Below are 52,862 nucleotides of genomic sequence, written 5' to 3'. Positions count from 1 at the left end.
CCCTCAAGAATGTCCTCACAGCTACGATATTTATATTTACCGAACGAGTTATACTGGTTCTTTGGAGCGTTAAGGTGCGCCTGAATATGAGCCAGGCGCTTATAGAATTCACTGCTCATAAACACCCCTCATGAGGTTCGCTTGCCGTTCTGTTTTAAAATCTGCAATCGCTTCCTGCGCTGCAAGTTCATGCGTCATTTCCTGATCTGGAATAACGTCGCTTACCGCCATAATGAAAGCGTCGTCATCCCATCTTTCCATCGCACTCATGCCGCTTTCTCCTGATGAGTGATGACATATCCCTGCTCAGCCAGCCATTCCAGAACCACCGCACCATCAAGCTGAGGTAATACCTCACGAGCATCGACAGTTCCGTCCAGGATGACGCCGTCCAGTTCCATAACCTGCTCACGCTGAGAGCTGAGATAGCCGTGAGCGTGGTCATATTTAAGTTTTAATTTCATATCGCCTCCTGATTTCAGAATGCACGAAGCCCGTCGCTGTAATAGCCGACATGGTTAAGTTGGTTTATTTGTTTAATGGGGTAGGGTTATTTGCAGAGTGCTTTGGCGATAATTAGCTTCGATTCTTCTGCGCAAATAGATTCAGCGCTACCGGCACAAGAATGAATATCTAACCACTCAACGCACGATTGAAGCGCAACCAGTAATTCCGGCGCAGCTGCTATGAGTCGTGCGTTTGCAAGTTCTTCCTCATCGTTGGTGTAACCCACGTATTTAGCCACAATAGAAAGCCCTGCGTCGTCACGTATCAACATGCAGCCTTCATTGCTGACATGCCACGGTCCTGGCGTACCTTTAAACTCTTGCATTTCCCCTCCGATACCACGGCATGCCCGCCGCAATTTTCATTTCTTCGTTCGCTTCCATCCACTTAGCACCATCACCATTCTTTCTGGCGATACGCGCCTTAATCTGTGCCAATTTCAAAAGCGTGTGGTTAATTTTCATCTTCAGCACCATTTATATATAGCGAAGATAACAACGCTCCAGATTGCTAAGCATGCAATAAGAGCAATGATGAGAGAGCGACAACCTTTTCTGCTCATTAAACCTCCCTAGCGCTGAGCATTTCGTCAGCCATTTCATATGCCCATCCAGGAATGGCTCCTATAGGCTCATGCGCTGCTATCATTGCCTGCATAGCCTTCGCCGCAAAGTAATCTCGCAGCGTCATTCCATGGCTATCGACTATCATGTTTTCTTTTTCACCCTTATGTACCCCCGAGTAAGGGAAGGCTGGTCCGCTATTATCTTTACTCATTCTCATACCCTCATAAAAAAGGCCGCCTTAGCGACCTATTCAATTTCGTAGAAACCCCACTCCATGTTTTCCCAGGCAATTTCCTGCATTACCTCATTCTTCTCTTCCTCACTCATTTCATCCCAATCCTCTTCGATTCCGAGTTCATCTAAATCAACTTCTCGCTCATACTTCGAGTGAATGTTTGCTCCTGAGTCCAAGAAGACTTTAAATTTCCTACCCACATCTCACCTCACTTATCTCGCTGTTACCCGTTTGCTCCGGCGGTGACCGACAGCCTTAATCTTCATAATCCTGATAGCGACTCATATCATCATCAGGATGCTCATCAAACTCGTCAAAATCCTCTTCCATACATCACCTCAAATTAACGGTATCGACTTACCCTTCATCTTCTGCCGTCCTGAGCAAGTAATTCCGCGCTCTCCAGGCTGTTTGTACCAGATGCGGTTTCTACGCTCTGTGATCTCTTCCTGAGCTGGCTTGTCGCGAAGGCCACCCAATGACGTAGCCAGCACAACGCGATTGCTGCAGTCTTCTGAGATGCGCGAGAAAGCGCGATCAATCTTCTTCGCCAGTTGCTGGCTTTCGCGCATACCCTGTTGATGACGGATGGCGCGTAATAACTTCTTGTGTTCACGATTAGTCATGATTGCCTCCTGAAATGGTTTTGGTGCTGAGCGTTTAGCATCCTGACGCACACCCCAAACCCATCTCGTTTGGTATTGTTGGCACACTCTCGCAGTGCCCTCGCTCATGCCATTGAGTTGCTGTCGCATCATCGCCGCTGATAACCGGTGCGCGTTTGGCGTTCGCGCTGCTTTACCGGAGCTTTTTTTGATATATGAACCTTGACCCGTCGCTACACAGGCTCGCTCAATGGCGACTCAGGGCAGCATCACTACTGCTGCATTGCCTTCTGGCTGCGGCCTAACCGCGTTAGTACACCATTTGGTGTCCTCCTGTTGGTTAGCATTGTTGGCCCGAATCAGGCCTTCTGTTGTTAAAGAGCATTCACCGTCCTGGTGAGTAGTGCGTCCTGCTGATGGGTTAAATATGCTCTAGAGAATAATTTTAGTCAATAGGGTTTACGATAAAAAAGTCACAAGAGACTAGGTGATGTGATTCTGAGGAGAATTATTATTGAGATTTTTGTCTGAAAGTGCTTTTATACTGTACGTGTATACAGTTGATTTTTCTTAATTGTGAGCATGCATGGAGTTTTGATGGGAAGTTTACTTACAAGAAGAGAGGCCGGGGTGTTTGATGAGACCCCGGCGGAGGAAGATGATTTATTTTACTTGGATAGTTCGGGTATGAAGATTTGCTTCACCGTCCCTCTGATTACAGAGGTGTCTTCTATTTCTGCTAACGGTACTCTGTCGTCATCCACTGACAGAAAAACGCCGCCAGCTCCATTGATGTGATATCTGAAGACGGAGATAAGTTCACCACTCTTAGCAACCACTAAATCAGATGTAGATGGCTTTAAATCTGGATCAACGATGACAATCGATCCAGCTGGAGCCTGAGAAATACCGGTCTTCCCGTGCATGATGTATGCCTGGAAGTTTTCAGGGAGTTCATTAAACCAGTTAATGGATGTCCCTGTAGCGCCGTCTTTATCCCAGACCATTACCTGCTTAGAGGCATCTACCTTTTCGAATTTAGTTTCAGAAGAACCAAAAATGCTACCTTGCCCGTTGATAAGCCAGTCAGCACTTATCCCCATAGCAGCCGCCAGCTTGCCAGACGACTTAGACGTCTCGCTAGACCCCCTCAATATCTTGGATATTAAAGACTGTTCAACGCCAGATGCCTTAGCAAGGGCTGTCTGACTGGAGAACCCCGTTTCCTTCATGGCGTAAGCCAAACGTTCAGATAGTGTTTTCATGGTGTGAAATTATTCTTTCCAGAATAAGTAGTCAAAGTCTCAAATGACTTGACCTTAATAATTCTCTAGAGCATAATTTGTCTATGTTATGCGACAGGGACTAAATATGAATCAAGTTATCCAGCGTGCGATTGACATTGTCGGATCTCAATCCGAACTGGCCCGTCGCGTAGGGACTGGTCAGCCGTCAGTAAGCAAGTGGCTCTACGGGGCTGAAATCAGTTCTCGCTTTATCTCGGCGATTGTAACAGCCACTGATGGGAAAGTTAGCGCGGCAGAAATCCTAAATTCTATGACTCGCGCTAAAGCTCGATAAGAAACACCGCTCTTTAACATCGCTGCGGGCTGTTCCGGCCCAATCACTTAAACGCATCATCGAATGCGTCTACCTAACTATTTTCAACACTATGGAATTTAACAAATGGAAAACTCAATTAACCGCAACAAGGTCAATGCACGCCGCATTGAATCCTGGTTGCTCAATCGAATCGCCATGAAAGGTGGGAATAACGTAGCCAAAGCAATCGGAGTTGATAAAGCGCAGATCACCCGCTGGAAGGAAAGCTGGTTGCCTAAGATGGCAATGCTCTTAGCCGTTCTGGAGTGGGGTGTTGTTGATGACGATATCGCCAGATTAGCGAAGGAAGTCGCTGCAGTTCTCACAAAGCAAAAACGCCCCGTTGCAGCGGAGCGTTCAGAGCAAATCACCATGCAATTCTAGAGCCGAATTACTGGATCAATTCACAGGAGTAATTATGCCTAAGAAAACTCGATTTTACCAGGCGTCAGTACACAAAAATATTGCTCGTGACCGATTCATTAAGTCGTGCAACCCAGCGGTTGGCATAAAGCTAAGAGCCATCCTGGAGCAATTCAAACGCAAGGAGAACGGTCATGAGTAACCTAGCAACAGTTACACCAATCAGGCCGTCTCTGGCGGCAGTGGAGCGTCAGGTGGCCGATATTGATGACGGGTATACCCGTATCGCCAACGAGCTACTTGAAGCTGTTATGGCCGCAGATTTGACAGCCAGACAGCTCAAGGTTGCGCTGGCGGTTATCCGCAAGACTTATGGGTTTGGAAAGAAGATTGACCGAATCACTAACACTCAGATAGCTGCAATGACAGGCATTCATCACACGCATGTTTGCAAGGCAAAAAACGAGATGATCGCCATGAACATTATCGTTTCAAACGGTCATGCAATCGGTATCAACAAGGTCATTTCTGAGTGGGATTCCAGCATTAGCCATGTCAGCAAACAATTAGCCGAAACAGCTAATAAATGTTTAGCCAAATTAGCTAATGGGTATAAGCCAACTCAGCTAAACACAAAAGAAACTATTCAAAAGAAAGAAATAAATAATACCCCCTTACCCCCTAACGGGGGCGGCGATGGGCAGGAAAAGCTTGAACGTAGAAAACCAGAGCGAATTGACTACGAATCATTCCTGGAGGCTTACAACGCAGAGGTCGGTGACAAACTTCCACACGCTGTTGCAGTCAACGAGAAGCGCAAGCGCCGCCTGAAGAAAATAATTCCCCAACTCAAGACCCCAAACGTTGACGGATTCAGAGCTTATGTCAGGGCATTCGTCCATCAGGCCAAGCCGTTTTACTTTGGCGATAACAACACCGGCTGGACAGCTGACCTGGATTACCTGCTGAGAGACGACACGCTAACCGGCGTTCGTGAGGCTAAGTTTGCTGACAGGGGGATGGCATGAGGCAGGATATCGAAGCCAGCGTTATTGGTGGTTTGCTGGTCGGAGGGTTAACGCCTGCAGCGAGTGACGTGCTGGCAAGAACAGATCCGGATGCGTTCACAATACCGCTCTACCGGAAAGCCTTTGAGGTTATCCGCAAACAGGCGAGAAACAAGAACCTGATTGACGGACTAATGGTCGCTGAGGAATGCGGAGACGAACACGCCACTGACGTGATGATGACGGCTCGTTCCTGCCCAAGCGCTGCCAATCTAACTGGATACGCAGAAATGCTCGCGGAACAGCATCAGAAGCGGTTATTTCTTCATGCCATTGACGAGATGAGAGGGCAGTTTAGCAATGGCACTCTGAATGCTTCTGGTGAGGCAATGGACGCCTTAATCAAGCGCCTTTCAACCATCCGTAAGCCAAAGCATGAAGTCAAACCGGTACGTCTTGGTGAGGTTCTCAACGACTATGCAGAGACGCTGGAAAAACGCCTGTGTAACGGAGATGAGTCAGACACGCTGAAGACTGGAATTGCAGAATTGGACGCAATCACCGGGGGCATGAATGCGCAAGACCTGGTTATCATCGCGGCCCGCCCCGGCATGGGAAAAACAGAGCTGGCGCTAAAGGTGGCTGAAGGCGTCGCAAGCAGCGTAATTCCTGGCTCTAACCTCCGGCGCGGCGTTCTTATTTTCAGTATGGAGATGAGCAATCTTCAGATTGTCGAGCGAAGCATTGCCGGCAGAGGAAACATGTCGGTTAGCGTTCTGCGTAATCCGGCAAAGATGGACGATGAAGGCTGGGCAAGAGTTTCAGAAGGTATCTGTCATCTGAAAGACCTCGATGTCTGGATGGTCGATGCTTCGAGGCTCAGCGTTGAGGTAATTCGCAGCGTGGCAGAGCGTCACAAACAGGAACATCCACAGCTATCGCTAATCCTTGTCGACTACCTCGGCCTGATTGAAAAGCCAAAGGCAGACCGCAACGACCTGGCAATCGCTCACATCTCAGGAAGCCTGAAGGCGATGGCGAAAGACCTGAAGACTCCCGTTATCTCACTCAGCCAACTTTCTCGTGATGTTGAGAAACGACCGGGAAACAAACGACCCACAAACGCAGATTTACGCGACTCTGGAAGCATTGAGCAGGACGCAGACAGCATAATCATGCTCTACCGTGAAGCCGTGTATAACGAAAACAGCCCTGCAGCTCCATTCGCAGAAATCATCGTAACTAAAAACCGATTCGGAACACTCGGGACGGTTTATCAGCGCTTCATCAACGGTCACTTCCATTCATGCGACCAGGAAGAAGCAAGACGCATATCAACCACGCAACAGGCGCAAGGTAAACGCTACGCGAAGGGAGCAGACGTATGATTGACTCACTTAAACAACGCATCATCGACTATGTAAAACAAAACCAGCCAGTATCCATTCCCGTAGCAGCAAAAGATATCGGCATTGCTGTTTACTCGTTCAGGAAGATTAAGAAAGAGATGGAGAACAAAGGGCTTCTGTTTTCGCGTCAAGGATTTGGCCTGTTTGAAAGCGAAGAGTATTACAACGAATACGTGAAGGTTGAGGGAAAGAAACGTATGCAAGCCTTCCGGGCGCATGGATTGCAGAAGGAAAAGTACGACGTTGTAGACGGCATTGATACCAGAAAGGCCATCATGTCAGTTATCGATCGCATTACCACTCCAATGACATGCGGTGAAATTGGAAAGATGTGCGGAGTTGGAACAAAGGCGGCATACAGGATTGTGTCAGAACTATGCGACCTGGGAACACTGGTGCATGACGGCGGCACATACGGAAGAAGATTTATCCTTGCCTCTGAGGGCGGGGTGAGTGATTTCGACTCAAAAGAAGTATCTCGCCGGCCAAAAGGATTCAGAAAATACAACCCCAAACGAAATGATGTCGTTCAGGCTTATCTGAATAGCCCGGCACGACAGAGACTCATGATGATTTACGGGAGAGCGGCATGACAAGCAAAAAGAAGATTGCAGATAAAAAATTCCAGGAAGCTATGACAGCAGTTCATAACGCAGGAGAGGATAGAGTTAACTACTGCCTTAGTTTTATTCGCGGCTACCTGGACAGCATTGGGAAAACTGAAATGTTTCACGAGTGGGATGATGCTTGCATGCGCATCAAATTATCATCTGGAGAGCAACTTCATTAGTAGAGGGTGACGTGAGCGTAACAAGATTGAAAAGATGTTATGGATGCGGGAAATACATTAGTTACAACGGATTTTCCTCAACCCCTGAAATCCCAATGTGCGCCTTATGCAGAGAATCATCTGTAAAGCCTAGATATGTATATATAAATGCCACGAAGGAAATTTTACCTAAGTACGATTATCAAACAGATATGCAACGAGAAATGTCCAAAAAAATCATCCAAAGCAGTCAGGGTGAGGGATTATTCTGCATGAATGTTATTCCTGCATATGTCATCAGGAGGAAGTATGCATGAAGTCTACATCGCTGAGAACCTTACAGGGCTGATTGTGATAATCGGCCTTTTTTACGACCTAACAAAAGCAAATTAACAGGCTCGCAAATATCGCGAGCCTTTTTTATGAGGGTAATAAACATGAATAACGAACTCACAGCAGCACTGTTAACTATCGAGAAATGCCGAGAGCTGACCAACTGCCCGGCTGGCGTAGACCTGCAGGACTGGGTGAAGCAGCTGGCGGCGGAGAATGTGGCGCTGAATAATTTTATTGCGAAAAGTTGCTACGTACAGGCTGGCGAAAATGCATCCTGGTATCCGGCTATTGACCATGCTCCCGACATTCCAACAACTAACCAGTTGAGCATAGAAGAATCTCAGTTTTTAACTGACGTGATTACTGCTGCTGGGCTTTTGTCATGCGGGAAACAAGACAAAGGGTTAGCCCGACGGATAACTGATTTCTGTGTTGTAAAAAGAGGGAGTTCTAATCCAGCCCAAATGCGCGAGGGTGCCGACAAATGAGCGACCGCATCCCTAATTTCGGCTGGAACCGCCTGAAACTGGCAACGCTCACCTATGAGCAAATCACTCAACTGGAAGAGCAAGTTAAGGCCGAGCACGCCTGCAAAAACGGCATTCACCTTTTCGACAAAGCGGGCCAGCGCAAACTCGATGCCCTGAGCTGGGCTGTATACAACAAGCAGAAGACGGAGCGTGCAGCATGACTGATATCACCGAACTGGCGCAGAGCCTGAAAGCGGCAGCAGAGAAAGCTAGTAATGGCGAATGGGTTAAAGAGTCCGGAGACGGTTGGGAAGCCTCCTGTAGCGATAATGACCAGGCCAACGGAGGATTCATCATCGCGCACTTCGAAGGGCCAGATGCAGCGGAAAACCGCGAGTTCGTCCAGGCCGCTAACCCTGCCAACGTCATCGCGCTGGTAGAGGCGCTGGAGAAGGCGCAGCAGCGGAACGGCGAGCTTGAGACCTATAGCAAAACCACGCTCGAATTTAGGGAAGCGGCGAGAGATGAAAATCGACACCTAAAGTTGGAACTGGAAATTGCAGAGAAGCGCATCGCCGAGCTGGAGTCCCACACCGTCACCGTGAAGCTGCCAGAGATTCAGCAGCCGATTGATGGCACTGGATATGCAAATGCTGCCGGGGCTAGGTACTACAAGGAGTGCGTCATCAAGTCGCTAACTGCGCATGGCATCAAGTGGGAGGATGAGTGATGTGGAGAGGAACCGATCGCACCAGAAGCCAGATGATACTGACCGAGTATCGTTATGACCCTAAAGCCAAAGACTCCAAATCCGTTTACCTGGTGCGGCATAACAGCCGCATTCATCAGACTGTTCTGGAGCAGCATTTGACAATAGAGCGAGATAGCTTCGGTCGTTTCATACCGACTATCGAACTGAAAGACTTTCCGGAAGGACTTAGCGACCGCGAGTCGATGCTTAAACTTGCCGACTGGCTGCACCGCTTAGGCGTGGCGATTGAAGATAACTGGAGTCAACCATGACCAAATCAACCATAACCAGAGAGCGCATTCAGCGAATTATCCGAGCCATTGATAGCGAATCTTATGACGAGGAAGAAATCAGAGAGTGGTTAAGTTCTGATGAAATCATGGAGTTGTCCCGCATGGCGCTGGCCGCAATGGACAGCGAGTATGATTACGACATTCATAGGGATGCTAATCGTTACCGCTTCCTGCGTGATAAAGATGCCTTTGGAGACGAAGGAGCGCCTGGTTTAGCTAGTTGGGATGACCTTGCTGAACTTGACATGGGAGAATTTGACTCCGCAGTTGATGCGAGGATTCTTAGCTGTGAAATGCCGAAATATATTCTAACTAAAGCGCATGAGAGAACAGGAACGGCAGGGGTTTATGCAGAACTTTACCGATTGCGGGAGGAGGTAAAAGGCCCTGATGGGTTTGATACTTGGAAGGATGCAGCGATAGCAGAAAGAAAAGCCCGGGTTGAAATTGAAAAAGCATCTCAGCGTGTGGTCAATATTGATTATCTCGGAGCAATGGCAGCATTCCACTCCGATCAGTGGCATAAGATGGGTCCAATAAATGGGTATATCCACGGCTGGAACGCCTGCCGCGCCGCCATGCTCCAGAGTGGTATCCTCACTGGTGAGGGTACCAAACAAGTTGAACCTGTAACGACGGCTAACAAGTTGGGCAACTCTCCTTTAATTCCGGATGGTTACGTGATGGTGCCGAAGGAGCCCACAGCAGAAATGGTAAATAATATGAGGTATCACGTTGGTGCATATGACCGAAACATCAAGGAAGGATACAAAGCTATGCTCGCAGCCGCCCCGCAGGAGGTTAAGCCATGACAGAGGGAATGCGACAGCACCGTGCTTTCGTACTGACATGTTTGCTGGCAAGCGCTAAGCGCAGAACGGCGCAGGAGGCGAAGTCATGAAAGCGCTTGGCGGTGCCATCCAACAACTAGCGAAAGAGCGAGGGTTATCCCTTTCTGCATTGGCAGACAAAATTGGAATAAACCGTAAAACACTGTATTCCTGCATTCACGGCAATCCTCGTTTGTCAGGCTTGCAGCGCATCGCTGATGGGCTTGGATTTCGTCTGTCAGACATTATCGCTATTGCGGAAGAGATTAAGGCGCTGGCTGAAGAACGGCAGGAGGTGAAGTGATGACCTTCAACCGGTACGTTTTTACGGTCATGCTGCCTAATTTAATTTTCTGTAAAATAGTAGGTAAGCCAGCAAAAGCGATAGAGCAGATGGCGCGCAGGGTGCGTATGGCATGCGTCCGTCGCATGCAACGCGTCATAATGGATGCTCCGCCAAGGGAGGAGAGAAGTGAGTAAATCCCCAGCAGAACGCAAAGCAGCGCAGGAGAAATCATGAAGAAATTAACCTTTGAGATACGCTCTCCAGTTCACCAACAAAACGCCATTCAAGCCATACAACAAGTTTTCCCCGACCCAACCAAGCCAATCATCGTAACCATCCAGGAACGCAACCGAAGCATCGACCAGAACAGAAAGCTATGGGCTTGCCTTGGTGATGTATCTCGCCAGGTGGAATGGCATGGACGCCAACTTGATGCAGAGAGTTGGAAGTGCATCTTCACTGCAGCGTTAAAACAACAGGATGTTGTTCCTAACCTTGCAGGAAACGGATTTGTGGTGATAGGTCAGTCGACAAGCAGGATGCGCGTAGGTGAGTTTGCTGAGCTACTGGAGCTTATCCAGGCATTCGGCACCGAGAAGAATGTTAAGTGGTCTGACGAAGCCAGGTTGGCGCTTGAGTGGAAGGCCAGATTTGGAGATAGAGCAGCATGACTAGATGCGACAGGTGCGGAGAGCGTAAAGACGATTACCGGTTCAGGCCGGGTCAGCCTTACTGGCACAAATGGTGTATCCGCTGCGAGCGCTCACCTGTAGGTGATTTTCCTCTTCCGCAAACAAAGGATGATATATGGCGAGAAGAATCCCCACACAGATAGTTTTAGATAGCCTCATCTTCACACCCACCAAGCGCAGTAAATCCAGAAAGAAACCCATTCCAACGCAAAGCCAGGTTAAGACGTTTGATTACGTCCACGGCCTGTTGCAATCCAAATGGAACAGAATGAGGAAAACCCGATGAGCTCTGTTGATGACGAATATGCAGACCGACTCGCCGACCTACTCGAAGATATGCATAGCGAAGGTGGAGACCCTGTAGGACTAATTATGAGTTGGGTTAGGGGTTATGCAGATGGGCAAATCGAGGTCAACGAAACCGATGTATGTGTCTTCCAGTTTGAAGACGCCGATATGATTATCAAGATTCAAGAACCTGAGAAAACAAAGTCAAATGAGGTGCATTGATATGAATTATTCGCAAGCATTAGCAGAAGTAGAAGACAGTGAAATAAACATTAGAGTTGGCGAGTCATTTGGATGGAATGCTTACTTTATCCACCCAGATGGTAGCGTCACCTTCAGAGACGATAAAGGCCGACTAAAGGGAAAGAAAAACTATTGCCACAACCCATCAGACTCATGGCCTATTATTCAACTCAATAGAATATGCATTGCCCATCACAGTAAGGATTGGGAGTGGCACTGTTATGCCCACGGACTTAATCAAAACATTATCAACAAAAACCCACTTCGCGCCGCAATGATTGTCTTCCTCCTGATGCAGGACGCAAAAAATGCTTAGTCCTCATGAAGCCCAATCCTACGAGCAGCAGAGCATACGTAGAACGCTGTGTACTGGCTGCGCAAAAGAGCTATCGCCAGAGGAAACCTACGCGTGTTCTGAATGCGTGGATGAATGGCTGATTTATCGCGATCCAAATAACTCAATGACGGAGGAAGAAGATGGCAAACCTTCGTAAAGAAGCGCGTGGCAGGGAATGTCAGGTGCGTATCTACGGTGTATGCAATCACAATCCTGAGACCACTGTTCTTGCTCATTATCGGATGGCAGGTTTATGCGGTACTGGCATGAAGCCAGACGACCTCCTCGCAGCATGGGCGTGTAGCAGTTGCCACGACGAGATAGACCGCAGAACGCATAACATCGACCACGAGTTTGCAAAGATTTGCCACCTGGAAGGTGTAATGCGCACCCAGGACATTCTGCGCAAGGAGGGGAAGATAAAGACATGACGCAATATCTTCTAAAACTACCCTGGCCGCCGTCCAATAACCGGTACTGGCGACACTCACGAGGCATCCACTACATCAGCGACTGGGGAAAGAGATACCGAAGAGAAGTAATCGAAATAATCCAGCAACAACAGTTAGACATCAAAATCACACCACGCATCAGAATCACCATCCACGCAGCACCTCCCGATAACCGCAAACGAGATTTGGACAATCTGCCCAAAGCCGTTTTTGACGCACTCACAAGTGCGGGCTTCTGGCTGGATGACGGTCAGATAGACGATATGCGCATTAAGCGCTGTCAGGCGATTAAAGGCGGAATGCTTGTGCTGGTAGTTACTGAGACGTTCGGGAGTTTGCCAATGATTACAGAACTACTGGAGGCCGCATGAGCGAATGCATTATATGGAAAGGCTGTGTGAAAAATGGGTATGGATGGAGAAAATGGAAAGGAGAAGCAACTACAGCTCATAGGATTGAATACTGCATTGCAAAAGATATTGCTTTGGCAGATATCGCAGGATTGATTATCAGGCATAAATGTGACAACCCCCTATGTATAAATCCTGATCACCTTGTCGTCGGCACTCAACAGCAAAACGTAAACGACATTTATGAGCGGAATAGGGAATGTAGAAAAATACCATTAGAAATCATTTCGGCAATTAAAAATGAGTATGTGAAAGGCTCTTCAACTTATGGTTCTCCCGCGCTTGCCAAAAAATATGGGATAAGCCAGCCACATGTAAGCCAGATAGTTAATGGGACGGCGGTGTCAGGCTCCTCTATATCGGATTATGTCTCGGCATTCGGAGTCAGAAAAATGATATCTGAATGGGCGAAAGACGAGAGATGCACAGTTAAAGCCAAAACCATTCTAAGGCGAATTCTTTCAGGCATCTCGCCTGAACAAGCAATTTCCTCCAAAAGAAGACCCGACATCCGGGAGGCAGCATGAATAACGTAACTGATATCCAAACAGTTAAATGGCAGCGTCACGCAGATGAGCAGTCACTTAAATCGCTCGATGCAAAGATTAAAGACGCTGAAAAGGCACTGGTGATTCTGCTTCATCATCGCCGGGAGTTGGTGAATCGCCTTGATTTGAATAAGCCTGATGGCCCGGAGGTTGCCTAATGGGTATACGAGAACTTAACCTGACCAAAGACCAGCATGACTGGCTTAATGGATGGCTGGAATTGTGGGGCGCGTGGGTATATTCAGGACGACTGGAAAAGCGCATGAGCAGTGTAATCGCTCAGTTTATGGAAAGGGTCGAGCCTTCCCGGGTAATGACCAGGCCAATGTGCAATGACGATGACGGAATGTTGATTTCTCAGGTCGTAGATTCCGTTATGCGCATTGACACAAAGGCCTTTGGCATTCTTCTTAGCTACTACTCTCACGGATCATCAAAGAGAGCAATTGCATCGTACTATCACGCCACCGCAAAGCCACGCAAAATGGCCGGCAGAAGCGGAGAGGGTTGGCGAAGACCGTCACTTTCAACATGCAGGAATGAAATCGACGACATCCTCAAGGCTTCACTCTTTGTTTTGTACCAGCCGATGCAAGATGCTTTTAAAAGTCGCAAACGTGTTGAGAAGATTAAACATGTCGCCGTTAAAAAGCTTGACATTGCATTATCCATTTAGCCATAATTAGAAGGTAAGCTGCCGTTAGTGACTCTTAAGTTACTGCGGTGGCTTTTTCATTTCTGCAATCCGGTCAGGACTTTTGAGTTAATGCGTGCTGCACGACACGTTGATGCTCATGCGCGAGAGTCCTGAGCCAGATTGAATCAACATAACAGGTAAGAGCATTGAGAACCGCCGAGACTGCCTGAAATGAAGGTAAGTCCGCGCAAACGTCATGCAGTGCTCTTTCCGTTGTGGTGAATGCGCAGGCTGATGCGCAATGGTTAGAGGGTGCTGCTGAATCCAGTTTTCCCCAATGCCTGATACGGTTCGCGGCCGTAAATCCTCCAGAGACACAAAGCAGGCAATGCCGGAGTTCAGCGCCGGCCACCACAACCAAATCCACCCAAAGCAAAATCGTTGTTCATCCTTACCATTCCCTCAGTATTTTGGGCTACAACCCTCAGCCCATTTTTTAAAGCGTACTTCCACCAAGAACCAGACCTAACCAACTCATTGCTGACACTCTGTGGCTACGGTGGTCTAGTGCGCTTCAAAAAAGAAAAACCCAGCATCTATGGCTGGGCTTCGTGATATGAGCGGCATGTATTGTTGGCGCAATACACGCCTGATTTGCTCCTGAATGCGGTCACGAACAAACCCGTTACAAATCAACCGTAACCCGGATTTGTTCAAGCGACCATATCCATAATTCCTAATTTGAACAGATCCCCTTCTGGGGGTAAGACATGAAGATGCCCGAAAAACATGACTTGCTATCCGCTCTTATGGCGGCAAAGGAACAAGGCATAGGGGCAATCCTTGCGTTTGCAATGGCGTACCTTCGCGGCAGATACAATGGCGGTGCGTTTACGAAGACAGTAATCGACGCAATGATGTGCGCCATTATCGCCTGGTTCGTTCGTGACCTTCTCGACTTCACCGGCCTGAGTAGCAACCTCGCTTACATCGCAAGCGTGTTTATTGGCTATCTCGGAACTGACTCGATTGGATCGCTTATCAAACGCTTCGCAGCTAAGAAGGCTGGAGTTGGTGACAGCAGCCAGCAATAGCCAAGAGGTGAGCATGAGTCAGATTATCCCCCTGCTTAACTATGAAGAAGGCTATCGTGAAAAACCTTACATCGATACCGAAGGCTATCCAACGGTGGCTTGCGGTATCAAGATTGGCCCTAAGGGCGCTCAGTTAAGCAATTACACTTTCGCCGTGCCGCGCGATGTTGGCGATGTGTGGCTTCAGTCATTCGTCGATACGACAATCGGCAAAATGAATGCAAACCCATCAATCGTTTCTGCGCTAAAAGCATGTAATCCGGCTCGCCGTGACATCCTGATAAGCATGGCATACCAGATGGGCGTAAATGGTCTGGCAGGATTCAAGAACACGCTCTCAATGGTAGCTGCTGGCAACTTCGCCGGCGCTGCAAATGGAATGATGTCCAGCCTGTGGGCAAAGCAAACTCCCAATAGAGCAAAGCGCCACGCTGAAGTAATACGTACCGGTGAGATGACAGTTTATGCGGGGTTGCTGAAATGAAGCTTCGACTCGTAGAAGACTGGCGTCACTGGTGGCGATGGAACTCAACAAAGGTGATCGTCGCTCTCGGTGCTCTGCCGACAATCTGGTTTGAGCTTCCTCCTGAGTGGAAAGCTGAAATACCGTCATCATGGATGCGCATAGGAGCAATTGTACTGATGGTTGTTGGCGTGCTTTCCCGGATGACTCTGCAAAAGGCTCCTCCAGATAAAAGCGGTGATGGGAAATGAATACTCTAATCGCCACTGGCTGGAAATATCTCGCTGGTTTTATCGGAATCATCGCTGCCATCCTGTTTGCATGGCTTTCCGGAAAGAGCAAAGGCTCAACCGAGGAGAAGGCAAAGGCTGATGTATCCAGAGCAAATGACGCTGCAGAGCAAGCAAGTTCAGTAACCGAGCATCAGGAACAGACAATCAAGGTTGTGAAAAATGTCGAGCAAACTAACCAGTCTCTTTCTGATGACGCTTCTCGTGACCGCATGCGGAAATCGAAATACCACACCGACGATTAAGTATGTCTATATCGATAATTCCTGCACTGCATTTGGCCCCATCATCACACATGGAAAAGACCCTGATTTGATGGATGCCAGAACAGTGAAGGCTATCAATACCCACAACGATAAGTGGGATGCGCTATGCGGAAAAATAAACGAGAGCGAGAAATAACACTTCTCTATGGAATGTCTCTCATACGTGAAGACGTTCTTAAACACCCAGTATACAAGCCAACACTCAAAGACAAGCTAATCGAAGTTATCTATCACTCTCTGCACATCATCTCTGCGGTGATTGTTGCTGTCGTGTCTATAGGATTCCTGGTTATCTCGTCTAATTACCTCTAACAACAAAAAGGTCATAATTATGAACGACCAGCAAATTGAAAATGAAATCGTATCAAAAGGTAGAGTCGCTCCTCGCATAACTCCTCAGCATATCGAGAAGATTATTCGTAGTGAGCATTTCTTTACTGCTTACGACGGCCGCCATGGTTCTATCTCACGCAATGAATATGTTGGTCGAGAAAAGCCTGAAGATACAGAAAGGGACCTGTTCCCACTACAACTCCTCACCTTCTGCGTATTGGTACTGGAAAATGGCTTCACCGTCACAGGGGAAAGTGCTTGCGCCAGTCCAGAAAACTTCGATGCTGAAATTGGTCGGAAGATTGCCCGGCAGAATGCTGTTAACAAAATATGGATGCTTGAAGGCTATCTACTCAAGCAAAAACTTAGCGAGCAATAACCATCACAAAAGCCATTCTCGGAGTGGCTTTGATAATGGCTTTTACCCCAACCATCTGGATCCACAAAATGGCAGAGATTACTTCTATGACCGAAGAACAAACGTTCAAGCTTGAGATTTACAAATTGGTTGCCAACCAGAATGCGGCCGCAGAAGAAGCTTTCGCCTTTATTGGCACAGACCAGTTGAAGCTTGAGTTGTTCAAGATTCACTACAACAGCGGCGGCGCAAATTCAGACTTCACATCGCGCACTATCGAAGCTGTTCGCAAGGCAAAAGAAGCTCTCGACTTGTTTAACTCAGGAGTCTGATATGCCACTTAAAAAAGGTCGAAGCAAAAAAGTTATCGGTGAGAACATCGCAACCGAAATTAAAGCCGGTAAACCAAAAGACCAGGCTATCGCCATTGCTATGAGCAAGGCCGGCAAGAAGAAAAAGAAAGGAGCTAAGTAATGGGCAGCTTCTTTACTGCAGTGGACGATCCGAAAAATCAGCGCGTGTTTCTGTACCGCTCCGATGAAGCTGTAGGCGATGCGATTTATCTCGACACTGACCCAACTGGAACGGCAATACCTTTCCCTGATGTGTTGAGCAAAGTCGATATGGGCTCAGCAACAAACAAAGCTGGCTTCATTCTGCCGTACAAAGATGGAGTTAAGTTGGCATTTGCAACTGACCTTCCAGCGACAAAGTCCATCACCCAAGGAACGCCGGAAAACGTCTCCGTTGTTGTTGAAGGTGGCAACACACCTTACACCTATGCATGGACTAAGAACGGCCAGCCACTTTCTGTGGTTGAAGCGACAATCCACTTCACAGCTGATCCTGCAGATGCTGGTACCTACGTGGTGACGGTGACTGACGGCATCGGCCTGGTAATCGTGTCTACCTCGATGGTTCTCACTGTTACACCTGCACCGTAAGGAATGGTTATGGCACTCACAGACAAACAGGAGATGTTCTGTCGTGAGTACCTCGTTGATTTGAACGCCACGCAAGCGGCTATTCGGGCGGGGTACAGCGACAAGACTGCCCAGGAGCAATCAAGTCGACTGTTATCGAATGTTATGGTTCAGAATCGCATTTCTGTCCTCAAGTGGGAGAGAAATGAGAAGGTTGGTGTAGATGCTGCATACGTACTACGCCGACTAACTGAAATCGACCAGATGGATGTCCTTGATGTACTGCTGGCAAACGGTGAGCTGAAGCCAGTCAAAGATTGGCCTAAGGTGTGGCGAACAACCCTATCTGGCATGGATGTAACCGAGATGGCTGGCGATTCAGCCGGCCTCCTGAAGAAAATCAAATGGCCTGACAAGGTGAAAAACCTCGAATTGCTAGGAAAGCATATCGATGTTCAGGCATTCAAAGAGAAAGTAGAGCACTCAGGTGAAATCAGCCTTATCGATCGCATCCAGGAGGCCCGCAAACGAGCGAGAGGTAAGTAATGTCAGACTTTGAGGCAATGCTTGCCGAGGATATGGGTGAATTCTTCTATGACCCGCTCGGATGGGTTATGTATGCGTTTGACTGGGGTAAAGGTGAGCTAACTGGTTATGACGGCCCTGATGAGTGGCAGAGAGAGTTTCTTTCTGATTGGGGCAATGCTATCAGCGAAAATGATTTCGACGGTGTGCTTCCCGTTGAAGCTTATCGATGCGCTACAAGCTCAGGTCACGGTATCGGGAAGTCGGCGTTAACGGCTTGGATCATCCTCTACATCATGAGTACCCGCCCGCAATGCAAGGGCGTGGTTACAGCAAATACCTCTGAGCAGCTACGCACTAAAACTTGGGGCGAGCTTGGAAAATGGAAGAAGCGTTGCATTACCGGACATTGGTTCGAGTACAACAACGGTAAGGGCAACATGAACATCTACCATGTGGATCACATGGAGTCGTGGCGCTGTGATGGGCAGACCTGCCGAGAGGAAAACAGCGAGTCTTTTGCTGGCCTTCATGCGGCGACGTCAAGCCCGTTTTATATCTTCGACGAAGCCTCAGCGGTACCAGACAAGATTTGGGAAGTTGCTGAAGGTGGTTTAACTGATGGAGAACCGTTCTGGTTTGCATTCGGAAACCCGACGCGCAACACAGGACGATTCAGGGAATGCTTCCGTAAGTTCAAGCATCGCTGGCGCCGTCGTCAAATAGACAGCCGACTTGCCAAGATGACTAATAAATCACTAATCGAAGAGTGGGCTAGCGACTACGGAGAAGATAGCGACTTCTTCAAAGTGCGTGTTCGCGGCCTGTTCCCTTCGTCATCTGAAATCCAGTTCATCCCTCAGCATTACGCTGATGCCGCAATGAATCGTCAGCTTGAGCACAGCCAGTATTCATTTGCTCCGAAAATAATCGGCGTTGACCCTGCGTACACCGGCAGTGACGAGGCATCCATATACCTGAGACAGGGATTGCATTCCAGATTGTTGGGAACCTACCAGAAAACTGATGATGACGTTAAGTTCGCGCAGATAGTTGCCGGGTTTGAAGATGAGCATAAGGCCGATGCAGTGTTCATCGACTTTGGTTACGGCACTGGCATCCACTCCATCGGTAAGTCATGGGGAAGGGGCTGGCGTCTGGTTAACTTTGCCGGAGAGTCTAAAGACCCTCAGATGCTTAATAAGCGTGGTGAAATGTGGAACGCGCTGAAGAGTTGGCTGAATGATGGCGGAAGCATTGATGACCAGCAAACCTCTGATGAGATTGTCGCTCCTGAATACAAGGTGAAGCTCGACGGCAAGATCGTCCTTGAATCAAAAGACGAGATGAAGCGCCGAGGCATACCATCACCAAACAGGGCTGATGCGCTTGCTCTTACTTTCGCGTTCCCTGTCGTTAAAAACAAACCAAAACCTACAGCACCTGCACCGATTAAACCTGTCGCACGGAGAAGATGATGGCAGATAACGAACGACTCAACGCCATTCTGTGCCAGTTCGACATAGACTGGGCGTCGGGCGATGAAGCCAGAACTGAAGCGACAAACGATTTATATTTTAGTCGGGTGTCACAGTGGGATGACTGGCTAAGCGAATACACAACGCTGCAGTATCGCGGCCAATTCGATGTAGTTCGCCCGGTAGTGCGTAAACTTGTCGCAGAGATGCGTCGCAACCCAATTGATGTTCTGTACCGACCAAAAGACGGAGCAAGTCCTGACGCTGCTGATACGTTGATGGGTATGTATCGCACCGACATGCGACATAATGCTGCACGCTCTGCGGTTAACGTTGCTGTGCGTGAGCAGATTGAGTGTGGCGTTGGTCACTGGCGACTCGTCACAGAGTACGAAGATAACAATCTCACAAGCCGCAACCAGGTGATCCGCCGTCGTCCGCTGCATGAGTCATGCTCTCACGTCGTGTGGGACTGCAACAGCAAAGAGCAGGATAAGAGTGACGCTAAACACTGCACCGTAATCCAGCCATTCAGCACAGAAGGCTGGAAAGTGTTTGCAGAAGAAAACGGCATCGACCCGGGAGTTATTCCATCATTCCAGAGTCCAGATATGGGATGGATGTTCCCATGGATTTCTAAGGATGTCGTTTACGTTGGTGAGTATTACGAAGTCGAAGAGAAGAGTGAAAAAGTTTTCATCTATCTCGACCCACTGACTCGTGAGCCGGTTAGTTACTACCAGCGCGATATCAAAGACGTTATTGATGACCTTGCTGATAAAGGCTTCGTAAAAGTAGCTGAGAAGAAGGTAAAGCGCCGACGTGTCTACAAGTCGTTAATCACCTGTTCAGAAATTCTGAAAGACCGCGAGTTAATCGCGGGCGAGCATATCCCAATTGTGCCGGCTTATGGCGAATGGGGATTCGCTGGTGATAAAGAAGTTTACGAAGGTGTCGTGCGCCTGACTAAAGACGGTCAGAGGCTGCGTAACATGATTATGTCGTTTAACGCCGACATTGTCGCCCGTAACCCGCGCAAGAAACCAATCTTCGCACCAGAGCAGATTGAAGGTTACGAGTACATGTACGGCGGCAATGATGATTACCCGTACTACCTTCAGAACTGGAAGGATGAGAACGGAAGCGATCTGCCAATTGGTCCCATGGCATACATGGAGAATCCAGAAGTTCCTCAGGCTAACGCTTACATGCTTGAGGCTGCTACTGCTGCGGTGAAAGAGGTTGCCAGTCTTGGTGTGGATACTGAGGCTGCAAACGGGCAGGTTGCTTTCGATACTGTCAACCAGTTGAACATGCGAGCCGACCTTGAGACATATGTGTTTCAGGACAACCTCGCTACTGCGTTCCGTCGCGATGGTGAAATTTACCAGTCGATGGTTAATGACATCTACGATGTGCCGCGCAATGTCACCGTGACGCTTGAGGACGGTACCGAGAAAGATGTGCAGGTGATGACTCAGATAGTTGATCTGCAGTCTGGTGATGTGGTCACCCTTAACGACATTCGCGGTCGCTATGAGTGCTACACCGACACAGGCCCATCATTCCAGTCCATGAAACAGCAGAATCGCGCTGAGATACTGGAATTGCTTGGTAAAACGCCACAGGGAACACCGGAATATCAACTCCTGCTGCTCCAGTACTTCACTCTTCTGGATGGCAAAGGCGTTGAGATGATGCGTGATTATGCCAACAAGCAACTCGTTCAGATGGGCGTTAAAAAGCCAGAAACACCTGAAGAGCAGCAGTGGTTTATCGAGGCGCAACAGGCAAAACAAGGCCAGCAAGATCCGGCAATGGTTCAGGCTCAGGGGGTTCTCCTGCAGGGACAGGCTGAACTGGCTAAAGCCAATAACCAGACGCTATCTCTGCAGATCGACGCGGCTAAGGTCGAAGCACAGAACCAGCTTAACGCCGCCAAAATCGCAGAAATATTCAACAACATGGACCTCAATAAACAGTCCGAGTTTAGAGAGTTCCTAAAAACCGTTGCTTCATTCCAGCAGAACCGCAGCGATGATGCTCGCGCCAATGCTGAGTTACTCCTTAAAGGCGATGAGCAGACGCATAAGCAGCGCATGGACATCGCCAACATCCTGCAATCGCAGAGACAAAATACCCCTTCCGGCCAAAGCGCCGAGATACCTCAATAAGAGAGAGTTAATCATGCAAGACACCACCGAAATTCAGGCAACTGAAGACCAAAACCTGCCCATCGATAACGCGGCGGCATCCGCAGTCGACTCAGCATCAAATGCCAATGATGCTACAGGACAGGAAGAAGGCTTTGAGATTGTACTGAACGACGATGAGGCCAAACCTGACCCGGCAGAGGCTAACCGCAAAGGTTACGAAATGCGACTTGAGCGCAAGCGCCAACGTGAGCTTGAGCAGCAGGCAGCAGCCGTACAGCGCGGTGAGTTACCGGAGAATCTGCGGGTTGCTCCTGAGCTACCATCCCAACCTAATGCTAATGACTTCTTCTCTGATGAAGCATTAGCTAAGTATGACTATGACCAGACTCGTGCTCTTGCAGCATTTCAGCAGGCCAATAACGAATGGCTTGTGAAGGCTCAGGATGCACGCAGCAATGCCGTAGCAGAGCAAGGAAGGAAGACTCAGGAGTACACCCAGCAATCAGCGCAATACGTCGATGCTGCTCGTAAGCACTATGACGCGGCGGAAAAGCTAAACATTCCAGACTACCAGGAGAAAGAGGACGCGTTTGCTCAGTTAGTTCCTGCGCAAATCGTCTCCGACCTGATGGTGCTTTTCCCTGAGAAATCTGCAGCGATGATGTACCACCTTGGTGCTAATCCTGAAAAGACGCGTCAAATTCTGCAGATGAACCAGCAGCAAGCGCTGATTGAACTCACTCGACTGTCAGAACGTTTAACTCTCAAGCCTCGTAGCAAGCAGCTCTCCGAAGCACCTAACCCAGATGAACCCATCCAGGGTCAGGCTGTTGCAGCGCATGTGTCTGCCATTGAAAAGCAGATGAACGCCGCGGCAGTAAAAGGGGACGTGGAGACGTATCGCAAACTAAAGGCGCAATTGAATAAAGGAATTCGATAATGGCACTTTCAGAAGGTCAACTGATTACTTACGCTATCGACGAGGTAGTCGAGACTGTACAAAACCTGACTCCCATGGCAGGTAAAACTACCACCTACACCCCTCCAGCAGATTCTATGCAGCGTTCAAACAACACTGTATGGATGCCTGTTGAGCAGGAGGCTCCAACTCAAACTGGTTGGGACTTAACCAACAAAGCTACAGGACTGCTGGAGCTATCCGTCAAGTGCAACATGGGCGACCCTGACAACGACTTCTTCCAGATTCGCGCTGACGATATTCGTGATGAGCGCACCTGGCGTCGTCGCGTAAAAGCTTCCGGCATGAAGATAGCTAACAACATTGAATCCACTATCGCAAAGCAAGCGACAGATATGGGATCTCTTGTTATCCATGATTCCCGCTCTATTGGTCCCGCCACCGGGCTTTCAGGTTGGGATTTCATCTCTGACGCAGAGCGACTGATGTTTGCCCGTGAACTCAACCGCGGCATGGGTATCAGCTATTTCCTGAACCCAGATGATTACCGAAAATCAGGCCGTGACCTTACCGCTGGTGACATCTTTGGTCGCGTTCCTGAAGAAGCCTACCGCAACGGTACTATCCAGCGTCAGGTTGCAGGCTTTGATGAAGTTCTTCGCTCACCTAAACTGCCGTCTGTTGTGGCCTCAACAGCCACTGGCATCACCGTATCTGGAGCTCAGAAGTTCAAGCCTCAGGCGTGGGTTGCCGATGCAGATGGAAACCGTGAGAACGTGGATAACCGTGTCGCTACCGTTACCGTTTCTTCCTCTACCGGTCTGAAACGCGGCGACAAAATCAGCTTTACTGGTGTGAAGTTCCTTTCTCAGATGGCTAAGAACGTGCTTACAGATGACGCCACTTTCTCCATCACTCGAGTTATCGATGGCACTCACATCGAGATCACCCCGAAGCCAGTAGCTCTGGATGACACCACCCTTCTTCCGGAAGAGAAAGCATATGCGAACGTGAATACTTCACTGGCAGCAGCAATGCCTATCAACCTGCTGAACGTGGCAACTACCACCGCTAACGTGTTCTGGGCCGATGATTCAATCCGTCTGCTGTCTCAGCCTATCCCGACGACTCATCAGTTGTTCGCTGGCATGAAGACTCAGACCTTCACCATTCCAGGTGTCGGTATTAACGGCATCATGGCAATGCAGGGTGATATCAATACCTTCTCTGCCAAGTGCCGTATCGCTGTGTGGTATGCAGCGTGCGCTGTACGACCTGAGGCAATCGGTGTTGGTCTACCTAATCAGACTGCGCCGTAATGAGAATGGGGCTTCGGCCCCATCTTTTTTGGAGGATGTTATGACACAGATGGTTTTTCGCCACGGCGGTACCAAAAAGTGGAAAGGCGTTGGCTACGACTTCGAAATTATTTCAGAGGACGATCTGCAGAAATATCTCGATGCTGGCTGGTTTGCACATCCAGATGGCCTTCTGAATGATGTTGAAGAGCCAGAGCCAGAAGAGAAACCACGAAAGAAGACAGGTCGCAAACCTAAGGCGGCAACAGATGAATCTAACGACTAAAGGCGATCTCGTTCTCGCTGCCTTACGCAAACTTGGAGTTGCTTCCAATGCCACTCTAACAGATGTCGAACCGCAGTCGATGGAAGACGGGGTTAACGACCTTGAGATGATGATGGCTGAGTGGCTTGGAGGAGATGATTCACCGGGAATAAGCGTTGGTTACATTTTTGCTGATGCAGAGGTTGCTCCTGACCCTGGCGATGAACACGGACTGTCAAATAACGCACTCAATGCAGTAGTCACCAACCTTGCATGCCGAATTGCACCAGATTATGCGATGGAAGCATCAGGAAAGCTCATCACCACAGCTAGATACGGCAAAGAGCAACTCGTTAAGTTAACTGCGATCTCACGTGCTCGCGATGCCAAATGTAAGTCCGGTTATCCAAATCGCATGCCAATTGGTAGCGGAAACCGACTAGCCACATACAACGGATGGAACTATTTCCACCGTAAAGGACCATGCAATAACGGGAGCGAATAATGCCGATTCAGCAGCTTCCATTGATGAAAGGGGTCGGCAAATACTTCAAGAACGCCGACTATATCGACTATCTTCCGGTGAATATACTTGCTACGCCTAAAGAGGTGCTAAACAGTAATGGCTATTTGCGCTCATTCCCTGGTATAGCAAAACGAAGTGATGTTAACGGTGTATCACGTGGAGTTATCTACAACACCGCTCAGAATGCCGTATATCGCGTTTTAGGCGGCAAGCTCTATAAGTCTCAGGATGATGCCGGAGATGTCGCGGGCAGTGGTCGTGTCTCTATGGCATTTGGCCGCACATCGCAGGCTGTGTGTGTTAACGGGTCGGTGATTGAGTATCGCTATGACGGAACCACAAAGACTATCGACAACTGGCCGGCTGATTCTGATTTCACTCAGTATGAATTAGGTTCAGCCAGGGACATCACTCGCTTACGTGGTCGCTATGCCTGGTCAAAAGACGGATCTGACTCATGGTTCATCTCAGACCTTGAGGATGAATCGCATCCTGACCGGTACAGCGCAGAATATCGTGCAGAGTCACAACCTGACGGGATTATCGGCATTGGGGCGTGGCGTGATTTCATCGTATGTTTTGGTTCGTCGACTATTGAGTATTTCTCTCTTACTGGCACTACTACGGTAGGCTCGGCTATCTACGTAGCCCAACCATCACTTATGGTGCAGAAGGGCATCGCCGGCACTTACTGCAAAACTCCTTTTGCTGATTCCTATGCTTTCATCAGCCACCCAGCATCAGGTGCGCCATCGGTGTACATCATCGGCTCAGGCCAGGCATCGCCAATAGCCACGGCCAGTATTGAGAAGATTATCCGCTCTTACACAGCCGATGAGCTTGCGACAGGTGTAATGGAGACGTTGCGGTTCGATTCGCATGAGCTTCTGATGATTCATCTGCCACGCCACGTTCTGGTTTACGACGCATCAGCAAGCCAGAATGGGCCGCAGTGGTGCGTTCTGAAAACTGGCTTATACGATGACGTATATCGCGCCATCGACTTCATGTATGAAGGCAACCAGATTACCTGCGGCGACAAACTGGAAGCGGTAACCGGGCAACTGCAGTTTGATATCAGCAGCCAGTACGACAAGCAGCAGGAGCACTTGTTATTTACCCCGCTATTCAAGGCAGATAACGCTAGAGTGTTCGACCTTGAGGTTGAGTCATCAACCGGTGTTGCTCAGTACGCTGATCGACTATTCCTGTCCGCAACAACTGACGGCATCAATTATGGCCGAGAGCAGATGATAGAGCAGAATGCACCGTTTATTTACGATAAACGAGTCATCTGGAAGCGCGTGGGTCGCATCAGGAAAAATATCGGATTCAAACTACGCATCATCACTAAGTCACCAGTAACGCTATCCGGATGTCAGGTGAGGTTGGAATAATGGCTGATGATGGATTAAAAGAACCGGTCATCATTCAGGCTACCCGCCTTGATGCTTCTATCCTTCCCAGAAACGTATTCAGTCAGTCTTATCTGCTGTATGTAATTGCGCAGGGTACAGATTTGGGAAACGTTGCCGGGAAGGCTAACGAGGCAGGTCAGGGTGCCTATGATGCTCAGGTAAAAAATGAAGAGCAGGATGCTACTCTTGCTGATCATGAGGCAAGGATTGAAACAGCTGAAGCAACGCTAATTAATCATGAAATTCGCATCACCAATGCCGAATCAGCTATCGCGGACCATGAAGTTAGAATTTCTGCTGCTGAAGCTGAATTGATCGACCATGAGACAAGGATTACCGCTAATGAGGCTGAGTTAGCAGACCATGAAACGAGGATAGCCCAGAACGCGACTGACATCGATGGGCTCGACACGAGGCTAACCGCAGCAGAAGGAAGCATCACGACGCTGCAAACCACCGTAGCCAATCACACCACAAGAATCACAGCGCTTGAGTACGCCACAACGCGCAAAAAATCTGAGGTGGTTTACAGTGGCATATCTCTTGTAATCCCAACCACAGGAGCAAACCTTGTCACTTTGCTTAAAGCGCTTACTCCTACCAGCGGGACGCTTGCTCCATTCTTCAACACAACGACAGACAAGCTTGTTGTTTACAACGAAAACAAGACTGTCAATTTCAAGTTGTCATTGATTGGGTCATGGCCTGGCGGAACGACAAACCGCTCTATTCAGTTAACGTTCTCCGGGGCAGTACCTGACACGTTGGTTAACAGCAGAAACGTTGCTACGACTACAGATAACGTATTGCTGGCGACATTCTTTAGCGTTGATGTCGGTGGGTTCCTTGCCACTAACGGTAGCACGATGACGATTCAGTCCAACGGCGCAGCATTCACGGCCACAACCATCAAAATCATTGCGGAACAGTAATGGAAATAAAGCTCATCGATAACCCGGTGAAGCTTGCAGAATTCCTCAATAATCCAGAAACAACAGGCAATATCGTAGATAGTGGAGATAAGTACTACATCAAGCCAGATGCGGTATATCTCGGCATCTATGAGGGACTTGTGCTGGCTGGAGTCCATGAAGTTCGCAACTTCTGGCACAGTGTTGTTGAGTGTCACGCAATATACGACCCCGGATTTCGCGGTGAGTATGCGCTAAATGGGCACCGCTTATTCTGCAAATGGCTTCTCCAGAACTCCCCATTCCTGAACAGCATCACGATGGTGCCTGACACCACCAAATACGGTCGCGCGATAATCCGGCTGCTTGGTGCTACGCGCGTCGGTCATCTCGATGATGCCTATATCAGCAATGGTAAGCCTGTCGGAATCACTCTCTATCAATTACCTCGCTCGAAATATGAGGAACTCTTAAATGCTAATTCATCAGATTGCCAATAAGCACCTCAACAAAGCGGTGTATCAAAAGGGTGGTGATGGCGGTGCCGGAGCACAGGCAGACGCAACGAAGAAAGGCGTTGAGCTGCAGCGAGAGATGTGGCAGACGAACATGCAGAACCTTGCGCCGTTTACGCCACTTGCTCAGCAATACGTTTCACAGCTCCAGGGATTATCTACGCTGCAGGGGCAGGGTCAGGCGCTCAACGATTACTACAACTCGCAGCAGTACAAAGACCTTGCAGGACAAGCTCGTTATCAATCCCTGATGTCTGCCGAGGCGACAGGTGGCCTTGGTTCCACCGCAACTGGTAACCAGTTAGCAGCTATTGCTCCGACGCTAGGACAGAACTGGCTATCAGGCCAGATGAACAACTACCAGAACCTGGCAAATATCGGTCTGGGTGCTTTAACTGGTCAGGCTAATGCTGGACAGAACTACGCCAACAACGCTAGCCAGTTGTATCAGCAGCAGGCTAACGCAGCAGCGGCTAATGCTAACCGGCCTTCCGGCCTGCAGTCTGCTCTTGGTGGTGCAGCTGCCGGCGCTGCCGCTGGCACAGCAATTATGCCTGGCTGGGGTACGGCAATCGGAGCCGGTGTCGGAGCTCTTAGCACGCTTTTCTAAGGAGAAAACATGGCTACCTGGCAACAAGGTATCAACTCCGGCGGATTTCTTGCCGGCATTGGTCAGAATAACCAGAATGCGCCACAGGCAAGTGATGCAAATACTGCTCTCGAATACATTCGGCAGAATAATGAAAATGAGTGGTCTGGAAGGAACAATGTTGGTCTGCAGGCGCTTAATGGTATCGCTGGGAATCTTCAACTCTACAAGCAATCACAGCAAGCTGACCGGCAGAGTGAATTCCAGCAAGCATACGGTAATGCCTTTGCATCTGGCGATCGCAATGCAATGCGCCAACTTGCAGCTCAATATCCTGACCAAATCGACGCAGTTCGCAATGGAATGAAGTTCGTCGACGAAGATCAGCGAAATACGGTTGGAAACCTTGCCGCCGGCGCAAGACTGGCATCAACCTCTCCAGACAGCATGATGTCATGGTTGCAGAGCAATGCTGCTGATTTGCAACGAGTCGGCCTCAATCCAATGGAAGTTGCACAAACCTACCAGCAGAACCCTAAAGCATTTAGTGATTTTGCAGATCATCTCGGCATGGCTGCGCTTGGCCCTGACCAGTATTTCAACGTTCAGGACAAAATTGCAGGAAATGCAATCACTATGCGAGCCCAAGATATAGGTCAGCAGATAGCAGCTCAAAACAATGCAGTTTCAATGAGATCTCAGGATATTCAGGCCAACTTAGGTCAGCAGAGAATTGACCTGGACCGGGAAAATAACCGCATTAACATGGAAAATAAGCGGTATGAGCGACAACTGCAGAATGAAACTAATGACCTGAAACGCCAGGAACTTCAGCAGAAAATTGACTCAAACAACCAAGCGCTACAGCAGAAAAAGAATGATCTGAACTCTGGATACAAGGATAGCATCAACACACTTACTACCAGCATGGGGACGCTTAACGATATCCTTTCTTCTCCATCATTGAAAAGCATAACCGGCATCAGGGGGGCTATCCCAAACATCCCTGGCTCTGCAGCTGCTGATGTTCAGGCAAGATTAGATACCTTCAAATCTCAGGCATTCTTATCTGCGGTTGCCGCGATGAAAGGGATGGGGGCGCTATCTGATGCCGAAGGTAAAAAGCTTGATGCTGCCGTTGGTTCTCTGCAGAACTCTCAGAGTGAAGATGCATTTAAACGCAATGGTAAAATCATCATGGATATGTATAACCAAAAGCGTAACGATGCCGTTTCCAGGTATGTACAGCAGAACGGAATCCAGAGAGTAACCGCCCCGCAGCAATCAATCGACTATCTTCGTCAGCATCCTGAGCTATCTGCAGACTTTATCAACCGTTATGGTTATCTCCCGTCCATTGGAGGCTAAATGGCAACTTACAAAGAGCTTCTGGAGCAGGCTGGCGCTCGCCACGGAATACCGGAAGGGCTGATGACTCAACTCGGAGGAAAGGAGTCCTCTTATCGTCCTGATGCGGTTAGTAGCAAGGGTGCGCGAGGATTAACCCAGGTAATGCCTGACACATATCGTGGCATGGGATATACCGATGAGCAGATGCAAAATCCTGAATATCAGGCTGACGCTGGGGCAAGATATCTCTCTCAGATGTATCAGCGATTTGGCAACTGGCGCGATGCGCTGCAGGCTTATCACGACGGACCAGGAAATGTAGAAAAGGCAAAGCGCGGTGAGTACACTCCTGGGCCAGAAGGGCGGCAGTATGTGGATAGTCGCTTTAGTCAATGGACTGAAGATCCTTCAACCAATAATGATGTAGAGCAGCGAGCAACATCTGCAAAACTTCATCCCCAGCAAGACCCGGATAACCCTTTCGCGCAAATCGAGTCTCAGGAAATGGGAAATCCAGTTGAGCCACACGTTCAGGACGATCCAAATAACCCATTTGCACAGATTGAACAACAATCAGAAACCACTCAACAGCCGGTACAGCAACAAACTCAACAGCCACAGCAAGGGCAGCTGCAAGAGCAGGGTTTCATGTCTGACCTTGGCAATGCTGTCGCTGAAACTGGTCGAGGACTTCTGCAGGCAGGCGTTAATATTGTCAACATTCCTGCATCAGTAGCAGATGCCGTTACCAGCGCCGGCGCATGGGCTGGAAAGCAACTTGGTATCGGAGATGGAACTTATATACCAGCGCCAAGAGTGACAACTCAAGGCATGGAGCAGGGTCTTGGATTACAGCAAGGAACGCTCACCCCTCAGACTACGGAAGGTAAGATTTTTTCTGAGGCGTTACCGTATCTAACTCCGGTAGGAATTGAGCGAGCGGCCTCACAGGCTCCAACTGTTGCGGGAAGGATTGCAGAAGGTGCATCACGCCTTTTAGCTGAGAACGCCGTTGGTTCGTTAGCTGCAAACAGTCAGCAGGATAATGCAGAAAACCTCGCTACAGACCTTGGTCTTGGAGTCGCTACTGGTGGCTTGGTTAATGCGGCAGGAAGAGGCATAAGCGCTGCATATCGAGGAGCAAGAGGTGCTATAGCACCAGAGGCACAGCAAGCAATTCGATTTGCTGAACAGGAAGGAGTCCCGCTGCATACTACTGATGTTTTGCAACCGCAATCTAGAGTGGGTCGCATGGCACAGACTACAGCGGAAAACATCCCATTTGCCGGCACAAGCTCCATGCGTGCAACCCAGCAAGAAGCGAGAAGCCAGCTAGTCCAGGATTATGCGGCACGTTTTGGTGAGTATGATCCATCTATTGTGGTTGGTAGTCTTAAAGCTAAATCTGCTGGCATAAAACAAGCGGCAGGAAATCGTCTTGAACAAGTTCAGAATGCTATGTCAGGAGTTAATATTCAGCCGGCAAGAGCAATTCAACAGATTGATGATGAAATCAGCAGCCTGGGAAAACTGGGTAGAGTGGCAGATCAGGATACGATAGCGAAGTTGCAGGATTACAAGGATGAGCTAGCCACAGGAAATATAGACTTGCAGCAACTTAGTGGATTGAGAAGCCAATTCAGACAGGATGTCAAAGGTGAGCGCATGGTCATGCCTACCAGGTCAGACGCAGCTATTCAACGCGTTTACAGAGCAATGACGGGTGATATAGATAGCGCAATAGGCCAGAACCTGGGAAACGATACTTTGCGTCGCTATAAGCAGGCCAATGCAATTTATGCGGACGAAGCCAATAAATTAAAGAATACGCGCCTTAAGAATGTCTTAATGAAAGGTGATTTAACCCCGGAAGTGGTTAACAACATGCTTTTCAGCAAGAACAAATCTGAGGTTCAGAATCTTTATAACTCAGTAGGCAGAATTGGCAGAGCGCAGATGAGGAACGGAATAATAGGTAAAGCAATGGAGAAATCAGATGGCTCTCCAGATCAGTTTCTTCGGCAGCTTAACATCATGTCAAACCAAACTGGTATCGCGTTCAAAGGTCAGGATGCGGCATATATCAAAGGATTGAAAAACTATCTTGATTCTACCAGGCAAGCATCTAAAGCTGCAGTTACCACACCTACAGGGCAGCAGACTATCCCATTTATTCTAGGAATAGGCTCTGTTACCAACCCAGCATTGATAGGCGTTGGTGGTGGGTATGGGATACTTGCCAGAATCTATGAGAGTGAGGCTGGAAGGAACGCAATGCTACGCCTGGCAAATACACCGCGCGGATCTACTGCGTTCGAGTCTGCACTGGCTGATGCTCAGCGTGTTATCAACGCCATAGCGCAAGGCGCGAAGTCGGAAGCGTTAAGCGAATAATGCAACACCAACACAAACGCCGAAAATCAGGAATGCAAGATTAAGTAGATCTCTGTTCATATTCACCTCGCCATGGATGGCATGAAGTTGCCTGTAGTTATATTATCGTTCACCTTTCATATGAGGGTGAAGGGTAATGATTAAATATATTTTATTAGGTGGATGCCTTTTGGCTCTTTCCGGATGCACCACAGCTGATAAGACATTTGGTCCTGATGGAAAGGAAGCATATCAACTAACCTGTTCCGGAATCGCTCAGGATTGGGGGAATTGCCAGGTTAAGGCAGGTGAGTTATGCGGTTCGCGTGGATATAACGTTGTAAGTGTCAACGGTGAGCAGGGCGCTGCATTCACTGCAAACCCGCAAATGGCATTTGGCAGCTCGACCATCTACAGAAACATGCTTATTTCTTGCAAGTAAACTCAGCCCGGGCGTCCGGGCTATTTTTTTCTGTAATGTTCACTAAGCCGCTCAAACACCAGATTTTTAACCTCTTGAGATATAACATCAGCCTCTCTTTCTGCTTCATCCCTAAAACCAGAAACTGGGGAAGGCCTACCAAGTGACTCCTCAAGCGTAGCCACTATTTCAGCATTGATAGACCGGTTGTTCATTTTCGCGCGTTGCTTAATCTTCGCGTGTAGTTCGTGCGTAAGCCTCAAGTGGAACTGCGCCTCATCGTATTTGCTGTACATCCTTGATGCCCTCACCAGTGGGTGGAATGGCATCGTAAAACCTACTGGATAAATCAACAATCGTACCATTTCGGTATGTAACTATAACTTACCGCAGCTCTGCTGTGGGGATTACTTGCGCCCGGAGCACAGGAAATGTCAGATATCACCGCTAATGTCGTCGTTAGTATGCCGAATCAGCTGTTCACGCTGGCTCGATTGTTTAAAGCTGCGTCAGGTGGCAAAATCTATATCGGTCAGATTGATACTGACCCTGTTAACCCAGCCAACCAAATCCAGGTGTATCTGGAGAATGAAGATGGTTCACATGTTCCGGTTGCGCAGCCTATCATAATCAATGCCGCCGGCTATCCCGTTTACAATGGTCAGATTGCCAAGTTTGTTACCGTGCAGGGTCATAGCATGGCTGTGTACGACATGTACGGTACGCAACAGTTTTACTACCCAAACATTCTAAAATATGACCCAGACCAGTTTGCTCAGCGCCTTGCAGATCAGGACGGCTTAAAATACGTAGGACGCTGCGAAAGTATCGCTAAGCTCAGGACAATAAAGCCAACAAAACCAATGCAACTTATCGATGTTGCTGAGTACACGGTGGGGGGTAAAATTGGCGGCGGCTACTTTGTCTATGACAGCACAGACACAACCAGCGCTGATGATGGTGGTAGCATAATTGTCACAACGACAGGTGAAAGATGGAAGCGGCGAGTTGAGCAATTACTTCCTGTGCATTTTGGGGCTGTTCCTGGCGCTACGTCTGAGTTTGATGCCACAGATGCGCTTAAAAGATATATCGCTGCATCCTCAGGAAAGACAGTTGACCTGAGAAATGGGCCGTGGCGAATTAAGGGAACTCTGGATTTTACTAATATCCGTCAGTTAATCACTGATACCAGTGGAAAATTGTGGGTTAATCCATCTCAATTTACTGGCGCAAACACCACTCCATATGTTGTAACCTTTGGGAATCCAGACCTGCCATATGGTTCAGGTCGCTGCGTATCATTGACTCTTACTGGACTATTGATAATTGAAGCAGATAACCGGACAACGTCCCTGAATGGCGTTTATATTAAAGGCGCTCTGCTTAATTTCGGTCACATCAGGATTGTTAAGTTTAATGGTAGAGGGATTCACAGACAGGCGGTATGGGATTCTACTTTCCAGCGATTCTCCGTAGAGCAGTGCGGTAATGCTTCAAATTACGCCTATTACTCAGAAAGCGGTGGTGATACAGACAATACCAACCATGTTCTATCTCTTCAGGTTGAACAGTCATACAACAAAGCCATTTACATGACTGGCATTCGTGATGTTGTGCACAACATTCACTGTGAGCGTACTTATATCACGACAACCGAAGCCGGAGATACGACAACAGCAGGTCTCAACTACATCACCTGTTCGTTTGGTCTTGGTAACTCGTTCATTGGGCAGGGTGTAATTGACGCGGCCACAGATGCAACTGCTCCTGATGGTACACCGACAGTCTCTACTGTTGCTTCTGTAGTATTCGCTATGGACTTCTCTTCTGTACATAACATCGCCACAACTGGTGGTGTTATCTCTATCGGATTCGGGCGGTCAGTTGTTTATACAGGTTTCGTATGTGGAGATTTGTATGTTGCTGAACCAGCAGCAAAAATAACACTTAATTCTCCCCGCGTAACAGGGACACTGCAATGTGGATCTGAGGTCATAATCAACTCTCCAGATATTGCTACATTCAGGCCGAGAGCTAACGCTCTAGGAATACAGATAAATGGCGGCGTAATTACATCTCTTCTGTTTAACAATAACTATCGGGGAAACATCACATTTAACAATGTGAATATCACTAACCCAATAGGTGATCTGAGAGCGCCTACTGGCTCAGGGTCAAACACCTCAATTGGAGGTCTTTATGCTCCTACCGCTTTCAACAACTGTACTATAGGGACAGTAAATGGTGAGTTCGGTTCCCGGGGTGTATTCAATGGAGGAAGAATAGCTGCCGTATCTCTTGCATCACAGTGCGCGTTTGAGTTCTACAACGTGAATATTGGTACCTTCACATTCACCGGGAATAGAGCGTTCATCACCAGAGGCGTGAAGGCTGACACTGTAACAACCTGGAACTATCCAGCACACTACATATGGCCAGCAGGAACTATTACAGAGAGGATCGGAGCAATACCGTCTGGCACTGGCGTTGTATACGTGAACAGGGACGGGACCGCAACTAACTGGACGGCAATATCATCTACATAACAACAAGTTCCTCCGTTGCTAATGATTGATAGGCAAATGAGATATTGATCTGCCTACACTGAAAAACTACTGTATATAACAACAGTATTAATCGGGTGGCAGATCATGCTCAGACATTCAGACATTCAAAATGCATTCAGAGATTCACTATCGCAAAACCCGAAGGGATATCTATGCCTCCGTACCAGTGACTTCATCAGAGAGTTGCGAGGGAAAGGAATTCACTTCTCAGATGATGAGGCTAATCGGTGGATTGAGAGGCACCAATCGTGTTTTGCAGACAAGACTCCAGACCATAGCAACAACCGTCTCTGGATTCTACGAAATATGGGGAGGGTGCTCTGATGGGATTCCCCTCTCCGGCCAATGACTATGTGCAGCGGGCTCTCACTGTTGACATGATATGTGGAACCGGACCAAACACCAGAACCATAGAAACGGAGACTGGCTATGCTGTGCTTGATTTATCACTCAAGCCTAAGCAAAACAGCACGGTAATGATTTCGTATTCTGGGATAACTGATTTTGCAAAGGTGATGGGTAAGTCACTTATTACCAGGGATGGGGAAGCGATTGAAGGTGATGCGCTGGATGAAGTTGATGTTAAAGGGGTGGTGACGTTCATCATCAATCGGGCTACTCAGGAAGATGACGACTGTCCAGTGATGTGATCAGCAAGAGGTGAGACAGATTTGGGACAATCACAGTTTTCCAACTGTTTTCATCTCTTTCCATCTTTTTGCATCATGGGACGTGTGAGCGCAGGGATGATGCGGTAAGTTTATGAATTAGTGTATAGTTCTAGGAACTTCTAAGCCGTAGGTCACAGGTTCGAATCCTGTAGGGCGTGCCATTATCGCTTCTCTTACGTTCTATTCCTCCATCCAACACAAGACTTTGGCGTAGATCCGCGCGGCTATTACCCGTTAATTAATAACGAAAAGTTTAATTTTATTTCCCAGCGCGCTGACTATAGTGATGACACATTCACTTGCTTAATAAGGTCATCGCTCATGAAGTTAATTATCGCTTCCGTTATTTCATTGTTGAGCTTCAGCGCGCTTGCGGCGCCGGAAGGGACACTAAGCGTACATATTCTCAATCAGCAGACCGGTCTGCCTTCTCAAGGGGTGCAGATTGAGCTCGATAAGCAGCAGGGCAGCGGCTGGCAGCATATCGCCAGCGGTAAAACGGATGCCGATGGCCGTATCAAGTCGCTCTATCCGCAGGCCGATAATATGGAACCTGGGGTGTATAAAGTGACCTTCAAAACCGGTGACTACTTTAAAAGTCATAATATGAGCACCTTCTTTCCCGTCATTCCGGTTATTTTCAGCGTAACCGAACAGAACCAAAAGCTACATATCCCGCTGTTGTTGAGCCAGTTTGGCTACTCAACCTACCGCGGCAGTTGATCCACGCACTTTTCCTGGCCGGGCAAAGCGAAGACCGTCGTGTCTTGCTTTGCCCGGCGCATGTCACCGAATTCACTAAAACATCTATCTAACATTTCATCCCGCCCTTGATTGCCGCAACGTCGTGGCTACACCTCCCTTTTGTTTTCAATAAACGATCCTTCGTTCGATTTCTTTTTGATATGTGATGACGGTAACTAAAACACTGTTTTGTTTTCGTTGAATCATTATTTCACATGATCAATGATAACGGCATGGTATCAGTGTGGTGCGCACAACCCTGAGACTCCTGACTTTTCTCATCTGTTCGTAATGCAATGAACAGAAAGAATTTTTTCAAACGCTATTGAAAGAATAAGTCACATCCTTGCCGTTCAGGTGGGGTGGAGATGAGGATAAAACATGAAAATCAAAGCAACCATTGAACGTATCCCTGGCGGCATGATGCTGGTCCCATTGCTGCTTGGCGCGGTGCTTAATACCCTGGCGCCGGATACCGGTAATTACTTTGGTTCATTCACTAAAGGCATGATTGGTGGGACGGTGCCAATCCTGGCGGTGTGGTTTTTCTGTATCGGCGCATCAATCGATTTGCGCGCCACCGGTACCGTATTACGTAAGTCCGGCACGTTAGTGATCACCAAAATTGCCGTCGCCTGGATTGTGGCCTTTATCGCCGCGATGGTCATTCCGGAAAATGGCGTCCAGACCGGTTTCTTTGCCGGACTGTCGGTGCTGGCTATTGTCTCGGCAATGGATATGACCAACGGCGGTCTGTATGCCAGCCTGATGAATCAGTACGGCAGTAAAGAAGAGTCCGGCGCGTTTGTGCTGATGTCGCTGGAGTCCGGGCCGTTGATGACCATGGTGATCCTTGGCTCCGCCGGGCTGGCTTCCTTCGAGCCGCACCATTTTATCGGCGCGGTGCTGCCATTCCTGGTGGGCTTTGCCTTAGGCAACCTCGACCACGACTTCCGGGCTTTCTTTAGCAAAGCCACCCCGGTGCTGATTCCGTTCTTTGGTTTTGCGCTGGGCAACACTATCAACCTGAGCGTGATTCTGGATACCGGACTGCTGGGAATCGTGCTTGGCGTGGCGGTTATCATCATTACCGGTATCCCACTGATTATTGCTGACCGGGTTATCGGCGGCGGCAACGGGACGGCTGGCGTCGCGGCCTCTTCCGCAGCGGGCGCGGCGGTCGCGAACCCGGTGATCATCGCGCAGATTAATCCGGCCTTTGAACCGGTGGCCGCTTCGGCGACGGCGCTGGTCGCGGCAAGCGTCATCGTCACCGCGATTTTAGTGCCCATTATTACCGCCCTGTACGCCAGACGTTTTGGCAATGCGCAGGTGGTGAAAGCGCCTGGCGCCAGCGTGGCGCCATCGGCGAATCACTAATTTATTCTCGCCCTCCGCAGCAGGGCTCAGACTGCTGACAAAGAAGGAAAAAGCGTGGTTTTTCCTTCTTTGTGGTTATCAGCCGAAAATCAATAAATTGATTTTCCTTGTTATTTGCCTGGTGCAATTTGCAAGCTCAATGATTGCATGAGGTTTGTCATTAATCTCTGCCCTCCGCAGGAGGGCTTTATCATTCAAGAATCTGCCTGGAGGCTAACGTGGACGTAAGACAAAGTATCCACAGCGCGCATGCGAAAACTCTGGATACCCAGGGGCTGCGTAATGAATTTTTAGTTGAAAAAGTGTTTGTGGCTGACGAATACACCATGGTGTACAGCCATATTGACCGCATTATTGTTGGCGGCGTCATGCCGGTGCAGCGCGGCGTTTCGGTGGGCGGCGAAGTCGGCAAACAGCTCGGGGTAAGCTATTTCCTCGAACGCCGTGAGTTAGGGGTGATTAATATCGGCGGCCCGGGCTGTATTACCGTTGATGGCCAATGCTATGAAATCGGCCACCGTGAGGCGCTGTACGTCGGTAAGGGGGCGAAAGAGGTGGTATTTACCAGCGTCGACCATGCAAAACCGGCGAAGTTTTACTACAACTGCGCCCCGGCGCATACCACTTATCCGACGAAAAAAGTCACCCCTGCCGATGTAGCGCCGGTGACGTTGGGTGACAACCTGACCAGCAACCGCCGCACCATCAATAAGTATTTCGTGCCGGATGTACTGGAAACCTGTCAGCTCAGCATGGGCCTGACCGAACTGGCGCCGGGCAACCTGTGGAACACCATGCCTTGCCATACCCATGAGCGGCGGATGGAGGTCTATTTCTATTTCAACATGGATGAGGACGCCTGCGTCTTCCACATGATGGGGCAGCCGCAGGAGACCCGTCATATTGTGATGCATAACGAGCAGGCGGTGATTTCGCCAAGCTGGTCGATTCACTCAGGGGTGGGTACCCGCGCTTATACCTTCATCTGGGGGATGGTCGGCGAGAACCAGGTCTTCGACGATATGGATCACGTCGCCGTACGCGATCTTCGTTAAAACTCCCCCTCAAGCCCGGATTGCCTTGGGGGGAAATGCAGCGGAGTTCACACTATCAGCGTATAGAGGCGGGGCGGAGGGGGAGACCCATCGCCCCGTCATTGTTGATGTCGCTTAACTCGCAGGCTTTATTAATGTGTCAGACGCATCAATAGATGCGCAAAATGCGCTTATTCCTGGCTACAACTTCCCGCACTCTTACGGTTACCTAAATGTTAATGAGAGTTAACTATTCAGTTAATCAGGGAGAGTGTGATGTCCGCAACTGCCGCTACTTCAGTGTTTCGCGCCAGGGCCAAAGTGATCCTGCAGGTGACCTCAGGGAATTTTCTTGAGCAGTTTGACTTCTTTTTATTTGGTTTTTACGCCACCTATATCGCCCATACTTTTTTTCCTTCCGAAAATGAATTCGCCTCATTAATGATGACCTTTGCCGTTTTCGGCGCCGGGTTCTTGATGCGGCCCGTTGGCGCGGTGGTGTTAGGCGCCTGGATTGACAAGGTTGGCAGACGTAAAGGTTTAATCGGCACGCTGTCGATTATGGCGATGGGGACCATCCTGATCGTGCTGGTGCCAGGTTATCAGACTATCGGTTTGTGGGCGCCGGCGCTGGTGCTGTGCGGCCGACTGTTGCAGGGCTTTTCTGCCGGTGCGGAACTGGGCGGCGTCTCGGTTTACCTCGCTGAAATGGCGACGCCGGGGCGTAAAGGGTTTTATACCAGCTGGCAATCCGCCAGTCAGCAGGTGTCCATTATGGTGGCCGCTTCACTGGGCTATCTGCTCAATATGCTGCTCAGTGAGTCGAGTCTGCATCAGTGGGGATGGCGTATTCCGTTCGCGATTGGCTGCCTGATCGTGCCTTTTATCTTCTTTTTACGCCGCAACCTGAATGAAACCGCGGAGTATACGGAGCGTAAGGAACATCCGACCCTGGGACAATCGCTGACTATTCTGCTGGCAAACTGGCGGGTGGTGATTGCGGGGATGTTAATGGTGGCGATGACCACTACCGCGTTCTATTTGATCACGGTCTACGCGCCAACCTTTGGCAAAAACGTGCTGTTATTAAGCGCCTCGGATAGCCTGCTGGTCACGCTGTTGGTGGCGATCTCTAATTTCATCTGGCTGCCTATCGGCGGCATGCTTTCCGATAGGTTTGGTCGTAAACCGGTATTGGTCAGCATGACGCTGCTGGCCATTTTCACCAGTTGGCCTGCGTTATCGCTGCTGGCCCGCATGCCGGACTTCGCCATGATGTTGTCCGTGCTGCTGTGGCTCTCCTTCATTTACGGCATCTATAACGGCGCGATGATCCCGGCGCTGACGGAAATTATGCCTAAGTCGGTCAGGGTTGCTGGTTTTTCTCTGGCTTACAGCCTGGCTACCGCGCTGTTTGGCGGTTTCACGCCGGCGATGTCCACCGCGTTAATTAAAGTTACCGGGGATAAGGCGGCGCCCGGCTACTGGATGAGTTTTGCGGCAATCTGCGCGCTATTAGCGACGCTGTATCTCTATCAACGCGTTTCCCGGCAGGCATTGAAAACGCAAAATTCTTTGGGTTAAGAGGTGAATATGCAACGTAAATCATGGGTTTTCTCGTTACTGGTATTTACCTGCGGCTATGCGCAAGTTGCCGCCGCGCAGGAGATCACGGTGATGATCTCCGGCGGCTTCTCCGCGGCGTTGGATAAACTGGCGCCCGACTATCAGCAAAAAAGCGGCAATACCTTGCATATCATTCATGGGCCCTCGATGGGGAAATCCGCGGAGGCGATACCGAACCGCCTGGCGGCAGGGCAAAAGGCGGATGTGGTGATTATGGTGGGATACGCCCTGGATGATTTGCAGAAGCAGGGCAAAGTGATGCCGGGGTCGCGTATTGAACTGGCGGACTCACGAATTGGCGCCGTTGTGCCAAAGGGCGCCCCGGTGCCGGATATCAGTAGCGTCGCCGCGTTGAAACATACATTGCTGCAGGCGAAATCCATCGCCTATTCGGATAGCGCCAGCGGGCGCTATGTTGAAAAGGAGCTGTTCAGAAAACTGGATATTGCCGCGCAGGCAAGCCCCAAAGCAAAAATGATCGAAAAAATCCCCGTTGCTTCGCTGGTAGCGAAAGGGGACTATGCGATAGGGTTTCAGCAGGTTAGCGAGTTGTTGCCGGTCAGCGGCGTGACGTTCGTTGGTCGTCTGCCGGATGAAGTGCAATACGTTACTCGCTTCGCGGGCGCCGTGGTTGCCGATTCATCCGCGCAGTCCCAGGCGAAGCAACTGCTGTGCTATCTGGCTTCAGTCCCGGCGCAGGCGGAAATTCGTCGCACAGGCATGGATCCTTTACCCTCTAACGCCTGTGAATTACCGGAAGAGGGCTAATCATGCGGTGGGATGGTAAAAATCGGTAATGGCTTTTTCGAGCTCGGCGGCCAGAGGGGGTAACGCTCTGCCCGCTTTTTTTATCAGTCCCACCTGCCTTTTCACTTCAGGTTCCACTAGCGGAATACTCACTAACGCGTGGTGCGCATAGGCCGGTAGCGCCATCGCCGGTATTGCCGCGATACCAAGGCCGGCATCCACCATGCCCAGCATCGTTGTGACATGGCGGGTTTCACAAACCGCAGTGCGTCGCGGCCCTACGTTGCTCAGGGCGCCGTCCAGCAGATGACGATTGCCGGAGATCTTATCGAGCCAGATGTAATCCCGATTAAAAAACTCCTGCCAGCTGAGGCTATGACGTTGTGCCAGCGGATCGTCGCGTCGGCAAACCGCCAGGTAGCGTTCATGAACCAGCGGCGTAAACACCACCTCGGACGCGATTTCGGAGAGAAAACTCAGGCCGAAGTCCGCCTGGTGATTCTGCACGGCGCTATAAACATTTCCGGCGCTGGTATCAATGACCTTGATCCGCGCCTTAGGAAAACGTTGACGGAATTGGGTGATAACCTGCGGCATAAAAAAGTTGGCGGCAGAGGGGACACAGGCAACCGTCACCATTCCGTTGCCGAAAGCGGCGCGGTCGCTAATACCGTCCAGAGCATCTTCAAATTCGGAAAGCAGATGCTGAGCCTTTGGGGCAAAGGCTCTCCCGGTTTGCGTGAGCGTCACCCGGCGAGTGGTTCTGTCAAACAATCTCACCCCCAAAGCGGTTTCCAGCTTTTCAATTCGCCTGCTTAACGCCGATTGCGAAATGCAAATCGCCTCGGCGGCGTAGCGAAAGCTGCCGTGCTCGCTGAGGGCTAAAAAGGCGTAGAGATCCTGCAGGTCAAAAAGGGGCAAGTGGTGCTTCTCCTGAATTTAACAAAAAAACAACAATCGATTGTACTGTTTATTTTGTTTTCCAGGAAGAAACAACGCCGACCAGCCGCAGGCTAAAGAGATAGCCTGCGGCCCGGCATCAGGCGTGCGCCAGCAGCGGAAACATCAATTTGTTTTCGTGGAAAATGTTCTCTTTGTTGGAATAGATAAACAACATATCGTCGCCGTCTATTTTTTCGTACTCGCCAAGGCGCGCTTCCTTCGGCGTAAAACCAAGCACCGCCTGCTGCGATTGCGGCTGGGCGAGTTCATTGATAATGGTCGCCATGGATTGTCCGGCATCGCAAAAAATATCAAAGCAGATCAGCTCATGGGCGCTTTGCATCGCAATGGCGACAGCCTGGTTTTTCTCCGAGTAGTACACAAAATGCTTCATAAACGCCGAACAGTAAAACATCAGCAGACCGAAGTTATTCTCCACTCGTAGCTGTGAAAAGGGGTTGGATTTCTGGTAGTAGTGCTTAAGCAGGGCAATATCCTGCGCACTATCCATATCCAGTTTACGGAAGTCGCCGGGAGTCGGCGAAACGGGCGCAACATATTGATATTCGTCGGTCCGCGTAAAGCCAAATTTGGGGTAGAAATCGACGGTGGTGGAGTTGGCAAACAGGAAAAAAGCATCCGCTTTGTCACGCCAGTCATCAAGGATATGTTGTATCAACTGTCCGGCAAGCCCTTTATTACGGTAATCAATGTTGGTCATTACCGTACCTATTTGAATATAGCGTCGAGGTTGGCCTTGCCAGACCAGATCAATAATATTCGCGGAGGCGTTGGCGATAACTTTATTCTTATCAACGAAAGCGTAGGGGATATAGGATTCACTCCAGTACCCTTGCTGATACCAGGCGTCAAAGGATAGATCGAACGTTTTGATGGCTAAATCAATAAAGCTTTTTCTTAATGTATTATCATCTTTGAGTTGCTTAACCAATTTGTAGTGCATCGCAGTCATTCCTTTCTTATTCGTTTTGCTATCCGGGATTGCTACAGGCAAATTTTACCCCTTGAAAATCACAGGCTTTGCGCCTGAGTATGGCGGTTTTCTGTGGTTTGTACAGCATTGACAGAAGGGCATCGCTCAGGACGTTGCCTGGCTCACAATTAACGGCGAACATTCTGCGTGGATTAGGTCAGTGAGGAACAACCGCTTCGGTTTAAAAATGAGCACGTGGATCATTTGGTTTATTCTTTTTTCTCGGAGAATAATCTGAAGAAATCTATTTGAGAGAAATTTACAGAAGAGCGTAAGTATAAGATAAAAATATTTTAATTATTTATTTTTGGCATAACGCGCTGATATTTATCTATAAAATAAAAGATATCGAAAAGGCATATTTAATCAATAGGTAATATGAGCTAACTCTCAACGGCACAAGGCGTATTTTAGCTTCTGCGATGATATTAAATTGCTGAGGGATGAGCTAAATGAGCCATCATCTTCTACACTTTGTGGCACCGTTGCCATTGAGGTTTTTCGCAAACAAAGGGAAAACATCATATCAGCGCTGAATGTAACCAATTGAATGTTAATGAGAAGTTGTCATATTTTCAATAGAGGAGTTCGTGATATGGCATTCGTAACAACTAAAGATGGCGTTAATATTTATTTTAAAGACTGGGGTCCGAAAGAGGCTCAGCCTATTGTGTTCCACCATGGCTGGCCGTTAAGCGCTGATGACTGGGATAACCAGATGCTGTTTTTCCTCGCGCAAGGGTTTCGCGTCATCGCTATCGACCGCCGTGGCCATGGGCGTTCCGACCAGGTAAGCGAAGGCCATGATATGGATCACTATGCGGCCGATGCTTCTGCTGTGGTCGAAAGTCTGGATTTGCATAACGCTGTTCACGTTGGTCATTCAACCGGCGGCGGTCAGGTCGCGCGCTATGTGGCTAAATATGGCCAGCGGCAGGGCAGGGTAGCCAAAGCGGTATTAATCAGTTCCGTACCGCCGTTAATGGTGAAAACCGACAATAACCCAGGCGGTACGCCCATCGAAGTGTTTGACGGTTTCCGCAAGGCGCTTGCTGCTAATCGCTCACAGTTCTATCTCGATGTTGCCAGTGGACCGTTCTACGGTTTTAACCGCGATGGCGCAGAGGTTTCGCAAGGCACCATCCAGAACTGGTGGCGTCAGGGGATGACCGGTAGCGCGAAAGCCCATTATGAAGGGATTAAGGCCTTCTCTGAAACCGACCAGACAGAAGATCTGAAAGCGATTACGGTGCCGGTGTTGGTAATGCAGGGTGACGACGACCAGGTCGTTCCTTATAAAAATGCCGCCATTCTGCAGGATAAACTGCTAGCGAATAGCGAGCTTAAAATTTATCCGGGCTTACCGCATGGCATGCACACGTCACATGCGGATGTGATTAACGCCGATCTGCTGGCCTTCATTCGTTCATAACGATATTTAGCCTTCGGGGACGTTTCTTCGGAGGCTATTTATTTATTGTTGAAGATGAATAACGCAAACTTTAGCTTGCGTGCCACTGTACGAAAAAATTAATAATAAATTTGTTACACAGTTGGTTTAATACCAGGGCAGCGTACAGGTTATAGTCTACGCTTGAATGCGTATTACCGCACGAATAGGAAAAAACTAAATGTTGTGGATCGGGTACCTTATCCGCAAATTCGGACTGAGGCCTCCCGCAGGCATGTAAATCAAGGATCCTGAAGAGCAATAGTCAGATGTCGCATTTACCCAAATTCTCTCTTTCATTATTACACCCGCGTTACTGGCCGGCATGGCTGGGCATTGGCTTATTGTGGCTGGTGGTACAACTTCCTTATCCGCTGATCTATCGTCTGGGCCATAGTCTGGGGCGTTTATCCATGCATTTTTTGCGCGGAAGAGTACGTATTGCGCAGCGTAATCTCGAGCTCTGCTTTCCACACCTCAGCCCGGCGCAGCGTCATGAAATGTTGGTTAAGAATTTTGAATCTCTGGGCATGGGGTTGATGGAAACCGGCATGGCATGGTTCTGGCCGACCCATCGCGTCGAGCGCTGGACCGAGACCAGCGGCGTCAATGAAGTTGTTGAACTACAGGAACAGAAGCAGGGTATTTTGCTGATTGGCATTCACTTTCTGACCCTGGAACTCGGCGCGCGGATGTTTGGCATGTTCACGCCGGGGATTGGCGTTTACCGGCCAAACGATAATCCGCTGATCGACTGGCTGCAAACCTGGGGACGACTGCGTTCTAACAAGACGATGCTGGATCGTAAAAACTTGAAAGGTATGGTTAAGTCGCTGAAAGAGGGCGAGATCCTCTGGTACGCTCCGGATCATGATTATGGTCGCGCCAGTAGCGTATTTGTTCCCTTTTTCAATGTTGATAATGCTGCGACCACCACCGGCACCTGGATGCTGGCGAGAATGTCAAAAGCCACTATCGTTCCTTTCGTTCCGCGAAGAAAGCCCAACGGCGCCGGGTATGAGCTGATTGCGCTGCAGCCTGAGGCGACGCCGCCGCTGGATTCTCCGGAAACCACCGCCAGCTGGATGAACAAAATTATTGAGCAATGTATCCTGATGGCGCCGGAACAGTACATGTGGCTGCACCGTCGTTTTAAGACCCGTCCGGAAGGGGTACCGTCGCGTTACTAAGCGTGGCAGATGGTAAAAAAATAATCTGATAAATAGCGCGCTTATTAATCTTGTGTCTATACTGAAAGAGCCTCAATTAAGGCTCTAATCCAAGGAGAATGTAGGATGAAAAAGGTATTAGTCGCTTTAGCTCTTTCAGCAGTTGCCTTTGGCGCCTCGGCAGCGCAATTAATTACTAAAGAAGAAGCCTCGCATTTCAAACTGACTCACGTGGGCAGTATTTCTGTGGGGCCGTCTGGCGGGCAATTCTCTTCACCTTCTGATCTTCACGATCAGCTTTCTAAGCTGGCAGATGAGAAGGGCGGTAAATATTATATTATTACCGCGGCGCGCGAACACGGGCCGAACTTTGAAGCAACGGCGGAAGTGTATAAATAATTAATCACATTGATTAATTATACATAAACGTCGAGAGTCTTATTTTTAACCCGGCACGCCACAGCGCTGCCGGGTTTTTTATTTAAGTTCCAGAAAGCGATTTGCTCCGTTTACTTCGCATCGACGGTAGGATAGTCGAGGTAGCCCTCTTTACCACCGCCGAAAAACTGCTCTCTGATTGGCTGGTTCAGCGGCAGGTTGTGCTGCAGGCGATAGGGCAGATCCGGGTTGGCGATAAACGGGCGGCCAAAACCAATCAGGTCGGCCCAGCCTTTGGCCAGCGCCTCTTCGGCACGTTCTACGGTGTATTTCCCTGAATAAATCATCGTGCCGCGGAACACCTGACGCAGCGCTTCTTTAAAGGCGGCGGGCATCACCGGCGCATCATCCCAGTCGGCTTCGGCGATATGAATATAGGCGATGCCGATATCATTAAGGACGCTGGCCGCCGCCAGATAGGTGGCTTCCGGCGTATCGTCTTTCGACCCCATTAAGGTGGTCAGCGGCGCCAGGCGGATACCCAGTTTCTCTTTACCAATCGCATCGGCAACGGCCTGCGCCACTTCTTTCAGGAAACGCAGGCGATTGGTTAACGAACCGCCATACTCATCGGTGCGCTGGTTTTCTCGAGAATCAATAAACTGATTAATCAGATAGCCATTTGCACCGTGGAGCTCAACACCATCGAAGCCGGCGGCAATAGCGTTGCGCGCGGCCTGCGCATATTGTTCGATAATCGCCGGGATCTCTGCGCGAGTCAGGGCGCGCGGCATTGAGTGCTGCACCATTTCACCGACGCCATTTTCCGGACCGCGGCCTTCGACATCGACAAAGACCTTCACCCCTTCAGCCTGAATAGCAGATGAGGAAACCGGTGCGGCATTACCCGGCTGCAGGACGGTGTGGGAGACACGCCCTACGTGCCAGAGCTGGGCAAAAATTTTGCCTCCCGCCTGGTGTACCGCAGCGGTGACTTTTTTCCAGCCGGCGATCTGCGCTTCATTATAGATGCCCGGCGTCCAGGCATAACCCTGTCCCTGTTGGCTAATCTGCGTGCCTTCGCTGATAATTAAACCGGCGCTGGCGCGTTGGGCGTAATACTCCGCCATCTGTTCGGTAGCGACATCGCCGGCCCCGGCGCGGGAACGCGTCATCGGCGGCATCACGATACGGTTGTTTAACGGCAGGGCCTGCAAGGAATAGTGGTCGAATAACATAATGCGTCTCCTTAACGACTTGATGGACGCAGCATAGACCCTGGCTATTTTGGATTAAATGACAACGATGTTCATAGACTGTTAACTAATTTGTATATAAAGGGAGTAGCTTATGCCAAACGTGTGGGGTATTGACCACCCGCATAATTAGGTAGGCGAAATGTGGTATTATCGCGCCTTTCCCTTTTCGTCCTGGGGTTTTTTTTATGCAACAACCTGTTGTTCGCGTTGGGGAATGGCTCGTTACTCCTTCTGTAAACCAAATTAGCCGGAACGGACGTCAGCTTACTCTCGAACCGCGTTTAATCGATCTTCTGGTCTACTTTGCTCAACATCCTGGCGAGGTACTCAGCCGGGACGAGCTTATCGATAACGTCTGGACGCGCAACGTGGTGACCAGCCATGTCGTCACCCAGAGTATTTCCGAATTGCGTAAATCGCTGAAAGACGGCGATGACGGCAGCATGGAATATATTGCGACGGTGCCAAAACGCGGTTACAAGCTAACGGTCCCGGTAATTTGGTGTACGGAAGAGGGCGAAGAGTTGGCGCCGGTCGTACCGCCAGCGGCCCCTGTCTCCGTTCCTGAAACGTCGCCACCGACTATCTCTTCTCCATCTGTCGCGCCAGCGGCGCCGGCAGTGCCGGAAAAACGTAAACGGATCACCACCTTCTGGGTGTGGACGCTGTTTCTGCTGGCGTTGGGCAGTTGCGTCGCGTTAGTCGCCTTGTCGTCGATAGAATCGCGGCCGCCGGAAACCAAAACTCGCCTGCTGCTAAACCCGCGCGATATCGACATACACCTGGTAAACGGCAGTTCATGCAACAACTGGGCGTCGCAGCATGCTTATGCCGTTGGGCTGGGCAGCCTGATTACTACTTCGCTCAATACCTTCTCGACCTTTATGGTCCATGATAAAACCAACTACAACATCAACGAACCCAGCAGTTCGGGTAAAACGTTGACCATCGAATTCGTTAATCAGCGCCACTATCGCGCCCAGCAGTGCTTTATGTCGGTGAAACTGGTCGATAACGCCGACGGCTCGACGATGCTCGATAAACGCTACTTTATTACCATGGATAACCAGCTCACCATCCAGAATGACCTGCTGGATAGTCTATCAACCGCGCTAATGCAGCCGTGGCCGGATCGCATGAAAGCGATGCTGAAACAGTATCAACCCGCGCAAAGCCCTTCGTTAACCCGTCTTTATCAGGCCCATCAGCTATTAATGAAAGGCGATGTCGATTCACTCGGTAAAGCCAGCGATATACTTGATGACGTCATTAAACAATCGCCGGACTTTATTTATGCTTACGCCGAAAAAGCGCTGGTGGATGTATTACGTCATTCGCAGCAGCCGTTGGATGAAAAACAATTAGCGACGCTGTATGCCGAGGTTGGGAAAGTAGGTGAAATGCCCGGCATTAAAGATATGGCGATCTTCTACCAGATAAAAACGGTAGATATGTTAGGCAAAGGGAAAATAGATGAAGCGTACAGCGCTATCAACACGGGCATTGATTTAGAAATGTCGTGGATGAATTATGTGCTGCTCGGTAAAGTCTATGAGATGAAAGGACAGAACCGCGAAGCTGCCGATGCCTACCTGACGGCGTTTAATTTACGCCCTGGCGAAAACACCTTGTACTGGATTGAAAACGGAGTATTCCAGACCTCCGTCACCCGCGTAGTACCGTATCTCGATAATTTCCTCGCTTCAGAATAAGTAAACCCTCATCATGCTCATGGTTTTGAGTATGATGAGGTTAAATTTATGTATCTCATGAGCACTCTGATTGTTACCTGAAATAAGCGTTATTTTCCTGCCTGGTAACACAATTTCAACACCGAAGTGACTCTATAACTCTTTGTAAGTAGACGATGTTTATCTTTTTTTGATATCAACATGTCATGTTTATATGTTAATCGAAAAAGGTCAAAATATCATTTGTCTGATGTTTGTAGTTATTTCACTTTATCTTTAGGATTTATCTCGTACGAATCAGTAATCTTGTTGGCAGTTGGTCGGGTCAATAAATGGTTCTATATCATGATCTGTACCTCCCAAATAAACTTAGGAGAAAAACAACCATGAGTTCTGCCAAGAAGATCGGGCTATTTGCCTGTACCGGCGTAGTCGCCGGTAATATGATGGGGAGCGGTATTGCACTATTACCTGCGAACCTCGCCAGCATCGGTGGTATTGCCATTTGGGGTTGGGTAATTTCTATTATTGGCGCGATGTCTTTGGCTTATGTTTATGCCCGACTGGCGACCAAGAATCCGCAGCAGGGTGGTCCAATTGCGTACGCAGGGGAAATTTCTCCGGCCTTCGGTTTCCAGACCGGCGTCCTTTATTATCATGCAAACTGGATTGGTAACCTGGCAATCGGTATTACCGCCGTCTCTTATCTCTCTACGTTCTTCCCAATTTTAAATAACCCGGTGCCAGCAGGTATTGCCTGTATTGCCATCGTGTGGATCTTTACTTTCGTTAATATGCTCGGCGGGACCTGGGTAAGCCGTCTGACCACCATTGGTCTGGTACTGGTGCTTATTCCGGTGGTGATGACTGCGGTCGTCGGCTGGCATTGGTTTGACGCGGCAACCTATCAGGCGAACTGGAACACCTCCAGCACCACCGATAGCCACGCGGTCATTAAAAGTATCCTGCTCTGCCTGTGGGCCTTCGTTGGCGTAGAATCCGCCGCAGTAAGTACCGGGATGGTGAAAAACCCGAAACGTACCGTACCGCTGGCAACCATGCTGGGTACTGCGATGGCCGGTATCGTCTATATCGCCGCGACTCAGGTTATCGCCGGTATGTATCCTGCTTCTCAGATGGCTGCGTCCGGCGCGCCGTTCGCAATTAGTGCCTCTACCATTCTCGGCGGCTGGGCTGCTCCGATGGTTTCCGCTTTCACCGCCTTCGCTTGCCTGACTTCTCTGGGCTCGTGGATGATGCTGGTTGGCCAGGCCGGTGTACGTGCCGCCAACGACGGTAACTTCCCGAAAGTGTATGGCGAAGTCGATAGCAACGGTATCCCGAAAAAAGGCCTGCTGCTGGCGGCGGTGAAAATGACCGCGCTGATGGTGCTGATTACCCTGATGAACTCCGCCGGTGGTAAAGCATCTGACCTGTTCGGCGAGCTGACCGGTATCGCGGTACTGCTGACCATGCTGCCTTACTTCTACTCCTGTGTTGACCTGATTCGTTTCGAAGGCATCAACATCCGCAACTTTGTTAGCCTGATTTGCTCGGTACTGGGTTGCGTGTTCTGCTTCATCGCGCTGATGGGCGCAAGCTCCTTCGAACTGGCCGGCACCTTCATCGTTAGCCTGATTATCCTGATGTTCTACGGTCGCAAAATGCACCAGCGCCAGCAGAACAACGCAGCGGATAACAACAGCCCCGCTAACGCGCACTAATCAGTAAACCGTTTTCCTGAGGCTCCTTCCATCACCTGTCACATCGTGACGGGAGGGGCTTTCTACATCTGGAGATTTGACTATGAACGTTATTGCAATCATGAATCACATGGGTGTTTACTTCAAAGAAGAACCCATCCGTGAACTGCATCGTGCTCTCGAACGCCTGGACTTCCGTATTGTCTACCCGAACGACCGTGACGACTTATTAAAACTTATCGAAAACAACTCTCGTCTGTGCGGCGTGATCTTCGACTGGGATAAATACAATCTCGAACTGTGCGAAGAAATCAGCAAAATGAACGAGTACATGCCGCTGTACGCTTTTGCTAACACCTACTCCACCCTGGATGTTAGCCTCAACGATCTGCGCATGCAGGTTCGCTTCTTCGAATATGCGCTGGGCGCCGCTGAAGATATCGCGAACAAAATCAAACAGAACACTGACGAATACATCGACACCATTCTGCCGCCGCTGACCAAAGCGCTGTTCAAATATGTACGTGAAGGCAAATACACCTTCTGTACCCCAGGCCACATGGGCGGTACCGCGTTCCAGAAAAGCCCGGTAGGCAGCATCTTCTATGATTTCTTTGGTTCCAACACCATGAAATCCGATATCTCCATTTCGGTTTCTGAACTGGGTTCACTGCTCGACCATAGCGGCCCGCACAAAGAAGCGGAAGAGTATATCGCTCGCGTTTTCAACGCCGAACGCAGCTACATGGTGACCAACGGTACATCTACCGCTAACAAAATCGTCGGTATGTACTCCGCGCCTGCCGGCAGCACCGTACTGATTGACCGTAACTGCCATAAATCGCTGACTCACCTGATGATGATGAGCGACATTACGCCGATCTACTTTCGTCCGACCCGTAACGCCTACGGTATCCTCGGCGGTATCCCGCAGAGCGAATTCCAGCACGCGACTATCGCCAAGCGTGTGAAAGAGACGCCGAATGCGACCTGGCCGGTACACGCGGTTATCACCAACTCAACCTATGATGGTCTGCTGTATAACACCGACTTCATCAAGAAAACCCTGGATGTGAAATCCATCCACTTTGACTCCGCATGGGTGCCTTACACCAACTTCTCGCCGATCTATGAAGGCAAATGCGGGATGAGCGGCGGCCGCGTTGAAGGGAAAGTGATCTACGAAACCCAGTCCACGCATAAACTGCTGGCGGCATTCTCCCAGGCTTCGATGATCCACGTGAAAGGTGACGTTAACGAAGAAACCTTCAACGAAGCCTACATGATGCACACCACCACTTCTCCGCACTACGGTATCGTGGCTTCCACCGAAACCGCGGCGGCGATGATGCGCGGTAACGCCGGTAAACGCCTGATCGACGGTTCTATCGAACGTTCTATCAAGTTCCGTAAAGAGATCAAACGTCTGAAAGGCGAGTCTGAAGGCTGGTTCTTCGATGTATGGCAGCCGGAACATATCGATGGCGCTGAATGCTGGCCGCTGCGTTCCGACAGCGCATGGCACGGTTTCAAAAACATCGATAACGAGCACATGTACCTCGACCCGATCAAAGTTACGCTGTTGACTCCGGGGATGAAGAAAGACGGCACCATGGATGATTTCGGTATTCCGGCAAGCATCGTGGCGAAATATCTCGACGAACACGGCATCGTGGTTGAGAAAACCGGTCCGTACAACCTGCTGTTCCTGTTCAGCATCGGTATCGATAAGACAAAAGCGCTGAGCCTGCTGCGCGCGCTGACCGACTTCAAACGCGCGTTCGACCTGAACCTGCGGGTGAAAAACATGCTGCCGTCTCTGTACCGTGAAGATCCTGAATTCTATGAAAACATGCGTATTCAGGACCTGGCGCAGAACATTCATAAACTGGTTGAGCATCACAACCTGCCGGACCTGATGTTCCGCGCATTCGAAGTGCTGCCATCCATGGTGATGACCCCGTATGCCGCGTTCCAGAAAGAGCTGCACGGTCAGACTGAAGAGGTTTACCTCGAAGAGATGGTAGGCCGCGTCAACGCCAACATGATCCTGCCGTATCCTCCGGGAGTTCCGCTGGTCATGCCTGGTGAAATGATCACCGAAGAAAGCCGCCCGGTACTGGAGTTCCTGCAGATGCTGTGCGAAATCGGCGCTCACTATCCGGGCTTCGAAACCGATATCCACGGCGCATACCGTCAGGCGGATGGTCGTTACACCGTTAAAGTGCTGAAAGAAGAAAACAACAAGTAATAGACGCACACAAGGGAAGTGGCTTGCCACTTCCCTTTTTTCACGCTGCAAGGAGAACCTATGAAAACACCCTCACAGCCGCGCGCGATTTACTACATCGTAGCGATCCAGATCTGGGAGTACTTCAGCTTTTACGGCATGCGCGC

The 52,862-nt window shown here is 49.5% G+C and carries 72 protein-coding genes (2 of these 72 cut by a window edge); 59 read left to right on the top strand and 13 right to left on the bottom strand.

The genetic code is table 11. The annotated features are described in order from the left end of the window. The 9 genes from PGS10_RS11695 to PGS10_RS11655 all read right to left on the bottom strand — a co-directional run. A protein-coding gene (locus tag PGS10_RS11695; RefSeq protein ID WP_251715676.1) for an ERF family protein crosses the window boundary here: on the bottom strand, window positions 1-119 show its 5' portion. It extends 490 nt beyond the left edge of the window; only the first 119 of its 609 coding nucleotides appear in the window; the start codon lies at window positions 117-119; its stop codon lies off the left edge, out of view. Further along, window positions 109-270: a hypothetical protein gene (locus PGS10_RS11690; protein WP_316422961.1), complete on the bottom strand. Its 162-nt coding sequence runs from the start codon at window positions 268-270 to the stop codon at window positions 109-111. The genes PGS10_RS11695 and PGS10_RS11690 overlap by 11 nt, the downstream gene beginning before the upstream one ends. Further along, on the bottom strand, window positions 267-464 hold the full coding sequence (locus PGS10_RS11685) for a hypothetical protein (protein WP_047064596.1): 198 nt from the start codon (window positions 462-464) through the stop codon (window positions 267-269). The genes PGS10_RS11690 and PGS10_RS11685 overlap by 4 nt, the downstream gene beginning before the upstream one ends. Before the next feature lie 86 nt (window positions 465-550). Then, entirely contained in the window at window positions 551-832 is a 282-nt protein-coding gene (locus PGS10_RS11680) for a hypothetical protein (RefSeq protein WP_316422959.1), read from the bottom strand. Beyond that, the gene (locus PGS10_RS11675; RefSeq protein WP_410477088.1) at window positions 819-971 is read right to left on the bottom strand and encodes a host cell division inhibitory peptide Kil; all 153 of its coding nucleotides are present in this window, start codon (window positions 969-971) and stop codon (window positions 819-821) included. Before PGS10_RS11675 ends, PGS10_RS11680 begins: the two co-directional genes overlap by 14 nt. A 97-nt stretch (window positions 972-1,068) precedes the next feature. Next, window positions 1,069-1,284: a hypothetical protein gene (locus tag PGS10_RS11670; protein WP_316422956.1), complete on the bottom strand. Its 216-nt coding sequence runs from the start codon at window positions 1,282-1,284 to the stop codon at window positions 1,069-1,071. Window positions 1,285-1,319: 35 nt separating this feature from the next. Continuing rightward, window positions 1,320-1,508: a DUF7167 family protein gene (locus tag PGS10_RS11665; protein ID WP_316422954.1), complete on the bottom strand. Its 189-nt coding sequence runs from the start codon at window positions 1,506-1,508 to the stop codon at window positions 1,320-1,322. A 138-nt stretch (window positions 1,509-1,646) separates the two neighbouring features. Next, window positions 1,647-1,934, bottom strand: coding sequence for a transcriptional regulator (locus tag PGS10_RS11660; protein WP_316422953.1), 288 nt, complete (start codon window positions 1,932-1,934; stop codon window positions 1,647-1,649). A 647-nt stretch (window positions 1,935-2,581) separates the two neighbouring features. Then, window positions 2,582-3,178, bottom strand: a complete 597-nt coding sequence (locus PGS10_RS11655; protein ID WP_077203340.1) for a helix-turn-helix domain-containing protein — start codon at window positions 3,176-3,178, stop codon at window positions 2,582-2,584. Window positions 3,179-3,266: 88 nt separating this feature from the next. Here PGS10_RS11655 and PGS10_RS11650 point away from each other — a divergent pair, with 88 nt between their 5' ends. From PGS10_RS11650 to PGS10_RS11425, 45 genes are all read left to right on the top strand, one after another. Further along, complete coding sequence (locus PGS10_RS11650; protein ID WP_316422951.1) at window positions 3,267-3,494, top strand: transcriptional regulator; 228 nt, start codon at window positions 3,267-3,269, stop codon at window positions 3,492-3,494. A 105-nt stretch (window positions 3,495-3,599) separates the two neighbouring features. Then, the gene (locus tag PGS10_RS11645; protein WP_047064532.1) at window positions 3,600-3,899 is read left to right on the top strand and encodes a CII family transcriptional regulator; all 300 of its coding nucleotides are present in this window, start codon (window positions 3,600-3,602) and stop codon (window positions 3,897-3,899) included. A gap of 173 nt (window positions 3,900-4,072) precedes the next feature. Beyond that, entirely contained in the window at window positions 4,073-4,906 is an 834-nt protein-coding gene (locus PGS10_RS11635) for a replication protein (protein ID WP_316422948.1), read from the top strand. After that, on the top strand, window positions 4,903-6,273 hold the full coding sequence (locus PGS10_RS11630; RefSeq protein ID WP_316422947.1) for a replicative DNA helicase: 1,371 nt from the start codon (window positions 4,903-4,905) through the stop codon (window positions 6,271-6,273). The genes PGS10_RS11635 and PGS10_RS11630 overlap by 4 nt, the downstream gene beginning before the upstream one ends. Beyond that, complete coding sequence (locus tag PGS10_RS11625) at window positions 6,270-6,887, top strand: hypothetical protein (protein WP_316422946.1); 618 nt, start codon at window positions 6,270-6,272, stop codon at window positions 6,885-6,887. Before PGS10_RS11630 ends, PGS10_RS11625 begins: the two co-directional genes overlap by 4 nt. Next, window positions 6,884-7,084 carry a hypothetical protein gene (locus tag PGS10_RS11620; RefSeq protein ID WP_316422945.1) on the top strand — a complete coding sequence of 67 codons (201 nt, stop codon included), beginning with the start codon at window positions 6,884-6,886 and terminating at the stop codon, window positions 7,082-7,084. The genes PGS10_RS11625 and PGS10_RS11620 overlap by 4 nt, the downstream gene beginning before the upstream one ends. 416 nt (window positions 7,085-7,500) lie before the next feature. Beyond that, window positions 7,501-7,887 (top strand): hypothetical protein, encoded by a 387-nt coding sequence (locus PGS10_RS11615; protein WP_316422944.1) that lies wholly within the window; start codon window positions 7,501-7,503, stop codon window positions 7,885-7,887. Next, a complete protein-coding gene (locus tag PGS10_RS11610) occupies window positions 7,884-8,090 on the top strand; it encodes a hypothetical protein (RefSeq protein WP_316422943.1) in 207 nt (68 codons plus the stop codon). The genes PGS10_RS11615 and PGS10_RS11610 overlap by 4 nt, the downstream gene beginning before the upstream one ends. Beyond that, window positions 8,087-8,599: an ead/Ea22-like family protein gene (locus PGS10_RS11605; protein WP_316422942.1), complete on the top strand. Its 513-nt coding sequence runs from the start codon at window positions 8,087-8,089 to the stop codon at window positions 8,597-8,599. The genes PGS10_RS11610 and PGS10_RS11605 overlap by 4 nt, the downstream gene beginning before the upstream one ends. After that, the gene (locus PGS10_RS11600; protein ID WP_029602865.1) at window positions 8,599-8,892 is read left to right on the top strand and encodes a hypothetical protein; all 294 of its coding nucleotides are present in this window, start codon (window positions 8,599-8,601) and stop codon (window positions 8,890-8,892) included. The genes PGS10_RS11605 and PGS10_RS11600 overlap by 1 nt, the downstream gene beginning before the upstream one ends. Further along, entirely contained in the window at window positions 8,889-9,725 is an 837-nt protein-coding gene (locus PGS10_RS11595; RefSeq protein WP_316422941.1) for a hypothetical protein, read from the top strand. The genes PGS10_RS11600 and PGS10_RS11595 overlap by 4 nt, the downstream gene beginning before the upstream one ends. Before the next feature lie 85 nt (window positions 9,726-9,810). Further along, entirely contained in the window at window positions 9,811-10,047 is a 237-nt protein-coding gene (locus PGS10_RS11590) for a helix-turn-helix domain-containing protein (protein ID WP_316422940.1), read from the top strand. 212 nt (window positions 10,048-10,259) lie between these two features. Next, window positions 10,260-10,700 (top strand): recombination protein NinB, encoded by a 441-nt coding sequence (locus PGS10_RS11585; RefSeq protein ID WP_316422939.1) that lies wholly within the window; start codon window positions 10,260-10,262, stop codon window positions 10,698-10,700. Continuing rightward, complete coding sequence (gene ninD / locus PGS10_RS11580; protein ID WP_316422938.1) at window positions 10,697-10,864, top strand: protein NinD; 168 nt, start codon at window positions 10,697-10,699, stop codon at window positions 10,862-10,864. The genes PGS10_RS11585 and ninD overlap by 4 nt, the downstream gene beginning before the upstream one ends. Then, complete coding sequence (locus PGS10_RS11575) at window positions 10,837-11,007, top strand: NinE family protein (protein WP_316422936.1); 171 nt, start codon at window positions 10,837-10,839, stop codon at window positions 11,005-11,007. Before ninD ends, PGS10_RS11575 begins: the two co-directional genes overlap by 28 nt. Beyond that, window positions 11,004-11,231, top strand: a complete 228-nt coding sequence (locus PGS10_RS11570; RefSeq protein WP_316422934.1) for a hypothetical protein — start codon at window positions 11,004-11,006, stop codon at window positions 11,229-11,231. Before PGS10_RS11575 ends, PGS10_RS11570 begins: the two co-directional genes overlap by 4 nt. A 1-nt stretch (window position 11,232) precedes the next feature. Continuing rightward, the gene (locus PGS10_RS11565) at window positions 11,233-11,568 is read left to right on the top strand and encodes a phage protein NinX family protein (protein WP_316422932.1); all 336 of its coding nucleotides are present in this window, start codon (window positions 11,233-11,235) and stop codon (window positions 11,566-11,568) included. Further along, entirely contained in the window at window positions 11,561-11,746 is a 186-nt protein-coding gene (locus tag PGS10_RS11560) for a protein NinF (protein WP_316422931.1), read from the top strand. The genes PGS10_RS11565 and PGS10_RS11560 overlap by 8 nt, the downstream gene beginning before the upstream one ends. Beyond that, window positions 11,730-12,020, top strand: coding sequence for a DUF1364 domain-containing protein (locus tag PGS10_RS11555; protein ID WP_229297828.1), 291 nt, complete (start codon window positions 11,730-11,732; stop codon window positions 12,018-12,020). Before PGS10_RS11560 ends, PGS10_RS11555 begins: the two co-directional genes overlap by 17 nt. After that, entirely contained in the window at window positions 12,017-12,412 is a 396-nt protein-coding gene (gene rusA, locus PGS10_RS11550; RefSeq protein ID WP_316422929.1) for a crossover junction endodeoxyribonuclease RusA, read from the top strand. Before PGS10_RS11555 ends, rusA begins: the two co-directional genes overlap by 4 nt. After that, window positions 12,409-12,978 carry an HNH endonuclease gene (locus PGS10_RS11545; RefSeq protein WP_316422928.1) on the top strand — a complete coding sequence of 190 codons (570 nt, stop codon included), beginning with the start codon at window positions 12,409-12,411 and terminating at the stop codon, window positions 12,976-12,978. The genes rusA and PGS10_RS11545 overlap by 4 nt, the downstream gene beginning before the upstream one ends. After that, window positions 12,975-13,157, top strand: coding sequence for a hypothetical protein (locus PGS10_RS11540; protein ID WP_059444547.1), 183 nt, complete (start codon window positions 12,975-12,977; stop codon window positions 13,155-13,157). The genes PGS10_RS11545 and PGS10_RS11540 overlap by 4 nt, the downstream gene beginning before the upstream one ends. Beyond that, window positions 13,157-13,675, top strand: coding sequence for an antiterminator Q family protein (locus PGS10_RS11535; RefSeq protein WP_316422927.1), 519 nt, complete (start codon window positions 13,157-13,159; stop codon window positions 13,673-13,675). The genes PGS10_RS11540 and PGS10_RS11535 overlap by 1 nt, the downstream gene beginning before the upstream one ends. Window positions 13,676-14,406: 731 nt before the next feature. Next, on the top strand, window positions 14,407-14,730 hold the full coding sequence (locus PGS10_RS11530; protein ID WP_077203359.1) for a phage holin, lambda family: 324 nt from the start codon (window positions 14,407-14,409) through the stop codon (window positions 14,728-14,730). Between the two features lie 13 nt (window positions 14,731-14,743). After that, window positions 14,744-15,214 carry a glycoside hydrolase family protein gene (locus PGS10_RS11525; protein ID WP_316422924.1) on the top strand — a complete coding sequence of 157 codons (471 nt, stop codon included), beginning with the start codon at window positions 14,744-14,746 and terminating at the stop codon, window positions 15,212-15,214. Further along, on the top strand, window positions 15,211-15,444 hold the full coding sequence (locus PGS10_RS11520) for a hypothetical protein (RefSeq protein WP_063442920.1): 234 nt from the start codon (window positions 15,211-15,213) through the stop codon (window positions 15,442-15,444). Before PGS10_RS11525 ends, PGS10_RS11520 begins: the two co-directional genes overlap by 4 nt. Further along, window positions 15,441-15,728, top strand: coding sequence for a hypothetical protein (locus PGS10_RS11515; protein ID WP_316422921.1), 288 nt, complete (start codon window positions 15,441-15,443; stop codon window positions 15,726-15,728). The genes PGS10_RS11520 and PGS10_RS11515 overlap by 4 nt, the downstream gene beginning before the upstream one ends. Window positions 15,729-16,080: 352 nt before the next feature. Then, window positions 16,081-16,461: a Gp49 family protein gene (locus tag PGS10_RS11510; protein WP_316422920.1), complete on the top strand. Its 381-nt coding sequence runs from the start codon at window positions 16,081-16,083 to the stop codon at window positions 16,459-16,461. A 68-nt stretch (window positions 16,462-16,529) separates the two neighbouring features. After that, window positions 16,530-16,772, top strand: a complete 243-nt coding sequence (locus PGS10_RS11505) for a DUF2560 family protein (RefSeq protein WP_063407151.1) — start codon at window positions 16,530-16,532, stop codon at window positions 16,770-16,772. A 1-nt stretch (window position 16,773) separates the two neighbouring features. Then, entirely contained in the window at window positions 16,774-16,914 is a 141-nt protein-coding gene (locus tag PGS10_RS11500; protein ID WP_181012787.1) for a hypothetical protein, read from the top strand. Then, window positions 16,914-17,384 (top strand): hypothetical protein, encoded by a 471-nt coding sequence (locus tag PGS10_RS11495; protein ID WP_316422919.1) that lies wholly within the window; start codon window positions 16,914-16,916, stop codon window positions 17,382-17,384. The genes PGS10_RS11500 and PGS10_RS11495 overlap by 1 nt, the downstream gene beginning before the upstream one ends. Window positions 17,385-17,393: 9 nt before the next feature. Continuing rightward, window positions 17,394-17,909: a terminase small subunit gene (locus PGS10_RS11490; protein WP_316422918.1), complete on the top strand. Its 516-nt coding sequence runs from the start codon at window positions 17,394-17,396 to the stop codon at window positions 17,907-17,909. Next, a complete protein-coding gene (locus PGS10_RS11485; protein WP_059444535.1) occupies window positions 17,909-19,366 on the top strand; it encodes a hypothetical protein in 1,458 nt (485 codons plus the stop codon). The genes PGS10_RS11490 and PGS10_RS11485 overlap by 1 nt, the downstream gene beginning before the upstream one ends. Continuing rightward, entirely contained in the window at window positions 19,366-21,540 is a 2,175-nt protein-coding gene (locus PGS10_RS11480; RefSeq protein WP_316422917.1) for a portal protein, read from the top strand. Before PGS10_RS11485 ends, PGS10_RS11480 begins: the two co-directional genes overlap by 1 nt. A 13-nt stretch (window positions 21,541-21,553) precedes the next feature. After that, window positions 21,554-22,462 carry a scaffolding protein gene (locus PGS10_RS11475; protein WP_316422915.1) on the top strand — a complete coding sequence of 303 codons (909 nt, stop codon included), beginning with the start codon at window positions 21,554-21,556 and terminating at the stop codon, window positions 22,460-22,462. After that, on the top strand, window positions 22,462-23,760 hold the full coding sequence (locus tag PGS10_RS11470; RefSeq protein ID WP_316422914.1) for a P22 phage major capsid protein family protein: 1,299 nt from the start codon (window positions 22,462-22,464) through the stop codon (window positions 23,758-23,760). Before PGS10_RS11475 ends, PGS10_RS11470 begins: the two co-directional genes overlap by 1 nt. Before the next feature lie 40 nt (window positions 23,761-23,800). After that, a complete protein-coding gene (locus PGS10_RS11465) occupies window positions 23,801-24,025 on the top strand; it encodes a hypothetical protein (RefSeq protein WP_316422913.1) in 225 nt (74 codons plus the stop codon). Continuing rightward, window positions 24,009-24,509, top strand: a complete 501-nt coding sequence (locus PGS10_RS11460) for a packaged DNA stabilization gp4 family protein (RefSeq protein ID WP_316422912.1) — start codon at window positions 24,009-24,011, stop codon at window positions 24,507-24,509. Before PGS10_RS11465 ends, PGS10_RS11460 begins: the two co-directional genes overlap by 17 nt. Continuing rightward, on the top strand, window positions 24,509-25,927 hold the full coding sequence (locus tag PGS10_RS11455) for a packaged DNA stabilization protein (RefSeq protein ID WP_316422911.1): 1,419 nt from the start codon (window positions 24,509-24,511) through the stop codon (window positions 25,925-25,927). Before PGS10_RS11460 ends, PGS10_RS11455 begins: the two co-directional genes overlap by 1 nt. Next, complete coding sequence (locus tag PGS10_RS11450) at window positions 25,927-26,880, top strand: tail needle knob protein (RefSeq protein ID WP_316422910.1); 954 nt, start codon at window positions 25,927-25,929, stop codon at window positions 26,878-26,880. The genes PGS10_RS11455 and PGS10_RS11450 overlap by 1 nt, the downstream gene beginning before the upstream one ends. Then, window positions 26,880-27,359 (top strand): DUF2824 family protein, encoded by a 480-nt coding sequence (locus tag PGS10_RS11445; RefSeq protein WP_316422909.1) that lies wholly within the window; start codon window positions 26,880-26,882, stop codon window positions 27,357-27,359. The genes PGS10_RS11450 and PGS10_RS11445 overlap by 1 nt, the downstream gene beginning before the upstream one ends. Next, window positions 27,334-27,984, top strand: coding sequence for a DNA transfer protein (locus PGS10_RS11440; RefSeq protein WP_316422908.1), 651 nt, complete (start codon window positions 27,334-27,336; stop codon window positions 27,982-27,984). Before PGS10_RS11445 ends, PGS10_RS11440 begins: the two co-directional genes overlap by 26 nt. Window positions 27,985-27,993: 9 nt before the next feature. Then, window positions 27,994-29,331: a phage DNA ejection protein gene (locus PGS10_RS11435; RefSeq protein WP_316422907.1), complete on the top strand. Its 1,338-nt coding sequence runs from the start codon at window positions 27,994-27,996 to the stop codon at window positions 29,329-29,331. Next, window positions 29,332-31,707 carry a lytic transglycosylase domain-containing protein gene (locus PGS10_RS11430; RefSeq protein WP_316422906.1) on the top strand — a complete coding sequence of 792 codons (2,376 nt, stop codon included), beginning with the start codon at window positions 29,332-29,334 and terminating at the stop codon, window positions 31,705-31,707. It abuts the gene before it with no gap. 136 nt (window positions 31,708-31,843) lie between these two features. Continuing rightward, window positions 31,844-32,128, top strand: coding sequence for a hypothetical protein (locus PGS10_RS11425; RefSeq protein WP_316422905.1), 285 nt, complete (start codon window positions 31,844-31,846; stop codon window positions 32,126-32,128). Between the two features lie 20 nt (window positions 32,129-32,148). Here the strand turns inward: PGS10_RS11425 and PGS10_RS11420 are convergent, their stop codons facing one another. After that, on the bottom strand, window positions 32,149-32,403 hold the full coding sequence (locus tag PGS10_RS11420; protein WP_063445201.1) for an Arc family DNA-binding protein: 255 nt from the start codon (window positions 32,401-32,403) through the stop codon (window positions 32,149-32,151). Window positions 32,404-32,538: 135 nt separating this feature from the next. On the opposite strand from PGS10_RS11420, the gene PGS10_RS11415 reads away from it, so the two are divergent. The 7 genes from PGS10_RS11415 (at window position 32,539) to PGS10_RS11385 (ending at window position 40,900) form a co-directional block, all read left to right on the top strand. Then, a complete protein-coding gene (locus PGS10_RS11415; RefSeq protein ID WP_316422903.1) occupies window positions 32,539-34,656 on the top strand; it encodes a phage tailspike protein in 2,118 nt (705 codons plus the stop codon). A gap of 344 nt (window positions 34,657-35,000) precedes the next feature. Continuing rightward, complete coding sequence (locus tag PGS10_RS11410; RefSeq protein WP_316422902.1) at window positions 35,001-35,327, top strand: hypothetical protein; 327 nt, start codon at window positions 35,001-35,003, stop codon at window positions 35,325-35,327. Window positions 35,328-35,669: 342 nt separating this feature from the next. Next, window positions 35,670-36,071 (top strand): hydroxyisourate hydrolase, encoded by a 402-nt coding sequence (gene uraH / locus PGS10_RS11405; RefSeq protein WP_047049475.1) that lies wholly within the window; start codon window positions 35,670-35,672, stop codon window positions 36,069-36,071. Between the two features lie 402 nt (window positions 36,072-36,473). Next, on the top strand, window positions 36,474-37,472 hold the full coding sequence (gene kdgT / locus PGS10_RS11400) for a 2-keto-3-deoxygluconate transporter (protein WP_045393457.1): 999 nt from the start codon (window positions 36,474-36,476) through the stop codon (window positions 37,470-37,472). A 218-nt stretch (window positions 37,473-37,690) separates the two neighbouring features. Continuing rightward, window positions 37,691-38,527, top strand: a complete 837-nt coding sequence (gene kduI, locus PGS10_RS11395; protein WP_045393454.1) for a 5-dehydro-4-deoxy-D-glucuronate isomerase — start codon at window positions 37,691-37,693, stop codon at window positions 38,525-38,527. 255 nt (window positions 38,528-38,782) lie between these two features. Then, complete coding sequence (locus PGS10_RS11390; protein WP_047049470.1) at window positions 38,783-40,090, top strand: MFS transporter; 1,308 nt, start codon at window positions 38,783-38,785, stop codon at window positions 40,088-40,090. Between the two features lie 9 nt (window positions 40,091-40,099). Then, entirely contained in the window at window positions 40,100-40,900 is an 801-nt protein-coding gene (locus PGS10_RS11385; protein ID WP_316422901.1) for a substrate-binding domain-containing protein, read from the top strand. Here the strand turns inward: PGS10_RS11385 and PGS10_RS11380 are convergent, their stop codons facing one another. Further along, a complete protein-coding gene (locus PGS10_RS11380) occupies window positions 40,901-41,800 on the bottom strand; it encodes a LysR family transcriptional regulator (RefSeq protein ID WP_045393445.1) in 900 nt (299 codons plus the stop codon). Window positions 41,801-41,918: 118 nt separating this feature from the next. After that, window positions 41,919-42,785, bottom strand: coding sequence for a GNAT family N-acetyltransferase (locus tag PGS10_RS11375; protein ID WP_316422900.1), 867 nt, complete (start codon window positions 42,783-42,785; stop codon window positions 41,919-41,921). A gap of 625 nt (window positions 42,786-43,410) precedes the next feature. On the opposite strand from PGS10_RS11375, the gene PGS10_RS11370 reads away from it, so the two are divergent. The 3 genes from PGS10_RS11370 (at window position 43,411) to PGS10_RS11360 (ending at window position 45,833) form a co-directional block, all read left to right on the top strand. After that, on the top strand, window positions 43,411-44,247 hold the full coding sequence (locus tag PGS10_RS11370; RefSeq protein WP_316422899.1) for an alpha/beta fold hydrolase: 837 nt from the start codon (window positions 43,411-43,413) through the stop codon (window positions 44,245-44,247). Between the two features lie 287 nt (window positions 44,248-44,534). Next, window positions 44,535-45,455, top strand: coding sequence for a Kdo(2)-lipid IV(A) acyltransferase (locus PGS10_RS11365; RefSeq protein WP_063415615.1), 921 nt, complete (start codon window positions 44,535-44,537; stop codon window positions 45,453-45,455). Between the two features lie 105 nt (window positions 45,456-45,560). After that, on the top strand, window positions 45,561-45,833 hold the full coding sequence (locus PGS10_RS11360; RefSeq protein WP_015367862.1) for a DUF1471 domain-containing protein: 273 nt from the start codon (window positions 45,561-45,563) through the stop codon (window positions 45,831-45,833). Window positions 45,834-45,943: 110 nt separating this feature from the next. Here the strand turns inward: PGS10_RS11360 and PGS10_RS11355 are convergent, their stop codons facing one another. After that, window positions 45,944-47,050, bottom strand: a complete 1,107-nt coding sequence (locus PGS10_RS11355) for an alkene reductase (RefSeq protein ID WP_045393433.1) — start codon at window positions 47,048-47,050, stop codon at window positions 45,944-45,946. Window positions 47,051-47,256: 206 nt separating this feature from the next. Between PGS10_RS11355 and cadC the strand changes: the two genes are divergently transcribed. From cadC to dtpD, 4 genes are all read left to right on the top strand, one after another. Continuing rightward, complete coding sequence (gene cadC, locus PGS10_RS11350) at window positions 47,257-48,783, top strand: lysine decarboxylation/transport transcriptional activator CadC (RefSeq protein WP_047049462.1); 1,527 nt, start codon at window positions 47,257-47,259, stop codon at window positions 48,781-48,783. 365 nt (window positions 48,784-49,148) lie between these two features. Next, window positions 49,149-50,486, top strand: coding sequence for a cadaverine/lysine antiporter (gene cadB / locus PGS10_RS11345; RefSeq protein WP_045393427.1), 1,338 nt, complete (start codon window positions 49,149-49,151; stop codon window positions 50,484-50,486). Window positions 50,487-50,568: 82 nt separating this feature from the next. Beyond that, window positions 50,569-52,716 carry a lysine decarboxylase CadA gene (cadA, locus tag PGS10_RS11340; protein ID WP_015367858.1) on the top strand — a complete coding sequence of 716 codons (2,148 nt, stop codon included), beginning with the start codon at window positions 50,569-50,571 and terminating at the stop codon, window positions 52,714-52,716. Between the two features lie 60 nt (window positions 52,717-52,776). Beyond that, window positions 52,777-52,862, top strand: partial view of a dipeptide permease DtpD gene (gene dtpD, locus PGS10_RS11335; RefSeq protein WP_045393424.1) — the start only. 1,390 nt of this gene lie beyond the right edge of the window; the window shows 86 of its 1,476 coding nt (coding positions 1-86); its start codon is at window positions 52,777-52,779; its stop codon lies beyond the right edge, outside the window.

It is taken from the genome of Klebsiella sp. 141153, assembly GCF_032601995.1.
Taxonomy (GTDB): Bacteria; Pseudomonadota; Gammaproteobacteria; order Enterobacterales; family Enterobacteriaceae; genus Klebsiella; species Klebsiella aerogenes.
The sequence above is the reverse complement of the archived record's forward strand: the minus strand, read 5'-3'. Positions and strand labels throughout refer to the sequence as shown.

Excerpts from the sequence above, each read along its gene's own strand:
- PGS10_RS11600 (WP_029602865.1), top strand. The coding sequence starts at position 8,599 with ATGTGGAGAGGAACCGATCGCACCAGAAGCCAGATGATACTGACCGAG.
- PGS10_RS11435 (WP_316422907.1), top strand. The coding sequence starts at position 27,994 with ATGGCTACCTGGCAACAAGGTATCAACTCCGGCGGATTTCTTGCCGGC.
- PGS10_RS11625 (WP_316422946.1), top strand. The coding sequence starts at position 6,270 with ATGATTGACTCACTTAAACAACGCATCATCGACTATGTAAAACAAAAC.
- ninD (WP_316422938.1), top strand. The coding sequence starts at position 10,697 with ATGACTAGATGCGACAGGTGCGGAGAGCGTAAAGACGATTACCGGTTC.
- uraH (WP_047049475.1), top strand. The coding sequence starts at position 35,670 with ATGAAGTTAATTATCGCTTCCGTTATTTCATTGTTGAGCTTCAGCGCG.
- PGS10_RS11455 (WP_316422911.1), top strand. The coding sequence starts at position 24,509 with ATGCCGATTCAGCAGCTTCCATTGATGAAAGGGGTCGGCAAATACTTC.
- PGS10_RS11480 (WP_316422917.1), top strand. The coding sequence starts at position 19,366 with ATGGCAGATAACGAACGACTCAACGCCATTCTGTGCCAGTTCGACATA.
- PGS10_RS11415 (WP_316422903.1), top strand. The coding sequence starts at position 32,539 with ATGTCAGATATCACCGCTAATGTCGTCGTTAGTATGCCGAATCAGCTG.
- PGS10_RS11615 (WP_316422944.1), top strand. The coding sequence starts at position 7,501 with ATGAATAACGAACTCACAGCAGCACTGTTAACTATCGAGAAATGCCGA.
- PGS10_RS11660 (WP_316422953.1), bottom strand. The coding sequence starts at position 1,934 with ATGACTAATCGTGAACACAAGAAGTTATTACGCGCCATCCGTCATCAA.
- PGS10_RS11675 (WP_410477088.1), bottom strand. The coding sequence starts at position 971 with ATGAAAATTAACCACACGCTTTTGAAATTGGCACAGATTAAGGCGCGT.
- PGS10_RS11595 (WP_316422941.1), top strand. The coding sequence starts at position 8,889 with ATGACCAAATCAACCATAACCAGAGAGCGCATTCAGCGAATTATCCGA.
- PGS10_RS11515 (WP_316422921.1), top strand. The coding sequence starts at position 15,441 with ATGAATACTCTAATCGCCACTGGCTGGAAATATCTCGCTGGTTTTATC.
- PGS10_RS11610 (WP_316422943.1), top strand. The coding sequence starts at position 7,884 with ATGAGCGACCGCATCCCTAATTTCGGCTGGAACCGCCTGAAACTGGCA.
- PGS10_RS11505 (WP_063407151.1), top strand. The coding sequence starts at position 16,530 with ATGGCAGAGATTACTTCTATGACCGAAGAACAAACGTTCAAGCTTGAG.
- PGS10_RS11410 (WP_316422902.1), top strand. The coding sequence starts at position 35,001 with ATGGGATTCCCCTCTCCGGCCAATGACTATGTGCAGCGGGCTCTCACT.
- PGS10_RS11520 (WP_063442920.1), top strand. The coding sequence starts at position 15,211 with ATGAAGCTTCGACTCGTAGAAGACTGGCGTCACTGGTGGCGATGGAAC.
- PGS10_RS11460 (WP_316422912.1), top strand. The coding sequence starts at position 24,009 with ATGAATCTAACGACTAAAGGCGATCTCGTTCTCGCTGCCTTACGCAAA.
- PGS10_RS11510 (WP_316422920.1), top strand. The coding sequence starts at position 16,081 with ATGAACGACCAGCAAATTGAAAATGAAATCGTATCAAAAGGTAGAGTC.
- PGS10_RS11530 (WP_077203359.1), top strand. The coding sequence starts at position 14,407 with ATGAAGATGCCCGAAAAACATGACTTGCTATCCGCTCTTATGGCGGCA.
- PGS10_RS11495 (WP_316422919.1), top strand. The coding sequence starts at position 16,914 with ATGGGCAGCTTCTTTACTGCAGTGGACGATCCGAAAAATCAGCGCGTG.
- PGS10_RS11450 (WP_316422910.1), top strand. The coding sequence starts at position 25,927 with ATGGCTGATGATGGATTAAAAGAACCGGTCATCATTCAGGCTACCCGC.
- PGS10_RS11685 (WP_047064596.1), bottom strand. The coding sequence starts at position 464 with ATGAAATTAAAACTTAAATATGACCACGCTCACGGCTATCTCAGCTCT.
- PGS10_RS11525 (WP_316422924.1), top strand. The coding sequence starts at position 14,744 with ATGAGTCAGATTATCCCCCTGCTTAACTATGAAGAAGGCTATCGTGAA.
- PGS10_RS11420 (WP_063445201.1), bottom strand. The coding sequence starts at position 32,403 with ATGTACAGCAAATACGATGAGGCGCAGTTCCACTTGAGGCTTACGCAC.
- PGS10_RS11440 (WP_316422908.1), top strand. The coding sequence starts at position 27,334 with ATGCTAATTCATCAGATTGCCAATAAGCACCTCAACAAAGCGGTGTAT.
- PGS10_RS11565 (WP_316422932.1), top strand. The coding sequence starts at position 11,233 with ATGAATTATTCGCAAGCATTAGCAGAAGTAGAAGACAGTGAAATAAAC.
- kdgT (WP_045393457.1), top strand. The coding sequence starts at position 36,474 with ATGAAAATCAAAGCAACCATTGAACGTATCCCTGGCGGCATGATGCTG.
- PGS10_RS11390 (WP_047049470.1), top strand. The coding sequence starts at position 38,783 with ATGTCCGCAACTGCCGCTACTTCAGTGTTTCGCGCCAGGGCCAAAGTG.
- PGS10_RS11690 (WP_316422961.1), bottom strand. The coding sequence starts at position 270 with ATGAGTGCGATGGAAAGATGGGATGACGACGCTTTCATTATGGCGGTA.
- PGS10_RS11470 (WP_316422914.1), top strand. The coding sequence starts at position 22,462 with ATGGCACTTTCAGAAGGTCAACTGATTACTTACGCTATCGACGAGGTA.
- PGS10_RS11590 (WP_316422940.1), top strand. The coding sequence starts at position 9,811 with ATGAAAGCGCTTGGCGGTGCCATCCAACAACTAGCGAAAGAGCGAGGG.
- PGS10_RS11375 (WP_316422900.1), bottom strand. The coding sequence starts at position 42,785 with ATGCACTACAAATTGGTTAAGCAACTCAAAGATGATAATACATTAAGA.
- PGS10_RS11360 (WP_015367862.1), top strand. The coding sequence starts at position 45,561 with ATGAAAAAGGTATTAGTCGCTTTAGCTCTTTCAGCAGTTGCCTTTGGC.
- PGS10_RS11475 (WP_316422915.1), top strand. The coding sequence starts at position 21,554 with ATGCAAGACACCACCGAAATTCAGGCAACTGAAGACCAAAACCTGCCC.
- PGS10_RS11355 (WP_045393433.1), bottom strand. The coding sequence starts at position 47,050 with ATGTTATTCGACCACTATTCCTTGCAGGCCCTGCCGTTAAACAACCGT.
- rusA (WP_316422929.1), top strand. The coding sequence starts at position 12,017 with ATGACGCAATATCTTCTAAAACTACCCTGGCCGCCGTCCAATAACCGG.
- PGS10_RS11605 (WP_316422942.1), top strand. The coding sequence starts at position 8,087 with ATGACTGATATCACCGAACTGGCGCAGAGCCTGAAAGCGGCAGCAGAG.
- cadA (WP_015367858.1), top strand. The coding sequence starts at position 50,569 with ATGAACGTTATTGCAATCATGAATCACATGGGTGTTTACTTCAAAGAA.
- PGS10_RS11575 (WP_316422936.1), top strand. The coding sequence starts at position 10,837 with ATGGCGAGAAGAATCCCCACACAGATAGTTTTAGATAGCCTCATCTTC.
- PGS10_RS11630 (WP_316422947.1), top strand. The coding sequence starts at position 4,903 with ATGAGGCAGGATATCGAAGCCAGCGTTATTGGTGGTTTGCTGGTCGGA.
- PGS10_RS11425 (WP_316422905.1), top strand. The coding sequence starts at position 31,844 with ATGATTAAATATATTTTATTAGGTGGATGCCTTTTGGCTCTTTCCGGA.
- PGS10_RS11655 (WP_077203340.1), bottom strand. The coding sequence starts at position 3,178 with ATGAAAACACTATCTGAACGTTTGGCTTACGCCATGAAGGAAACGGGG.
- PGS10_RS11385 (WP_316422901.1), top strand. The coding sequence starts at position 40,100 with ATGCAACGTAAATCATGGGTTTTCTCGTTACTGGTATTTACCTGCGGC.
- PGS10_RS11370 (WP_316422899.1), top strand. The coding sequence starts at position 43,411 with ATGGCATTCGTAACAACTAAAGATGGCGTTAATATTTATTTTAAAGAC.
- PGS10_RS11620 (WP_316422945.1), top strand. The coding sequence starts at position 6,884 with ATGACAAGCAAAAAGAAGATTGCAGATAAAAAATTCCAGGAAGCTATG.
- PGS10_RS11445 (WP_316422909.1), top strand. The coding sequence starts at position 26,880 with ATGGAAATAAAGCTCATCGATAACCCGGTGAAGCTTGCAGAATTCCTC.
- PGS10_RS11650 (WP_316422951.1), top strand. The coding sequence starts at position 3,267 with ATGCGACAGGGACTAAATATGAATCAAGTTATCCAGCGTGCGATTGAC.
- PGS10_RS11560 (WP_316422931.1), top strand. The coding sequence starts at position 11,561 with ATGCTTAGTCCTCATGAAGCCCAATCCTACGAGCAGCAGAGCATACGT.
- PGS10_RS11535 (WP_316422927.1), top strand. The coding sequence starts at position 13,157 with ATGGGTATACGAGAACTTAACCTGACCAAAGACCAGCATGACTGGCTT.
- PGS10_RS11645 (WP_047064532.1), top strand. The coding sequence starts at position 3,600 with ATGGAAAACTCAATTAACCGCAACAAGGTCAATGCACGCCGCATTGAA.
- PGS10_RS11465 (WP_316422913.1), top strand. The coding sequence starts at position 23,801 with ATGACACAGATGGTTTTTCGCCACGGCGGTACCAAAAAGTGGAAAGGC.
- PGS10_RS11430 (WP_316422906.1), top strand. The coding sequence starts at position 29,332 with ATGGCAACTTACAAAGAGCTTCTGGAGCAGGCTGGCGCTCGCCACGGA.
- PGS10_RS11500 (WP_181012787.1), top strand. The coding sequence starts at position 16,774 with ATGCCACTTAAAAAAGGTCGAAGCAAAAAAGTTATCGGTGAGAACATC.
- PGS10_RS11490 (WP_316422918.1), top strand. The coding sequence starts at position 17,394 with ATGGCACTCACAGACAAACAGGAGATGTTCTGTCGTGAGTACCTCGTT.
- PGS10_RS11365 (WP_063415615.1), top strand. The coding sequence starts at position 44,535 with ATGTCGCATTTACCCAAATTCTCTCTTTCATTATTACACCCGCGTTAC.
- PGS10_RS11555 (WP_229297828.1), top strand. The coding sequence starts at position 11,730 with ATGGCAAACCTTCGTAAAGAAGCGCGTGGCAGGGAATGTCAGGTGCGT.
- PGS10_RS11635 (WP_316422948.1), top strand. The coding sequence starts at position 4,073 with ATGAGTAACCTAGCAACAGTTACACCAATCAGGCCGTCTCTGGCGGCA.
- PGS10_RS11670 (WP_316422956.1), bottom strand. The coding sequence starts at position 1,284 with ATGAGTAAAGATAATAGCGGACCAGCCTTCCCTTACTCGGGGGTACAT.
- cadB (WP_045393427.1), top strand. The coding sequence starts at position 49,149 with ATGAGTTCTGCCAAGAAGATCGGGCTATTTGCCTGTACCGGCGTAGTC.
- PGS10_RS11570 (WP_316422934.1), top strand. The coding sequence starts at position 11,004 with ATGAGCTCTGTTGATGACGAATATGCAGACCGACTCGCCGACCTACTC.
- PGS10_RS11680 (WP_316422959.1), bottom strand. The coding sequence starts at position 832 with ATGCAAGAGTTTAAAGGTACGCCAGGACCGTGGCATGTCAGCAATGAA.
- cadC (WP_047049462.1), top strand. The coding sequence starts at position 47,257 with ATGCAACAACCTGTTGTTCGCGTTGGGGAATGGCTCGTTACTCCTTCT.
- PGS10_RS11540 (WP_059444547.1), top strand. The coding sequence starts at position 12,975 with ATGAATAACGTAACTGATATCCAAACAGTTAAATGGCAGCGTCACGCA.
- PGS10_RS11545 (WP_316422928.1), top strand. The coding sequence starts at position 12,409 with ATGAGCGAATGCATTATATGGAAAGGCTGTGTGAAAAATGGGTATGGA.
- PGS10_RS11585 (WP_316422939.1), top strand. The coding sequence starts at position 10,260 with ATGAAGAAATTAACCTTTGAGATACGCTCTCCAGTTCACCAACAAAAC.
- PGS10_RS11485 (WP_059444535.1), top strand. The coding sequence starts at position 17,909 with ATGTCAGACTTTGAGGCAATGCTTGCCGAGGATATGGGTGAATTCTTC.